This is a genomic window from Streptomyces sp. NPDC044106, from assembly GCF_056433985.1.
This window is the reverse complement of record NZ_JBWKFZ010000017.1, coordinates 1-57,671: the sequence shown is the minus strand read 5'-3', so window position 1 is coordinate 57,671 and position 57,671 is coordinate 1. Positions and strand designations below refer to the sequence as shown.

The following is a 57,671-nucleotide window of genomic DNA, read 5'->3' as shown; positions in this document are numbered from 1 at the left end:
CGGTGCGCGGCACCGTCCACCCCGTACGCCCCGCCGGAAATCACCACCCAGCCGCGCTCCGCGAGCCCCGCGGCGAGCCCGGCGGCCATGTGCGCGCCGTACTCCGTGCAGGCCCGCGCCCCGACGACGGCCACCGAGCGCAGCGCCCACATCCGTAAGGAGGGCCGCCCTCTGACCCAGAGCCCGACCGGCCGCGCGTCCCCCAGGTCGTCCAGCGGCACCGGCCACTCCGCGTCCCCCGGACACACGAACCTCCCCCCGACGTCCGCCGCCACCCGCAGATCCCGCTCCGGCCGCACCTCGGCCGCCCGCGCCCGCAGTCCCTCCCAGCGCCGCGCGGTCACCCCGGCCGGCCGCTCCTCCTCCCCGCCGAGCCTGCGCAGCAACTCGGCCGCGCCCAGCTCACGAAGCCACCGTCCGCCGACCGCGTCCCCCGGCTCCAGGACCCGGGTCAGGGCGACCCGGGCGAGCCGCTCGTCGTCCGGCGGCGCATCGGCGATCACGCCGGCGCCCCGATCGTCATCGGCACGCCGCGTGAGACCCCTGTACGCAATTGCAGCGCCAGGGCGACGTCCTGCGCGGTGGGCCTGCCGTGTCCCGCGAGGTCCGCGACGGTCCAGGCCACCCGCAGGACGCGGTCAAGGCCGCGGGCGGTCAGGAAGCCGCGCTCCAGGTCCAGCTCGGCCGCGTCCAGCGCGCCGGGGTCGGCGGGCCAGCGGGTGCGCAGCGCATGGCCGGGAACCTCGCTGTTGGTCCGCCAGCCGGTGCCGGTCAGCCTGGCCGCCGCTCTCTCCCGCGCGGCGCGCACCCGGTCGGCGACGGTCTGGGTGGACTCCCCGCGCGTGCCGTACCCGGCCAGTTCGGACCGGGTGACGGGCTCCGCGACGACCTTCAGGTCGATCCGGTCGAGCAGCGGTCCCGAGAGGCGGGCCTGATAGCGGCGGATGACGGAGGCGGGGCATTCGCAGCCGTCGCCCAGCAGCGTATGGCGGCCGCACGGGCAGGGGTTGGCCGCGAGCACCATCAGGAACTTCGCGGGCAGCCGCACCACTCCGGCGCTGCGCGCGATCACCACGTGTCCCGATTCGAGGGGCTGGCGCAGGGAGTCCAGGGTCTGGCTGCTGAACTCCGGCGCCTCGTCGAGAAAGAGCACTCCTCGATGAGCGAGGGACACCGCCCCCGGCCGGGGGACTCCCTTGCCGCCGCCCACCAGGGACTGCATCGTCGCGGAGTGGTGCGGTGCGCAGTAGGGCGCGATGTCGACCAGTGGCTTGCCCGGTGGCAGCATGCCCGCCACCGAGTGGACCGCGGTGACTTCCAGGGACTCTTCCCGGGTCAGCCGGGGCAGGACGGCGGGCAGCCGCTCCGCGAGCATCGTCTTTCCGGCACCCGGCGGCCCTTGCAGGAAGAGGTGGTGCGCCCCTGCCGCGGCGACCTCGACGGCGGTCCTGGCCGGCGTCTGGCCGACGACATCGGCCAGGTCGAGCGCATGGGTGTCGTCCAGGGCGCCGCTGAGGCCCGTGCCGAAGCCGGTGCCGGGCACGCAGAGTCCGGCGAGCATCGGATCGGGCCGGCCCGTCTCGTCCGGCTCCTCCTGCGGCACCGGCTCATCGGTGAGCACCGCGATGAGCTGCCGCAGGCTGCGCACGCCGAGGACGGATACGCCCGGCACCAGCGCGGCCTCGGCGGCCGTGCACTCCGGGACGACCACCTGCTCGTACCCCGCGTCGGCCGCCGCGAGGACCGCGGGCAGCACGCCCCGGACCGGCCGAACCCGGCCGTCGAGGCCCAGCTCCCCGATCATCACGATGTCGGCGAGGACCTTCGGGTCGATCCGCTCGGCCGCTCCGAGGACGGCGCAGGCGACCGCGAGGTCGAATCCGCTGCCACCCTTCGGCACCGACGCCGGGCTCAGTCCGACCGTGAGCTTCTTCTGGGGCCACTCGCCGCCGGAGTTGACCACGGCGGCACGGACCCGGTCGCGGCTCTCGGTCAGGCTCTTGTCCGGCAGTCCCACCAGCGTGAACGCCGCGACTCCGGGCTCCAGATCGGCCTGCACCTCGACGACCACGCCCTCGACACCGACCAGGGCGACGGAACATGTGCGCGCGAAACCCATCACGCCACCCCCCGCGCGTGCTCGACCACGGGGACACCGCGCCGCGGGATCAGGACGCCGACCAGATCGATGCGGACGCCGCCCGGCGGTGGGCCGCCGCGCTCCTCGATCCAGCGCTCGGCCAGTCTCCGCAGCCGCTCCGCCTTGATCCGTCCCACGGCCGCCATCGGATGCTCGAACGGTACGGAGCCGTCCCGGCCCGCCCTGCGCGTCTTGACCTCGCAGACGACCAGGGCCTCGCCGTCCATGGCCACGATGTCGATCTCACCGGTTCTGCCCGCGCGCCAGTTGCGCTCCAGAACCGTCATCCCCGACTCGACCAGCCGCCGTGCGGCCAGCTCCTCGCCGTACCTGCCGATTGCTCCCCGTGCGTTCATGTCGGCACCACCTCCGGCACCCACAGTCACGCGTCGGCCCGCACCTGTTGGATCTTGGTGCACTACTCACCGGTTGTGGAAAACTCCGCCACCCCTGCGAGTGAATTCCACCGCGCTCCGGCTCGCCCCGAGGGCGCCGGTCCTGGCGGCAGTCCTGGCCGCCTCAGCTGCCCGGCAGCTCGAGATCGCTCTTGTTGAGCTCCTCGATGTTCACGTCCTTGAATGTGAGAACGCGCACTTGCTTGACGAAACGCGCGGGTCTGTACATGTCCCACACCCAGGCGTCCGCCATGGACACCTCGAAGAAGACCTCGCCCTGGACCGAGTGCACCTGCATCTCGTAGTCATTGGTGAGGTAGAAACGGCGCTCCGTCTCGATCACGTATTTGAACAGACCGACGACATCGCGGTACTCCCGGTAGAGCTTCAGCTCCATCTCGGTCTCGTACTTCTCGAGGTCCTCGGCGCTCATGGCATGTTCCCCTTCAGCCGTGCGTCCCCCTATTGTGCGTCAGCCCCGCGAACCCCTACACGATTTCCGTGTCGAGGATCTCGGGCCGATTCGGGGGCCCCTCGTCGAGCAGTCTGCGGAACAGCCCGGCGAGCCTGGTCGGATACACCGTCTCATGAGCCTCGGTCAGTTCTCGGCACGTCCACCAACGTGCTCCGGTGACACTGCGTCTTTCCAGTTCCGTGCGGCCCTCGGCGACGGTCCGCGTCTGTGACGTGCGGGCCAGGTAGTACCACTCGTCCTGGTCCCAGCGCCGCCCGGCGAACGGGAAGGAGCAGACCCGCCGCCACAGGACGGGGCCAAGCTCGACGTCCGTGATGCCGGTCTCCTCCCGCAGCTCGCGCAGGGCCGCCTCCTCCCGCGTCTCGTCGCCCTCCACGCCGCCGCCCGGCGTGAACCACCAGTCGTCCGCCGGATTCCCGGGCTCATAGCCGTGCAGCAGCAGGATGCGGTCGTCCCGGTCGAGCAGGACCACGCGCGCGACCCGGCGCAACGGCCGCCCCGACAGTGACGCCGCGCTCTCAGCAGGCACTCGCGGTCTCCCCGGCACGGCTCCCGCCGCGTCGACGGCCCAGACGCTTCGCCACCGGCCCGTACGCCGCACCGCCCAGGACGAGGACCATGCCCGCCACGACAGCGATCACCACCATGCGCAGCGGTCCCGGCCGCGAGATGCCGCCCGGCATGTCCGCGAAGCCCTTGGGCCGTTCCAGCATGCCGAACTCGTCCATCGGCCAGGCCACCGCGTCGACCCGCGCCCGCACGGCGTCGCGCGGCACCGAGCCGTGGTCCGCGTCGCCCAGGTGCACGCTGGAGTCCAGGGAACCGCTGCGCTCGTCGCCGAGGAGGAAGAGGCGGCCCTCGGGGACCGTGGTGGTGGGGATGCCGGTGGCCGCGGCGCCCTGCCCCTCGGGCAGATACGGTTCTGCGACTTCCTTGCCGTTGACGGTCAGCTTGCCGTCCTTGCAGCAGGCGATCTTGTCGCCGCCGATGCCGACGACGCGCTTGACCATCGGCAGATCGCCCCAGGTCGACTGCTTGAAGACGACGACGTCACCGCGGCGCACGTCGTCGCCGTCTATGCGCTGTGCGAGCACCCGATCGCCGGAGCCGATCGTCGGTGTCATCGATCCGGTGGGGACGGTGTACGGCTGGTACTGGACGGCGCCCCAGGCGAACCCGCCGAGGAAGAGCACACAGCCGAGGGCCACGGCGATGCCCGACAGCACGCTGCCGAGCCTTCCGCGGCCCTCGTCCGTACGACGTGTCCTGCTCATCCCAGTGCTCCCCCGCTTCGGAGACGACCCCGCCGCCCCTGCGGGCGGCGGAAGATCGGCGATCTGGGACGGCACCCTACCCGGCGGTACTGCCGCCAGAAACCCTCGCGTCGCGCGCGGCGGCCACCGTGAGTCGACGCCTGCGCCACAGCACGACCGGGACGGCTCCCGCGAGTCCGAGGACGCTCGGGGCAGCGCTGGAGAGCGCGTTGATGCCCGGCTGGTCGAAGGTGTCGGGCTTGGGCAGGGTCGTCCAGCGGGTGGGCGGCCAGGCGATCACGATGGCGCGGCCCACGACGTTGTCCACGGGGACGGCGCCGCCCCCGGGCTGGTTCTGGTGGTAGCGGGAGTCCAGGGAGTTCTGCCGGTGGTCACCCATGACCCAGATTTTGCCCTTGGGTACCGTGACCTTGAACTGGCCGCCCTGGTCGTCGACGCTGCAAGGGGTGTTGCCGGCGAAGACGTACGGCTCGTTCAGCGCCTTGCCGTTGACCTTCACCGGGCCCGTGCCCTTGCACTCCACGGTGTCGCCGCCCACGCCGATGACGCGCTTGATGAGGTCCTTCTCGTCGGCGGACGGCATCAGGCCGACCCAGCCGAGGACCCGCTGGACCGCGTTCGGGTCGGGCGTGGGCTCGCCGTCCAGCCAGTGGCCGGGGTCCCGGAAGACGACGACCTCGCCGCGCTCGGGCTCGGATCCGAACCACGGCGTCAGCTTGTCGACGAGGACGCGGTCGCCCTGCTGCAGCGTGTTCTGCATCGAGTCCGACGGGATCGAGAACGCCTGGACCAGGAAGGTCTTGATGACCAGTGCCAGGACCAGGGCGATGCCGATGAGGAGCGGGAGCTCCTTCCAGAAGGAGCGGGGCTTCTTCCGCTGCTTGCCGCCCTGCTCCTTCGTCGCGCCGCCGGCGGCGCCGTCGGCGTCCGTGCCGTCATTCCCGGGGGTGGCACCGCCTTCGACGCCCTCGACGCCCGGCTCGTCGGATCGCTCCGGCCGCTCCTCGGGCCCCTCGTGTCCGGATCGTGCGCCGACCGCCAAATCCCCCACATCCACTCCTCAGTCCGTGCCGCCGCCTGCCCCAGATGCGATGCAGGCCCACCACTCCCATAACGAGCGGGAGTTCCGCAGGGGTCGGGAGCCGGATCAATCCATATCGATCGCCGGGGGCCACCCTATGCGACACACCTGTGGCCACGGCCTTTCCCGCACGCGCGTCGGGAACTGACGCAAATGTGGCGGGCTCGTCCAGTTTGCGCCAGTGGCCGAAGGGCCAGGCGATGACGATCGCGCGCCCCACCACCTCGTCCTCGGAGACGGTGCCGTGGAACTTCTCGGCGCGGTGGAAACGGGAGTCGGCGGAGTCGCTCCGGTGGTCGCCCATCATGAAGAGGCGCCCTTCGGGGACCTTCACCTCGAACGCGAAGGCGGAGGGCTTGTCCCCGGGGTGGATGTAGGGCTCGTCGAGGGGGGTGCCGTTGACGGTGACCTTGCCGTTCTTGTCGCAGCACTTCACGGTGTCGCCGCCGACGCCGATCACACGCTTGATCAGGTCCCGCTCGCTGTCGGAGGGAAGCAGACCGATCTGGGTCAGGCCCTCCTTGATCTGCTTGACGACCACGGGGTCGTGATTCTTCTTGCCCTGCTCCTCTTCGAGCCAGTTGCCGGGGTCCTTGAAGACGACGACGTCACCGCGGTCCGGCTTCGCCCCGAACCACGGCGTGAGCTTGTCGACCAGTACCCGGTCGCCGATCCGGATCGTCTGCTCCATGGATCCCGAAGGGATCACGAAGGCCTGCACAAGGAAGGTCTTCAGGACCAGAGCTATCAGCAGGGCCACCCCTATGAGGAGGGGCACTTCCTTGATGGCCGAGCGCCGCCTGCGCCGCTTCACCTTCTTCGCGAGCTTGCGCCGGTCGGCCCGGCCGGGCAGTACGGGGCCGTCGGTCGGCCGGGACCCGGTGGGCAGTAGTGTGTGCGCGCTGTTCTCGGCGCCGCGCGTCCGGCCGCGGTTACCCATGCGCGCCGCCGGGTCCGGGCACGCGCGCGTAGCCGTCGGGACGCTTCAGGGAGGTCCAGTGACCGACCGGCCAGGCGATCCAGTCGGCCCTGCCGATGACCTCGTCGACGGGGATCATGCCGCCGCCGGGCTCGCCGAGGTGGTCGCGGGAGTCCCTGGAGTCACTGCGGTGATCGCCGAGGAGGAAGAGGCTGTCCTCGGGGACGACGACGTCGAAGGGCACCTTGGAGGGAGGGTTGCCCGGGTAGAGGTACGGCTCGTCGACGGGCTCGCCGTTCACCTTGATCCTCCCCCGCTTGTCACAGCAGACCACCCGGTCTCCCCCGGTTCCGACGACGCGCTTGATGTAGTCGGCGTCTCCGAAGTACCCGCTGCCGTCAAAGACGACCGCGTCACCCCGCTGCGGTCCGGAACCGAAACGGTACGCCAACTTGTTGACGAGTACCCGGTCCCCGGAGCGGAACGCGGGCTCCATGGAGCCGCTCGGAATCTGGAAGGGCTGCACCACGAAGGTGCTGATGACGAGCAGGAAACCCATGCACAGCAGGAACGTCAGGGTCCATCCGCCGCCCGGCAGCCAGTCGGTGAGGAACGCGAAAACGGAGCGCGACCGTTCCTCCGTCTCCTCGGATGCTGCGGCGACGTGCGGGACGTCGCCGGAATCGGAGGGTGGGGAGGAGCGGTCGCGCTCCGTGTGCTGTGCTTCGGTGTCCATCGGGGCCAGATGCTATCCGGCCCCGCTGTGGACCCGCGCGGGAGCTCAGCGCTCGCGCTTCTCCTTGATCTTCGCGGCCTTGCCGCGCAGCTCACGGAGGTAGTACAGCTTCGCGCGGCGCACGTCACCGCGGGTGACGAGCTCGATCTTCTCGACGATCGGGGTGTGCACCGGGAAGGTGCGCTCGACGCCGACGGAGAAGGAGACCTTGCGGACCGTGAAGGTCTCGCGCACGCCGGCACCCTGGCGACGGATGACTACGCCCTTGAACTGCTGCACACGGGAGCGGTTGCCCTCGATGACGCGCACGTGGACGTTGACGGTGTCACCCGGGCGGAAAGCCGGGACGTCGCTGCGCAGCGACGCGCTGTCGACGGAGTCGAGCAGGTTAGCCATGATCGTCTGCTTTCTTCACTGATGCCACAGGTCATCAGTGGGATGTGATGATGAGGATTCGGTAGCTGTTCGCGTCGGGCGGGCGTCTTGGCCTTCCCCGCCGAGCGGGGAGAAGAGCTTCGGCCGATCCCCCTGTGGCAGGGGCGCACGCTGGACGTACAGCAGCGGCCTATTCTTCCACGGCTTGGGGGTCTCGCCCAAATCGGCCGTCGGGCCCCGGCCGCCACCCCAGGATCGAGAGCATCTCGCGGTCCTTCTTGTCGAAGGCCCCGGGCTCGCAGCGCTCGATGAGATCGGGCCTGTTGCGGACGGTGCGCCGCAGCGCCTCGTCCCGCCGCCAGCGCGCGATCTTGCCGTGGTGGCCGCTGAGCAGCACGTCGGGGATGCCGTGCCCGCGCCACTGGGGAGGCTTGGTGTAGACCGGGCCCTCCAGGAGGTTGGCCATGGCTCCGGGGGCGAAGGAGTCGTCCTGGTGGGACTCGGCGTTGCCGAGCACGCCCGGCAGGAGCCGGGCGACGGCCTCCGTGACGACCAGGACGGCGGCCTCCCCGCCGGCGAGGACGTAATCGCCGATGGAGACCTCGTAGACGGGCATGCGGGTCGCGTACTCGTCCGTGACGCGGCGGTCGATGCCCTCGTAGCGCGCGGGGGTGAAGACGAGCCAGGGGCGCTCGGAGAGCTCCACGGCGAGCTCCTGGGTGAAGGGGCGGCCACTGGGCGTGGGGACGACCAGGACGGGCCCGTGGGCCCCCGCCTCGTACCCGTCGGCGAGCACGTCGTCGAGGGCCGCGCCCCAGGGCTCGGTCTTCATGACCATGCCGGGGCCGCCGCCGTAAGGGGTGTCGTCGACCGTGTTGTGCCGGTCGTACGTCCACTGTCTGAGGTCGTGCACCTGGACGTCGAGCTGCCCACGCGCGCGTGCCTTGCCGACGAGGGAGACGTTCAGGGGGTCCAGGTACTCGGGGAAGATCGTGACGACGTCGAGCCGCATTACGCCTCGTCCCGCGCGGAGGCGATCTCGGCGCGGTCGTCGATGAGACCGGGGGGCGGATCGATGACCGCGCGCTGGGCATCGAGGTCGATCTCGGTGACGATCTCCTCGACGAAGGGGATCATGACCTCGCTGCCGTCGGGCCGTTCCACGATGAAGAGGTCCTGCGAGGGCAGGTGCGAGATCTCGGTGATCCGGCCGACCTCCGTGCCGTCCTCCAGGACGACGTCGAGGTCCATGAGCTGGTGGTCGTAGAACTCGTCCTCGTCCTCGGGGAGCTCCGCCGGGTCGACCTCGGCGATCAGGATGGTGTTGCGCAGCGCCTCTGCGCCGGTGCGGTCGCGTACGCCCTCGAAGCGCAGCAGCAGTCGGCCGCTGTGCACCCGGCCCGACTCGATGGTCAGCGGGCCTGCGGAGACGGGGTCCGTGGCGAGGACGGCACCGGGGCCGAGCCGCAGCTCCGGCTCGTCGGTGCGGACCTCGACGGTGACCTCACCCTTGATGCCGTGGGCACGGCCGATGCGGGCGACTACCAACTGCACTGCGTTTCTCCTCATCCAACGACTACGGGCCGGGGAAGGCCCTGGAGCCCTCCCCGGCCCGAGCCGGTGCTGCTGTGGTTCTGCGAACCCGGTTCAGCGAACCTGGTCCACGTCGACGAGGTCGACGCGGACACCGCGGCCACCGATGGCGCCCACGACCGTGCGCAGGGCACGCGCGGTGCGGCCGTTGCGGCCGATCACCTTGCCGAGGTCGTCAGGGTGGACCCGGACCTCGAGGACGCGCCCGCGGCGCAGGTTGCGCGAGGCAACCTGCACGTCGTCGGGGTTGTCGACGATGCCCTTCACGAGGTGCTCGAGAGCCTCCTCGAGCATGCTCAGGCCTCGGTGGACTCGGTGGACGCGGCTTCGGCCTCGTCCGCCTTCTTGTCCGACTTCTTGGCCTTCTGGGTGATGGCCTCACCCTTGGCGTCGTCGCCCTCGAGACCCTTGGTGAAGGCCTCGAACGCGGCGCGCTTGTCCTTGGGCTCGGCGACCTTCAGCGGCGCCGGGGCCGGCAGGCCCTTGTGCTTCTGCCAGTCGCCGGTGAGCTTCAGGATGGCCATGACCGGCTCGGTCGGCTGGGCGCCGACGGACAGCCAGTACTGGGCACGCTCCGAGTTGACCTCGATGCGCGAGGGGTTCTGCACCGGGTGGTACAGACCGATCTCCTCGATGGCCCGGCCATCACGGCGGGTACGGGAGTCGGCGACGACGATGCGGTAGTGAGGCGAACGGATCTTGCCCAGACGCTTCAGCTTGATCTTGACTGCCACGGGAGTGGTGTCTCCTGGTCTTGACGTGGGTGGGCACAACAGTGATGCCGCGTGGGGTTGCGGTACTCGAGTGCCCGATGGACGCGTCAGCCGGAGGAGAGAGGGGTCCTGTGCGACTGTCGAGTACAGCTAGCCATTGTGCCATACGTCCCCGGGGCGCCCGAACCCGGACCGGGCGCCCCGGCCGGGCTCAGCCCACACCCACGGCGACCACGTCCGGGATGCGGAACGGCTTCCCGCAGCCGCCGCACATGATCGGCGCCTGGGCGAGCACCGAGGGGACGACGCGGACGTTGCGCCCGCAGTCGCAGACCGCCTTCACTCGCACGCCTCCTCCTGAGGAGCCGTGCCGGGCGGCGGGGCCCCGGAAGCTGCGCGCGGTGTCCGCCGTCGTCGCCGCGGTGTGCGCCTTCAGCGCGCGCTGCAGGCGCTCGATCGTCGGGCGGTAGAGCTTCTTCGCCTCCGGGTTGAGCGTGACCAGGGAGAAGCCGCTGCTCGGATGTGGCTCCTCGGGGTGGTCGAGGCCCAGCTCCTCGGCGATCGCGAGGAATCTGCGGTTGTGGTAGCGGCCGGCACGTGAAGTGTCGCGTACACCGCGCGAGGCGGCGATGCCATGGACTGCTTCGTGAAGCAGTCGCTCGAAGGAGAGCTCGGCGCCACAGGCGGACGACGACTCTCCGATCAGGGATTCGGGCGCGGCAAGGTCGGGCAGCTCGGGGTGGTGCCGCTGAATGTCGGCCCACGCCTGTGCCAGCTCTGCGGCGAGAACAGGTGGTGTCGTGCTCACGTCGTGACAACGAGCCGAGTGCCCCGGGGGTTCCATTCCGGGGCATCCCAAATAATTTGCACGTACCCGTCAGTTGCCATTGATGCGTCCGGACGAGGGCGGGTGCGCTGATCTGCGGAGAAGCCTCACAGCTCGCATCAAGCCGGTACGTAGCGGCGCGTACGCCCCAGCGCGTAGCCCATGTCCTCGCGCCGGGTGGGAGCGGGCGACGACAGCGACGTTACCCGGGGTCTCATCGGCGTCCGGCACCGGCCCGCGGTCCGGCGTACCCGGGAGGGGCGCACAACGGTGGCACGCAAGCATTGCCCGACAACCTCTGGACTCCACGACGGATGCGGAGTTCTCTGGCATACGGGGGGAGTGCGAGCGCACTGCACGGGGGCGGATGAACCGTTGAATTCCGGCACTGCACCAACTCTCGTTTGATTGGGGCGCTTTCGATGACACCAACACTCGTGCAGTCGCACCTCCCCCGCGCGGGCGCTTCGCCCCGTGTGGACCTGTGTGCACGCGCGCGTGACTGGGCGGAGATCCAGGAACGGATGCTGGTCCCGCTCTATGAAGCGGTGTACGAACGGCTCGAAGTGAATGGAGGCACCCGGCTCCTCGGCCTCGGCTGCGGTTCCGGACTGGCTCTGCTGATGGCCCTCTCCCGCGGCGCCGCGGTCACCGGCGTCGACCCCGCGCACCCCGAACGCCTCGCTCTCGCGCGCGAACGCCTGCTGGCGGACGGCGGGGAGGCAGCACGCGCGCGTGCCGGTACCCGCCTGGTGGAAGGCGGCCCGGCGGACGCGGCGGACCCGGAGCTGCCCGCGTACAACCTCGTCACCGCCTTCCAGCCGATCGGCTGCATGGCGGGTGACTCCGAAGGGCTGTCCGACCTCCTGGAGGCGGCGGCCCCGCTCGCCGGGCGCGGCGCCCCGGTGGTACTCGCCGGCTGGGGTCCTCCGGAGCGTTGTGCGACCTCCTCAGTACTGAGGGTGGCGACGAAGCTCGCCGATCCGCTCCGGTCCACGGGCAGCTGGCGCCCCGCGCTCCGGGACGACCTGGAGGAGGTCGCCCATCGGGCGGGGCTCAAGCCGGACGGCTCGGGCCGGGTGGCGTGCCCCTTCGGATACGCGGACGTGGAGAGCGCGGCGCGCGGGCTGCTGTCGACGGGGCTGTTCGACGCGGCGGTGGGCGCGACGGACCAGGTGCAGGTCGACAAGGAGCTGACGGAGGCGCTGCATCCGCATCGGCGCGGGGACGGCACGGTGTGGATGCCGAACGTCTTCCGCTACCTGATCGCCCGCACGCCCTAGCCGCCCGCGGCGGCCGAAACTGCCGACCCGGGCCAAGGTCACAGGCCCTAGCCGTCCTTGGCCATCCGCGTGATGCCCGCCACCCGGTACGCCTGCGCTTCCTCCAGCGTCTCGTTCTCCAGCAATGCCGCGGCCAGGGCGTCCAGTTGGTCCCTATGGTCGCGCAGCTGGCGGCAGGCGCTCTCGTAGCACTCGTCGACGATCCGGCGCATCTCACCGTCGATGGTGTCGAGGGTCCCGGGGGCGGCCGCGAGCCCGTACGCCTGCTGGGCGTCGTTCGGCAGGGCCGAGAGGCGGCCCACGAGTTCGCTCATGCCCCAGCGGCCGACCATGCCGCGCGCGATGTTGGTGACCTGCTCCAGGTCGTTCTCGGCGCCGGTGGTGACGACTCCGTAGACGACGTGTTCGGCGGCCATGCCTCCCAGGGCGCCGATGATGCGACCTCTGAGGTACTCCTCGGTGTACGCGTATTTGTCGGAGTCGGGAGTCGAGAGCGTCACGCCCAGCGCACGCCCGCGCGGCACGATCGTGATCTTGCGGACCGGGTCGGCGCCGGGTTGCAGCATGCCGAGCAGGGCGTGGCCGCTTTCGTGGTACGCGGTGCGCCTGCGCTCGTCCTCCGGCATCACGAGCGGCCGCTCGGCGCCGAGCTGGACCTTCTCCATGGCTTCGGAGAGGTCGGACTGGGTGACCGTTCGCTGCTTGCGCTTGACGGCGACGAGGGCCGCTTCGTTGGCGAGGTTGGCGAGTTCGGCGCCGGTCATGCCCGGCGTCGTACGGGCGACCTGGGCGAGATCGACGTCGTCGGCCAGTGGGATGGCCCGCGTGTGGATCTTGAGGATGGCCTCGCGGCCGCCGCGGTCGGGCGGTGAGACGTTGACGACGCGGTCGAAGCGCCCGGGTCTGGTGAGGGCGGGGTCGAGGACGTCTGCGCGGTTGGTGGCGGCGAGCACGATGACGCCTTCCGCGCCGGAGAAACCATCCATCTCGGTGAGGATCTGGTTCAGCGTCTGCTCGCGCTCGTCGTGCCCGCCCATTCCGCTGCCGCCGCCCCGCGCGCGCCCGATGGTGTCGATCTCGTCGATGAAGATGATCGACGGCGCGACCTTGCGGGCCTCGGCGAAGAGTTCGCGTACGCGCGAGGCGCCCACGCCCACGATCATCTCGATGAAGCCCGAGGCGGAGGCGGAGAAGAAGGGCACGCCCGCCTCGCCCGCCACGGCGCGGGCGAGCAGCGTCTTGCCGGTGCCGGGCGGCCCCGCGAGCAGCACGCCGCGCGGCATCCTGGCACCCATCCTGCGGTAGGCGTCGGGGTTCTTCAGGAAGTCGACGACGTCGTTGAGCTCGCCCTCGACCTCGTCGATCCCCGCCACGTCCTCGAACGTGGTCCGCTTCGCCCCGGGCTCCAGTTCGACGGGTTTCGGCGGCGTCTTGCGGCCGAGCATGCCGCCCCCGCCGCCCATCCCCGCGCCCATGCGCCGGGCGATGAAGATCCAGAGCACGACGAGCAGCAGCATCGGGGCGAGCGAGATGAGCAGGTTCGACAGGAAGCTGCGCTCCTGCACCACTGGCTCGGCGGTGACGGTGACCTTGTGCTTGGTCAGGTCGTCCCAGAGCTTGTCGTCGGCGAAGGCGGGGCGCTGCGTCGTGAACTTGGTGTACTTCCCCTTGTCACCGTCCGGCTTGGACTGCTCCTTCTTGAGCTGCCCCTGGATCGCGTCGCCCTTGGAGTAGATCTTCGTGACGTTGCCGGAGTCGACCTGCTTGGCGAACTCCGTGTACGAGATCGTCGGCTCGTCGCCGTCGTTGAAGAAGGACAGGACGAGGTTGGCGATGAGATACACGATCAGAGCCGTCAGGACCAGGCCGCCCCAGCCGCCCGGCATCTTCTTCTTCGGCGGCGGCGTCGGGTCGGGCGGCGGCGCGCCCTCGGAACGCCACGGCGGATCGGGCGCCTGGCGCGGCGGCACAGGGTTGCTCATATCCGGACGTTACGTCAGAAATTGGCCTCGGGCACCTGCTCCGGGGAGCCGGGAAACGTCAATGGGGCGCCCCTCCGTAAAGGGGCGCCCCATTGGCGTACGGGACGGAACAGCCCATGATCGGGCGGGCGGTTCCGTCCACTCGACGAACGTCAGCCCATGAACTTCTTGAACTCGTCGGGAAGCTCGAAGTTCTGGCCGGCCTGGCCACCCGGAAGCCCGAAGGCGCCGCCGTCCTGACCGGCCTGCTCGCGGCGGGCGGCCGCCTCCTGCTCCTCCTGCTTGCGCTTCATCGGGTTGCCGGAGCGGCGCTTGCCCTTGGCCTGCTTCTGCTTCTTCTTCTGCCTGCCGGGGCCGCCGCCCATGCCCGGCATCCCGGGCATACCCGGCATGCCGCCGCCCTGGGCCATGCGGGACATCATCTTCCGCGCCTCGAAGAACCGCTCGACGAGGTTCTTCACGGCGCTGACGTCGACGCCGGAGCCCTTGGCGATACGGGCCCGGCGCGAGCCGTTGAGGATCGTCGGCTCCTGACGCTCGGCGGGCGTCATCGACTTGATGATGGCGGCGGTACGGTCCACGTCCCGCTCGTCCAGATTGGCGATCTGGTCCTTGATCTGCCCCATCCCGGGCATCATCCCGAGCAGCTTGCTGATGCTGCCCATCTTCCTGACCTGCTCCATCTGGGCCAGGAAGTCGTCGAGGGTGAAGTCCACACCCTTCTTGGAGGCCAGCTTGGAGGCCATCTTCTCGGCCTCTTGCTGCGAGAAGGTCTGCTCGGCCTTCTCGATCAGCGTGAGCATGTCGCCCATGCCGAGGATGCGGGACGCCATGCGGTCCGGGTGGAACGCGTCGAAGTCGTCCAGCTTCTCGCCGTTCGAGGCGAACATGATCTGACGCCCTGTGACCTGCGCGATCGAGAGCGCGGCACCACCGCGGGCGTCACCGTCGAGCTTGGAGAGCACGACGCCGTCGAAGCCGACGCCGTCCCGGAAGGACTCGGCCGTGTTGACCGCGTCCTGACCGATCATGGCGTCGACGACGAAGAGGACCTCGTCCGGGCTGACGGCGTCGCGGATGTCCGCGGCCTGCTGCATCAGCTCCTGGTCGATGCCAAGGCGTCCCGCGGTGTCGACGATGACGACGTCGAACTGCTTGGTCTTCGCGTACTCGACCGAGTCCTTGGCGACCTGCACCGGGTCGCCGACGCCGTTGCCCGGCTGGGGGGCGTAGACGCCGACGCCGGCGCGCTCCGCGACCACGCTCAGCTGGTTGACGGCGTTGGGGCGCTGGAGGTCGCAGGCGACGAGCAGCGGCGCGTGGCCCTGGCCCTTCAGCCAGAGACCGAGCTTGCCCGCGAGGGTCGTCTTACCGGCACCCTGGAGGCCCGCGAGCATGATGACGGTCGGGCCCGTCTTGGCGAAGCGCAGGCGCCTCGTCTCGCCACCGAGGATGCCGACGAGCTCCTCGTTGACGATCTTGATGACCTGCTGGGCGGGGTTGAGGGCCTGGGAGACCTCGGCGCCGGTCGCGCGCTCCTTGATCTGCTTGATGAAGGCGCGGACGACGGGCAGGGCGACGTCCGCCTCGAGGAGGGCGATGCGGATCTCGCGCGCCGTGGCGTCGATGTCCGCCTCGGACAGGCGGCCCTTGCCCCGGAGGTTCTTGAATGTCGCTGCGAGGCGGTCGGAGAGAGTATCGAACACGGCGGTCGCGAATCCTCGGGTCGGGGGAAGGGGAACAGGTCGCCTTCCAGAGTATCGGTCGACCGAGGGCACCGTGCGATGGGCTTGGGCGGTTGTTCTGCGCGGGCCCCTGGCGGGGTGGCGTTCCGGTGGGCTCCGATGGGTGTGCTCCCCCGCCTCCGTCTGCAGGTACGAACGGGCCCGCCGCTCCGCGGCGGATGTCTCCCACCCACCCGTTTGCCCCGCGACGCATGGCGGGGGTAGGGGCGGGGGTGCGACCCCGCGACGCACGGCGGGAGTAGGGGCCGGGGGGCGGGTACAACCCCGCGACGCACGAATGGCAGCAGGGCCGAGGGTGGGAACATCCCCGCGACGCACGGCGGGAGCGGGGGCCCCGGAGGCGGGTACAACCTCGCGACGCACGACGGAAGTAGGGACCCGGGGGGCGGGTACAACCCCGCGACGCACGCTGGGAGCAGGAGCCGGGGGGTGGGTACGACCCCGCGACGCACGATGGGAGCAGGGCCCGGGGGGGGGAACATCCCCGCGACGCACAGCGGGAGCGGGGCCCCGGGAGGGGCGGGTACGCCCCCGCGACGCGCAGCGGGAGCAGGTGCCGGAGAGGGACCCGCGACGTACAGCCGAGACAGGGGAGCGAGACAGGGGAGCCAGTAGGTGCACCCTAACCGGGCCGCGGTCGCACGCGCTCCCGAGGGGACGTGGGGGTATGTGCGAACGGAGCACCGAGCATCCTGTAGCCCCATTGTCCGTGCAGCGCGACGCAGGGACAGCGAGTACGCACATACCCCCGCGGCCCCGCCCCACAGACGAACAACAGGCGCAGACCCCAGCCCCAGCGCAGCCGCACACGCCACCGCACACGCAACCGCCCACGCCACCCAAGCCCACCCCCTACCCCCGCACCCCCCTACCCCCGCAACCCCCCCTCCACCCCCCGAGCAACCCCCACCGCCCGCTCCCCCGCCAACGGCCCCCCATCCGCCCCCGTCACATAGAACGCATCCACCGCGTTCGCCCCCAGCGTCGACACATGCGCACTCCGCACCACCACCCCCGCCGCCTCCAACGCCCGCCCGATCCGGTGCAGGAGGCCCGGGGCGTCCTGGGCCCTCACCTCGATCACCGTTGCGAGGCGTGAAGCCGCCGGGGCCACCGTCACCCGGGCCGGCGGGGCGGCCGGGCCGCGGCGGCGCGGGTAGGCCGCCTCCCGCTCCGCGAGCCGCGCCTCGATGTCGAGTGAGCCGTCGAGTGCCCGCACGAGATCGGCCCGCAACCGCGTCGCCTGCGGCAGCGGGCCGTACTCCGCCGCCACCCGCCAGCTGAGCAGCAGCACCGAGGACGACTCGACGCCCGAGGGCAGCGTCACCTCCCGCAGCTCCGCGGTCCGCACCGCGAGCCGGTGCAGCGCGAGGACCCCGGCCACCGCGGACAGCACCCCCGGCTGATCCGGCACGGCGACCAGCAGCCGCACCCCGAGCGGGTCCGCCTCCCCCTCGACCTCCCCGTCGACCTCGACCTCCCCCGCCCTCTCCGCCCGCGCCCGAAGCGCCAGCACGGGCCCACCCGTACGGAACGCCTCCATCGCGAGCCGCTCCTGCTCGGCCGTCGGCGCCGCGTCCTCGGCGGCATCCTCAGGGACGGCGTCCCCGGAGAGCACCGCCGCCACCCGCCGCACCAGATCGGCGACCAGCGAGGCCCGCCACGCCGACCAGGCCGCGGGCCCGGTGGCCAGCGCGTCCGCCTCGGTCAGGGCGTGCAGGAGCTCCAGCGTCCCTACGGAACCCACCGCCTCGGCGACCCCGCGTACCGTCGCGGGATCATCGAGGTCACGCCGTGTCGCCGTCTCCACGAGAAGCAGGTGGTGCCGGACCAGGCGCGCGACGACCGCGACGTCGTCCGCGTCGAACCCGATCCGCGCCGCGACATCGCGGGCGATGACCTCCCCGGCCTCGGAGTGGTCCCCGGGCCACCCCTTGCCGATGTCGTGCAGCAGCGCCGCGACGAGCAGCAGATCGGGCCGCCCCACTCGCCGGGTGAGTTCGGCCGCCCGTACCGCCGTCTCGACCAGGTGCCGGTCGACCGTCCAGGTGTGGACGGCGTTGCGCTGCGGCCGGCACCGCACCCGCTCCCAGTCCGGCAGCATCCGCGTGATGAGCCCCTCGGCCTCCAGCGCCTCCCACACGTCGACCGTCGTCCGGCCCGCGCCGAGCAACGTCACGAGCTGATCGCGGGCCTCGGCCGGCCACGGCGTGGGCAGGGGGCGCGCGGCGGCGGCCAGCCGGCGCACGGCGTGCAGCGAGAGCGGGAGTCCCGCCTGCGCCGCCGCCGCGGCGGCCCGCAGCGGCAGGACGGGGTCCCGCTCGGGCCGGGCGGCGCGGGCGAGCACGGCCTCCCCGTCCTGTTCGACGACCCCCTCGGCCAGCGGCGTCCGCTCCGCCACCGCTCCGCGGCCACGCCCGCCGCCACCGCCAAGGAGCGTCCGCAGCCGCGGTCGCCCGGCCCGCGCCCGCAGCACGCGCCCGACCTCGCGCCAGGTCACGTCACTGGCGTACGAGACGACGCGCGCCGCCTCGTAGACCTGCCGCAGCAGGGTGTCGGCGTCCAGCAGGCCAAGTTCGGCGGCGACCTGGTCCTGCTCCTGGAGGGCGAGCCGGTCGGTGGCCCGGCCGGTCGCCAGGTGCAGCGCGTCGCGCACGTCGAGGAGGTGCCTGCGGGCGTCGGCGAGCCCTTCGCGGGGCGCGTCCGCGAGCCACGACGCGGCGACGGCCCGCAGCGCGGTGACGTCGCGCAGCCCGCCCCTCGCCTCCTTGAGGTCGGGTTCGAGGAGGTAGCTCAACTCGCCCTGGCGCTCCGCCCGTTCCTCGCACAGTTCGCGCAGCTCCGGCAGCCGCTTCACCGCCTGGTTGCGCCAGTCGGCGAGCACGACGGTGCGCAGCGCGGCACTCATCCCGGAGTCGCCCGCGACATGGCGGGCGTCGAGGAGCCCGAGGTGCACCTTGAGGTCCTCACCGGCGGTCTTCCTGGCCTCCACGGGCGTCCGCACGGAGTGGTCGAGTGCGAGGCCGAGGTCCCAGACCGGGTACCAGAGGCGGTCGGCGAGCGCGGCCACCTCGGCGCCGGCCGCGTTGCCGTCGTGCAGGAGGAGCAGGTCGAGGTCGCTGCGGGGCGACAGCTCGCCGCGCCCGTAGCCGCCCACCGCGACGAGCGCGACGCCCCGCGGCACGCCCGCGGACCCCGCACCGTCGCCGCCACCGGCCCGGAAGAGCCCGGCCAGCCAGTCGTCCGTCAGCTCCGCGAGGGCGGAACGGCGCGGCGGCCCTGACCGCGACTCCTCGTGGAGGAGCCGCAGCCGGGCCGCCGCGTAGCCGCTGGGTCCGGATTCTTCCGGTTTCGCTTCGGTAGGTACGTCCACACTCGTCACCCAGCAGCTCCTGTTCGGTCCCACTCAGTTCATTTCGCCCGACGTCTCACACCCGCCCCCCGCACCGCTCACCCCGCGCCCCTCATCCACACGCCGCGGCCCATGCCCCTCCCGCACCTCTTACAACGCGTCAGGCCCCCGCTCCCCCGTCCGCACCCGCACAGCCGTGTCGACCGGCACGCTCCACACCTTGCCGTCCCCGATCTTGCCGGTCCTGGCCGCCTTCACCACGACCTCCACGAGCTGCTCGGCGTCGTCGTCCTCGACGAGAACCTCGATACGAATCTTCGGCACGAGGTCCACCGTGTACTCGGCACCCCGGTAGACCTCGGTGTGTCCGCGCTGCCGTCCGTAGCCGCTGGCCTCGGTGACGGTCAGCCCCTGGACACCGAAGGCCTGCAGCGCTTCCTTGATCTCGTCGAGCCGGTGCGGCTTGACGACCGCGGTGATGAGCTTCATACGTCCACCTTCTTGTTCCTCTGACCTTGAGCCTGCGCCGGCGCCTGACCACCAGCACCCACACCCGCACCCACAGCCGCACCCGGCGCCGGAAGCCCCGTACGCGAAGCCGTACCGCCGCCCGCCCCGCTGAAGTCGTACGCGGTCTCGGCGTGTTCCACCTGGTCGATGCCCGTGACCTCGTCGTCATCGGCGACCCGCATCCCGATCGTCCTGTCGATGAGGAGGGCGAGGACCGCAGAGGCGACGAGGGAGTACGCGAGCACGGCGCCGACACCCGCGAGCTGCTTCCACAACTGGTCCAGGCCGCCGCCGTAGAAGAGGCCCTGCGCCTTGGACTGCCCGCCGCCGGTGGCGAAGAAGCCGACGAGGACCGAACCGGCGATCCCGCCGACCAGGTGGACGCCGACGACGTCGAGGGAGTCGTCGTACCCGAACCGGAACTTGAGTCCGACGGCCATGGCGCACAGCAGCCCGGCGACGGCCCCGATGGCGATGGCGCCGAGCGGTGAGCAGGAACCGCCGGACGGGGTGATGGCGACGAGGCCGGCGACGGCGCCCGACGCGGCGCCCAGCGTGGTGAACGCGCCGTGCCGGAGCTTCTCGTAGATGAGCCAGGCGAGCATCGCGGCGGCGGTGGCGACCTGCGTGTTGACGAACATGAGCGCGCCGACGCCGTCGTCGTTGCCGAGCCACGATCCGGCGTTGAAGCCGAACCAGCCGAACCAGAGCAGGGCCGCGCCGAGCATCACCAGGGGCAGCGAGTGAGGCCGCATCGGGTCCTTCTTGAAGCCGACCCGCTTGCCGATGACGAGGATGACGCCGAGCGCCGCGGCACCGGCGTTGATGTGCACGGCCGTGCCACCCGCGAAGTCGATGACCCCCAGCTCGAAGGCCCAGCCGCCGGCGCCCCAGACCCAGTGCGCGACGGGGAAGTACACGACGGTGGCCCACAGGGCGACGAACAGGGCCCAGGACGTGAACTTCACGCGGTCCGCGAGGGCGCCGCTGATCAGCGCGGGGGTGATGACGGCGAACATCAGCTGGAAGACGGCGAAGACGTAGACGGGGATGGTGTAGCCGTCCCAGAGCTGGTTGATGCCGAGCCCACTGAGGCCTACGTAGTCGCCTTCCCAGCCCAGCAGGCTGCCGTGGTCGGTGCCGAACGCGACGGAGAAGCCGTACAGCACCCAGAGGATGGTGACGATGCCCAGGCTGATGAAGCTCATCATCAGCATGTTCAGCGTGCTCTTGACGCGGACCATGCCTCCGTAGAAGAAGGCGAGTCCCGGCGTCATGAGCATCACCAGGGCGGAGCAGATGAGCATGAACCCGGTGTTGGCGGCAGACAGCTCCGGGGCGTCTGCGGCGATCGTGATGCCTGGGGGCATCGGCGTCTCCTCGTCTTCGTATGCGGCCCGCGCGGGCGGACCTGTGCGGTGCCGAGGAGCCCCGTTCGATGAGTGCCGGGGCCGTGGGCCGGTTATGCGCCAGAGATTGGCCCAGCGCGGTTTCCACGGAGGCGCCTCGGTGTTTCGCAGCAGTGACGAAGACGCGGTGCGTGTTACACGGCCATGAACTGCCGGGTCACGCGGGGTGCGCTCGCACACCCCTCGCACGGCATGAGAACCGGCCGCGGCGGCCATCCGGCTGACCTGGCATGGGGGAGCCGAGTCGGGCTGTTAGGGATGGTCCCGCCGCGGCCGGGGCCGGGGGGTACCGGGCTTCAGACCGCCTCCGCGGTCTCCGGCATCTCGATGGCGAGCCGCTCGGTGAGCTGGACGACTTCGGCGACGTCCCCGAAGTCCCGGACGGCCGTGTCGACGGTCTTGCGCAGACGCGTGTTGACCCGCTCGGAGCGGACCTTCTTGGCGATGTCGAGGGCCCGCCCGGCGAGGACCGTGCTCTGCTCGGGCTCGCGCTGGAGCAGGTGGACGGTGGCCTTGCCGATGAGGTTCAGCGCATACGAACGCTGGTGCTCGGTGTCCCTCTCGAAGAGCTCCACGGCGCGGTCCATGACGGGCTCGGCGAGCGAGGCGTAGGCGGGGCTGCGGCCCGCCACGTACGCCAGGTCGCGGTACGAGTGGGCGTTCTCGCCGTTCAGCTCGGCCTCGGAGAAGAAGCGGATCCAGTCCGGCTCGGGGCCGCCGAAGTCCTCGGCGTCGGCGAAGGTGTCCTCGGCCATCCGCACGGCCCGCTTGCACTTGCCCGGCTGGCCCATGCTGGCGTACGCCCTGGCCTCCATCGCATACAGCATGGCCTGGGTGCGCGGGCTGGCGCAGTCGCGGCTGCCGTACTGCGCGAGGTGGATCAGTTCGAGTGCGTCGTCGGGCCGGCCGAGGTGGATCATCTGGCGGCTCATGCTGGAGAGGATGTACGACCCGAGGGGCTTCTCGCCCGCCTCCTTGGCGGCGTGCAGGGCGAGGACGAAGTACTTCTGGGCGGTGGGCTGCAGGCCCACGTCGTAGCTCATCCAGCCCGCCAGCTCCGCCAGTTCGCCCGCGACCTTGAAGAGGCGCCGGGAGGTGGCCTCGGGCTGGGGCTCCTGCAGCAGGTCCGTCACCTCGTGCAGCTGCCCGACGACGGCCTTGCGCCGGAGCCCTCCCCCGCACTGGGCGTCCCACTGCCGGAACATCACCGTCGTGGATTCCAGGAGGTCGAGCTCCGGCTTGGACAGCCGGGAGGGGCGGCGCTGCGCGGCGGCGGTCTCGGGCTCGCGCGGCGCGGCGGCGGACGGTGAGGGCACCAGCCAGCGCTGCATGGGCTCGATGAGGGCGGGGCCCGCGGAGAGCGCGAGCGAGGTGCCGAGGAAGCCGCGGCGGGCGAGCATCAGGTCGCTGCGCGAGAACTCGCTCATGAGCGCGACCGTCTGCGGCCCGGTCCAGGGCAGGTCGACGCCGGAGGAGGCGGGGGTGCGGTGCGCGGCGCGCAGGCCCAGGTCCTCGACGGCGACGACGCAGCCGAACCGCTCGGAGAACAGCTCGGAAAGGATGCGGGGGATCGGCTCGCGCGGATTCTCGCCGTCCAGCCAGCGGCGGACCCGTGAGGTGTCCGTGGAAATGTGGTGGGCACCCAACTGCCGCGCCCTGCGGTTCACCTGGCGGGCGAGCTCGCCTTTCGACCAGCCGCTGCGCACGAACCAGGACGTGAGCATCTCGTTGGGGCGCTTCTCGGCGCTCACGCCACCTCCGTCGTTGCCGCCCACTGGAACGCCCCCATCCCTCAAGCCACTTGTGCGTTGTCCACGCCAAGCCCTAACAGAATGCCGCGCCTTGCGCCGGTCCGTCCGGAGAATGTCACCCGTCGAACAGGAAACCGACTTGCCTCCGGCATACCCACGAGTGCTCGAACTCACAGGGCCATGCACCGAAAGTAATCCTACGATCACCCGTCCGGCGAGGGCGATCGCGGAAACGCCACCATTCGCCACCCCTTCGAATGAACTCCCGGGCCGCCACAAGCGATTCACTTGACACAGGGCAAACGAAAGCGGGCGGAGCGGAGTGCACCGGGGCGTGTGGGACCGGGCGCACTCCCCGTAAATTCTTCGGGCGCCCGTCGCGACAGCAGAGGGTAACGATCCGATTCCGTCACGTAACCGCGACACGCTGGACCCGTTGGAGGGGGCATGGGCTTCACGATCGGCGGCATCCGGGGAACCGACAGGCCCCGCACCGGATCACGGCGGCGCGGCCGCACGTCGGACCGCACCACGGTGGCGGAGTACACCGGCCTCTGGGGCTGGGACGCGGTGCCCGGCGCCCGGGCCGTGGACGGCGTCTGCTCGTGCGGAACCGCCGGCTGTGCCGCCCCCGGCGCCCACCCGCTGGCCTTCGCCCCCGAGGTCCCGGCCGGGGCCACACTCGACGAAGTGACCGAGGCCTGGGCGGAGTTCCCCGGCGCCGCCGTGCTGCTGCCGGTCGGGCGCGCCTTCGACGTCCTGGAGGTGGCGGAGGCCGCGGGGCGGCGCGCCCTGGTCCGGCTGGAGCGGATGGGCCTTCCACTGGGTCCTGTGGCGGTCACGCCCGAGGGCCGGGCGCAGTTCTTCGTCGCCCCCGGCGCCGCGAGTGAACTCCCCCGGCTGCTGTACCGCATGGGCTGGGACGGCGCCGCCCTGGACCTGCACGGTCTGGGCCACGGTACCCACATCACCGCGCCCCCGTCCGACCGCGGCGGCCTGGGCCCGGTCCGCTGGCTCCGCTCCCCCGCGCTCGACACGGCGACGAACCCGCCCCAGGCGCGGCTCCTGCTCGGCACCCTGGCGTACGTGGCGCACCGGTCTCCCTAGGGACGGCCCCGCCCGGATACGGAAGGGCCCCTCGCACCTGCACCGTGCGAGGGGCCCTTCTCTTCACGCGTGTGACACGTCCGCGTACGACGGACCGCGGACCTCAGTCCCCGATGAGCGCGTCCACGAACGCCTCGGGCTCGAACGGGGCCAGGTCGTCCGCGCCCTCGCCGAGGCCCACCAGCTTGACCGGCACGCCCAGTTCGCGCTGGACAGCGACGACGATGCCACCCTTGGCGGTGCCGTCCAGCTTGGTGAGGACGATGCCCGTGATGTTGACGACCTCTGCGAAGACGCGCGCCTGCACCAGGCCGTTCTGGCCGGTCGTGGCGTCGAGGACGAGCAGCACCTCGTCGAGCGGGGCGTGCTTCTCGACGACGCGCTTGACCTTGCCGAGCTCGTCCATGAGGCCCGTCTTGGTGTGCAGCCGGCCCGCGGTGTCGATGAGGACGACGTCCGCGCCGTCCGCGATGCCCTCCTTGACCGCATCGAAGGCGATCGACGCCGGGTCGCCGCCCTCCGGGCCACGGACCGTACGGGCGCCGACGCGCTCGCCCCAGGTCTGGAGCTGGTCGGCGGCCGCGGCGCGGAAGGTGTCGGCGGCGCCGAGCACGACCGAGCGGCCGTCGGCGACGAGGACGCGCGCGAGCTTGCCCGTGGTGGTGGTCTTGCCGGTGCCGTTCACCCCGACGACCATCACGATGCCCGGCGTCTCCAGGCCGGACTCGGTCTTCACGGTGCGGTCGAGGTCGGCGCCGACGAGCGTGAGGAGCTCCTCGCGCAGCAGTGTGCGCAGCTCGTCCGGCGTGCGGGTGCCGAGCACGCGTACGCGCTCGCGCAGCCGCTCCACGAGCTCCTGGGTGGGCGCGACACCGACGTCCGCGGTGAGCAGCGTGTCCTCGATCTCCTCCCAGGTGTCCTCGTCGAGGTGCTCGCGGGACAGCAGCGTGAGCAGTCCCTTGCCGAGCGCGTTCTGCGAGCGGGAGAGCCGGGCGCGCAGCCGCACCATGCGTCCCGCGGCGGGCTCGGGGGTCTCGATCTCCGGCGCGGCCGGCTCTTCGGCGACCGGCTCCTCGACGACGACCGGGGCCGTGGCCGACGGCTCGGCGAGCGGGAGTTCCACCTCCTCGATCGTGCGGCGCGGTTCGTCGCGCGGCGTCTCGGCCTCGTCGCCGACCTTCGGTTCGGCGGGAGGGGCGGTGATGGTGGGCGTGCTGGACGGGGCCTGCGGGGGCAGCTGCTTCTTCTTGCGGCTGCCGATCACGAGCCCGCCGAGCGCGCCGATCACGACCACGGCGATGACTACAGCAAGGATGACGATTTCCATAACTCGTCCAGTATCGGCCATGCCACCAGGAGAGGCCCAGATTGGAGTTTCCTCCAAAGAACATAAGCCCCGGGAGGGCACTACTCGGACTAAAGTACGATGGAGGTCCCCGCATCAACGCGCGTAGAGTCCATCGCGAATCACCCCCACCGGCGGATCGCGACGTTGCGATCCGAGCGAGAGGCACGGACCCACCCCCATGAGCAGCACCACCGCCGAATCCGAAGGCGCCCTCGAGACACGCGGCCTTGAGCCCGTCCCGGACGCCGAGCGCACGGGCAAGACCCGTGAACTCTTCCCCACCTGGGTAGCGGCCAACATCAGCGTCCTGCTGCTGACCATGGGCGCGGGCCTGATCGTCTCCAACGGCCTGAACTTCTGGCAGGTCCTGATCGTCGCGCTCGTCTCGCCCCTGCTGAGCTACGGCATGGTCGGCCTGATCTCCGTCGCCGGCAAGCGCGGCGGTTCGCCGGGCATGACGCTCTCCCGCGCGGTCTTCGGCCAGCGCGGCAACCTCTTCCCCGGCGCGCTGATCTGGGTCGCCCGCTGGGGCTGGGAGACGATCAACGCGGTCACCGGCGCGTACGCGATCATCACCGTCCTGGACATCTGCTTCGGCGTGAAGTCCAGCACCTGGCTGACCGTCGTCACGCTGGTCTGCTTCGTCACCTGCACGTTCCTGATCAGCGGTCTCGGCCGGAAGATCCTGCACATCTGCAGCACGTGGTCGACGTACGCCTTCGGCGCGTTCAGCGTCCTCGTACTGATCTACCTCCTCGCCGAGACCGACTGGTCCGAGGTCTTCGACCAGCCCGCGGGCTCCACGGCGATGATGGTCGCGGGCGTCGGCACGATCGCCGCCGGCGGCATCAGCTGGGTCCCCACGGGCCCCGACTTCACCCGCTACCTCCCGCGCACCACCTCGAACAAGCCGCTGGTGGGCCACGCGGTCGGCGGCGCCGCCATCGTCGTCGTCCCGATGGTCCTGATGGGCGCCGTCATGGCCGTCTCCGCGCCGAAGCTCTCCACCGCCGCGGACCCCGTCTCCTTCCTCGGCTCGCTGCTTCCGACGTGGATCGCCGTGCCGTACCTGATCATGGCCCTGGTCGGCATGCTGCTGATCAACTCGATGTCGATGTACTCCGCGGGCTTCACCGCCATGACGCTCGGCATCAAGGTCCCGCGCGCGTGGGCGGTCAGCGTGAACGCCGTCATCAGCCTGATCTTCGGCTACATCCTGATGAACGTGGCGACCAGCTTCATGGGCTCGTTCATCTCCTTCCTCACCCTGCTCGCGGTCGCGTTCTCCGCCTGGATCGGCGTCTTCGGCATCGACATGCTGCGCCGCAAGACCTACGACGGCGAGGCGCTGATGGACACCAAGCGCACCAGCGCGTACTGGTACAAGGCTGGTTTCGCCTGGCAGGCCATGACGGCGTGGGCGATCGCCCTGGTGGTGGGCCTGCTCTTCACCAAGGTCGACTGGTTCAGCGGCCCGCTCGCCACCTCCTGGACCGGCCGTCACGGCCTTGGCTGGCTGACCACGATCGTCGTCGCCGCGGTCCTGTACGCGGTCCTGCCGAAGACCCCGCCGGTCGAGAAGGACGCGACGGGCGGCAAGGGCGACACCGAGCTGATCTCCGCCTGACCGGCGCCGGCTCCCGTACGGGACGATCCGGCTCCCATAGGGGACGATCCCGCTCCCGTACGGGACTACCCATCTGACACCACGTCAACTAACGTCCCCCTTCGCCGCCCACGCACGGTGAAGGGGGACGTTTCCATGCCCGCCACAGTCGTACGTTTCAACCTCGTCGATCCCGCGGCCACGCCCGCCTCGCTGAGCGAGCGCTACCGGACCGCCCTGGAGATGGCCGCCTACGCCGACGACCGCGGCATCTCCACCATCCAGACCGAGGAACACCACGGCACGGCAAACAACTGGATCTCCTCGCCGTTCACCTTCGCGGGCGCCGTCTTCGGCGCGACCCGGCGCATCGCGGTGACGGTGTCCGCGGTCATCGGCCCGCTGCACGACCCGCTGCGGCTCGCCGAGGACATCGCCGTACTGGACCTGCTGAGCGCGGGACGCCTGGTCACGGTGGCGGGGATCGGCTACCGGCCCGAGGAGTACGAGCAGGCGGGCGTCGACTGGAAGAGCCGCGGGAAGCTCCAGGACGAGCTTCTGGAGACGCTGCTCAAGGCCTGGCGGGGCGAGCCCTTCACCTTCCGCGGCCGGACGGCGCGCGTCACACCGCGCCCCTTCACGCAGCCGCACCCGCTGCTCCTGGTCGGCGGCTCCTCGAAGGCGGCGGCCCGGCGCGCGGCCCGGCTCGGCCTGCCGTTCTTCCCCAGCGCCCATCTGCCGGAGCTGGCGGCGTACTACACCGCGCAGCTCGCGGAGCACGGCACCGAGGGCTGGACGATGATGCCCGCCGCCGAGACCACGCTCCTGCACATCGCGGACGACCCGGACCGCGCCTGGGCCGAGCACGGCGAGCACTTCCTGCATGAGGCGCGTACGTACGCCTCCTGGCAGTCCAAGGACATCCGCTCGGCGGTGAAGTCGGCGGCCACGACGGTGCGGGAGCTGCGCGAGGAGGGCGTCTACCGCATCCTGACGCCGGACGAGTGCGTGACGTACGCGCGAAACGGCGCGGGCAGCCTCGTCCTGCACCCGCTCTCCGGAGGGATGCCCGTCGACGAGGGCTGGCGCAGCCTGCACCACTTCTGCGAAAACGTACTGCCCCGGCTGAAGGACACGTGAGCACGAGTCCTTCGGCCGGGGCAGCTTCCTGAAGAGGAGGGGGCAGCGGGGGTTTAGCCCATCTCCTCCAGGGCCTTGCCCTTCGTCTCCTTGACGAACTTCATGACGAAGGGGATCGAGATGGCGGCGAAGGCGCCATAGATGATGTACGAGCCGGTCAGCGACCACTCGGACATGCTCGGGAACGTCTTGGTGATCGCGAAGTTGGCGAGCCACTGGGCCGACGCGGCCACACCGAGCGCGGCGGCGCGGAGCCGGTTCGGGAAGATCTCGCCGAGCAGCACCCAGACCACCACGCCCCAGGAGAGGGCGAAGAAGAGCACGAAGGCGTTGGCGGCGATGATCGCGGTCAGGCCCTGCGCGTTGGGCAGCGAGACGTCGTCGCCGGAGCCGGACCGGTACGAGAAGGCCCATGCCATGGTGAACAGCGCCGCCGCCATGCCCGCCGAGCCGATGATCGCGAGCGGCTTGCGGCCGATGCGATCGACGAAGATCATCGCGATGACGGTACCGATGATGTTCACGATCGACGTCTCGAACGAGTACAGGAACGAGCTGGACGGGTCCTTGCCGATCGACTGCCACAGCTGGTTCGAGTAGTAGAAGATCACGTTGATGCCGACGAGCTGCTGGAAGACCGAGAGCCCGATGCCGATCCAGACGATCGGCAGGAAGCCGACCTTGCCGAGCAGGTCCTTGAAGGACGGCTTGTGCTCGCGGTGCAGGCCCCGCTCGATCTCGTCGACGCGCGCGTCGAGGTCGATGGAGGTGCCCTCGACCTCGCCGAGGACCTTCTTGGCCTCCTTCTTCTTGCCCGCGGAGACCAGGAAGCGCGGCGACTCCGGGATGATGAAGGACAGCAGGCCGTAGATCAGGGCCGGGACCAGCATGACGCCGAGCATCCACTGCCAGGCCTCAAGGCCCATCAGCTTGCCGCGCTGGTCGCCGTCAGCCATGTTCAGGATGCCCCAGTTGACCAGCTGGGAGACGGCGATGCCGATGACGATCGCGGCCTGCTGGAACGAGGCGAGCCGGCCGCGGTAGGCGGGCGGCGCGACCTCGGCGATGTACGCCGGGCCGATCACCGAGGCCATGCCGATGCCGATGCCGCCGATCAGGCGCCACACCGTGAGGTCCCAGGCCGCGAAGGGCAGGGACGAGCCGACGGCGCTGGCCGCGAAGAGCACGGCGGCGATCTGCATGCAGCGGATGCGGCCGATGCGGTCGGCGATGCGTCCGGCCACCGCGGCGCCCACGGCGCAGCCGAGCAACGCGGTGGCGATGATCCAGCCGAGCACGTTGGCGTCGACGTCGAAGCGGTGCTGGATGGCGACGGTCGCGCCATTGATCACCGAACTGTCGTAGCCGAACAGGAAGCCACCCATCGCGGCGGCCGCCGTAATGAAGATGACATGTCCGAGATGGTCCGGGTGGGCCTCTCTGGCTCCGGACTGAGGCGCCTGCGATGTGCTGGTCACGTGTACTCCTCGGGCCACCGGCAACGTCGCCGGGGGTGGGGGCGAGCTCTTCAAGTGGCGCACAACTTCACGCCGCCCACCACCTGAAGGTAAAAGCAACATTGCAGAGACTATGCCTTCAAGTTACGAAGTCAAGAGGTGGGTCGTTGTGAATTTATGGGCACTTTGAGGCCTGGTTCGTTCAAGTATTGAAGTCTTGTAGAGCGCCTAGCGGAGCCGCTGACTGATCACCTTCGAGACGCCGTCACCCTGCATCGAGACGCCGTAGAGCGCGTCGGCGACCTCCATCGTGCGCTTCTGGTGCGTGATCACGATGAGCTGCGAGGCCTCCTGCAGCTCCTGCATGATGCGGATGAGCCGCTGCAGGTTGGTGTCGTCGAGCGCCGCCTCGACCTCGTCCATCACGTAGAACGGACTCGGTCGCGCCTTGAAGATCGAAACGAGCAGCGCCACGGCCGTCAGCGACCGTTCACCGCCGGACAGCAGCGAGAGCCGCTTGACCTTCTTGCCGGGCGGCCGGGCCTCGACGTCCACGCCGGTGGTGAGCATGTTGTCCGGGTCGGTCAGGATCAGCCGGCCCTCACCGCCGGGGAAGAGCCGCGAGAAGACGCCCTCGAACTGCCGGGCCGTGTCGTAGTAGGCCTCGGTGAAGACCTGCTCGACCCGTTCGTCGACCTCCTTCACCACCTGGAGGAGGTCCGTCCGTGTCTTCTTCAGGTCTTCGAGCTGCTCGCTCAGGAACTTGTGCCGTTCCTCCAGCGCCGCGAACTCCTCGAGCGCCAGCGGATTCACTTTTCCGAGCTGCTGATACGCCCGTTCGGCTGACCTGAGCCGCTTCTCCTGCTCACCGCGGACGAACGGCACCGGCTGGTTGCGCGGATGCGCCGGATCGTCGGGCAGCTCCTCGCCCTCGGCGGGGGGCGAGGGCGGCACGAGCTGATCCGGGCCGTAGTCGGCCACGAGTCCCGCCGGTTCCACACCGAGCTCCTCCAGTGCCTTGGCCTCAAGCTGCTCGATCCGCAGCCGCTTCTCGGCACCCAGTACCTCGCCGCGGTGAACTGAATCAGTCAATTTGTCGAGTTCCGCCTTGAGCTCCCTGCCCTGGTTCCGCGCGGCGGCCAGCTCGCGCTCCCTGACCTCCTTGGCGCGCTCGGCCGCGGCCCGCTCCTCCTCGGCCCGTACGAGGGACACCTCGACGTGAGCGAGCAGCTGGCGCCCGCCGGACGCGACGGCCCCGGCGACCGCCGCCTCGTGGCGCAGCCGGGCCCTACGCTGTTCGGCACGCGCGCGTGCCTCACGTTCGGCGCGGGCTCCCCGGTCCAGGGAGTCGGCCCGGCCTGCGAGGGCCTTGACCCGCTCCTCGTGCGTACGGGCCTGGAGCCGCGCCTCCATCTCGGTCTGCCGGGCGTTGGCCCCGTCGGCGGCGAGGCGGTCGCGCACGGAGCTGTCGGGCTCCTCCTCTTCCCCCGCGGGGGACGCCTCCTGTGCGACGGTGAGCCGCTCGGCGAGTTCCTCGGCCTCCTCGACGGCCTTGTCCAGCGCGTCCTGCGCCTTGGCCGCCGCGGCGGCGGACCGCTCCGCCTCCCCCGCCGCGCCCCGCGCCTGCCCGGCGAGCCGCCCCAGCTGCTGGGCCACGGACGACTTCTCGCGGTCGGCGGCCCTGCGCCGCTCCCCCAACTCCTCGACGAGCGCCGCGCATTCATCGCGCCGCTCCCCCGCGCGCCGCTGCTCCCGCGCCAACTCCTCGCACCGCGCACCCAGTTCCTCCAGCTCGGCGGCGGCCTCGTCGACGGATGCCTGCACTTCGAGCAGGCTCGGCGCCCCCGCGGAACCGCCCTGCGCGAAGTGCGCCCCCAGCAGGTCCCCATCAGCGGTGACGGCGGTCAGCTCCGGGCGGGCGTAGACCAGGTCCTCGGCGTCCTCAAGGGTGCCCACCGCGACGAATCCCCGAAGGAGCCGCCGCACGGCGGGCAGCAGCTCATCGGGGCCCCGCACGAGATCGGCGACGGGCGGCGGCCCCTCGGAGCGCTCCGCGCGCGGCTCCTCCGGGGCGCCGCCGAGGAGCAGCGCCGCACGCCCCGCGTCCTGCTTGCGGAGCAGCCGGATGGCCTCGGCGGCCGTGCCGGGGTCGCTCACCGCGACGGCGTCGGCGCAGGCACCGAGCGCGGCCGCGACCGGCACCTCGAAACCGGGCGCCACGGAGAGCAGCGCGGCGGCCGGGCCGAGCACCCCGGCGAGCTGGTCCTTGGCGGCGAGCAGCGCGCCGGTGCCGTCCTTGCGCCGCAGGCCGAGCGCGAGCGCGTCGTGCCGGGCGGCGACGGCGGCCCGTTCGCGCTCGGCCGCGGTCGCCGCCTCCCGTGCCGCGGTGAGCGCGGCCTCGGCCTCGGCGAGCTCCCGCTTCGCCGCGTCGTGCCGCTCGCCGAGCTCGGCGTCGTCCGCGTCGAGCCCGTCGACCTCGGCCTTGAGCTGCTCGTACTCCTCCTGGGCCACGACCGCGCGCTCCGCGGCCTCGTCCCGGGCGACGGCGAGGCGGTCGATCTCGGCCTGCGCCGACGAGGCGCGCGAACGGGCGGCGTTGACTTGTCCGTGCAGTCGGGCGAGCCCTTCGCGCCGGTCGGCGATGGCCCGCGCCACGTCCTTGAGCCTGCGCTCCTCGACCGCCAGCTGCCGCTCCAGCTCGGCCCGGTGGGCGACCGTGTCCTCCAGGGCGTGCTCGGCGGCCTCCAGGGCGGCTTCGAGCTCGGCCTCCTGCTCGCGGATCCGGGCGGCCTCGCGCTCCATGTCCTCGGGGTCGCGCCCGCGCCGCTCCTCGGGCGGCGCCGCGGTGGCGCTCGTGACCCGCGCGTCGGCCAGCGAGACGGTGCCGCGCACCCGCTCGGCCAGCTGGGACAGCTCGTACCAGGTCTGCTGGGCCCGCTGCAGGCGCGGGGAGAGGCGCCGCACCTCCTCCTCCAGCTGCGCCTCGCGGTGCAGGGCGGCCTTCAGTTCGGCCTCGGCGCGCTCCTTGCGCTCCTTGAGCGCGGCCTCGTCGGCGACCTCCGCGTTCAGCGCCTCGCGCAGCCGTACGAGATCGTCGGCGAGCAGTCGCAGGCGGGCGTCGCGCAGATCGGCCTGGATGACGGCGGCCCGGCGGGCCACCGCGGCCTGCCTACCCAGCGGCTTGAGCTGGCGCCGCAGTTCGTCGGTGAGGTCCTGGACGCGTGCGAGGTTGGCCTGCATCGCGTCGAGCTTGCGGAGCGCCTTCTCCTTGCGCTTGCGGTGCTTGAGGACGCCCGCGGCCTCCTCGATGAACGCGCGTCGTCCCATCGGGTCGGCGTGCAGCACGCCGTCGAGCTGCCCCTGTCCGACGATGACGTGCATCTCGCGTCCGATGCCGGAGTCGGAGAGCAGTTCCTGGATGTCGAGGAGGCGGCAGGTGTCGCCGTTGATCTGGTACTCGCTGCCGCCGTTGCGGAACATGATCCGCGTGATGGTGACCTCGGCGTACTCGATGGGCAGCGCGCCGTCGGAGTTGTCGATGGTGAGGGAGACCTCGGCGCGGCCGAGCGGGGGGCGCCCGGTGGTGCCGGCGAAGATGACGTCCTCCATCTTGCCGCCGCGCAGGGATTTGGCGCCCTGTTCACCCATGACCCAGCTGAGCGCGTCCACGACGTTGGACTTGCCGGAACCGTTGGGTCCGACGACGCAGGTGATGCCCGGTTCGAACTTCAGCGTCGTGGCGGACGCGAAGGACTTGAATCCGCGCAGGGTAAGGGCCTTGAGATGCACGCCGTCGGACTCTACCTTCAGTGGCCGTTTCACCGATGAAGGTGCAGGGCACATCAGACGGTAAAGGAAGTGGCATATGCGGGAACGCACAGGGGCCGGAAAGAAAGAAGGGACGCCGAAGCGTCCCTTGCAGATCTTGAATCAAGCGGCTGACACGAACAGCCTGACCGGTTGCTTATCAGGGGCAGCGGCTAATCGCGCACAAAGCCCTGTGAATACGTGATCGATGGGATGGTCAGGTGAGCGCAGGCTCCGCCTGGGGTACGTCGATGCTCTCCAGGAGCGATTCGTGAGAAGCGGCAGCCGCCAGCGCGTCGTTCTCCGCCTGGATCCGACCGAGCTCGGATTCCAGGTCCTGGACGCGCTGCTGGAGCCGTCGCATCTCGGCGAGGAGTCGCGGGTCGCTGCCGCCGACGTAACCGAGAAGCGCCTTTGCCATGATGGATGGTCCTCCACAATGAGTGACCGACCGAAGCGGTGTAGGTCGTGAGGGATTCGCACCCGCGGTGCTTGGCACTCTTTGTTCTGCTGGGTCTTGCCGGCCGTTCTCACATGCCAAACAGCTAAGGTGCGCGGGGCTTCCAGAGTCTCACCAAAAAGTTTGACGGTCAACACGATCACGCCCCGTATCGGCGGGCTGCCCGGGGGTGCGCGGCCTGGGAACGGGCGGCGCTGCCTCTCCTGCGGGGCCCTGGGGGCATGGAGATCATCCTTACTCGCGGAGCCTGCCACGGCAAGGGGTTCTTGGCAACCACCAGGTCTTTTCTGCCTCAGGCAGTTGCCCGGGACACCCGCTGCGCACCCCGCCGTCCCGCCCCGGGGGGCGTCTTCGCGGGTCACGGTCACCGAATGGCGAAGCTCTCGTATATGCCACGTGGTGTGTCCCAGATCTCGGTGACACCGTCGACTCGCCCGGGTGTGTCGCCGTCACGGAGCCAGTCGAGCAGCTTCTGGCAGCCCGGCCGTGGGCCTTCGGCGACCACCTGTACGCGGCCGTCCTCCAGATTGAGAGCAAAACCACTCAGCCCGCCGATCTCCAGGGCCTTGGCCCGGGTGAACCAACGGAATCCCACGGCCTGTACGCGTCCTCGCACCCAGGCGGTGAGTCGCACGTCTTCGTTCATGCCTGCACGCTAACCGGCCAATTGCTCTGGGAGCACTTCGTCCCCATGCGTCATCGCGTACAGTCGCGACTCGATGAGCCTCACCCATATGGGTGAGTCACGTTGATCATAAGGACGAAAGGCCAGGAGATGGGACGCCACCGACGCTCCGGCGCTGGACAGGCCGCCACCCCTGAGGACCGTCCGGGGGCCGTGCCGCACCGCCGCGGGGGCCGCGCCTCCGCCCCGGTCCGCACGGGCCTGCTCGGCGTCTCGGCCGCCGTCGCGATGGGCGCCGTCGCGGTCGCCGCGGGCGTACTGCCGGGCAGCGACAGCTACCGCCTCGGCGGCGGGGACGACTCCGGCAACGTACGCTCCGCTGCCGCGCCGACCGGGGTCGACACCCAGGGCGGTTCGCACGGCACCGCCGAGCGCGCCGAGCCCTCGCCGAGCCGTGGCGCCGGCCACTCCGAGGCCGCCCCCAAGCCCGAACCCAAGGCCGAGCCGTCCAAGGCCGACCCCAAGCCCTCGAAGGCGCCGTCCGAGAAGCCGTCGCCGCGGGCGCCGAAGCCGGACACCGGCAAGAAGGCGACGCCGAGCCCGTCCCGTACGCCTGCGGAGAAGCCCAAGGCTCCCCCGGCGGACACGTCCTCCTCGACCGACGAGGTCAAGGCCGAGGCCGAGGTGATCACGCTGGTCAACGCGGAGCGGGCCAAGGCCGGCTGCCGTCCCCTGCGGGCCGACGACCGGCTCGCGGCGCTGGCCGGCGACTTCAGCGCCGACATGGCCGAGCGCGACTTCTTCAGCCACACGGACCCGGACGGCGCGACGCCGTGGGACCGCGCCGAGAAGGCCGGCATCTCCGGCCTCGGCGGCGAGAACATCGCCCGCGGGCAGGCCGACGCCCGGTCCGTGATGGACGCCTGGATGAACAGCGCGGGCCACCGCGCCAACATCCTCAACTGCGACTACAAGACCGTGGGCGTCGGTGTGCACTTCGGCCCGGGCGGCCCGTGGTGGACGCAGGACTTCGGCTTCTGACGGGCGGGGGCCGCGAACGGCGCTCGTAATCCCAGGCAAGCGCTAACCAATGGTTAGCGCTGTGCGGGAGTAAGCTGGAGCGCATGGAATCCCATGGTGGCCGCGCGGAACACGCGGACCTGGCGTACGACGTGTTCTCCCGGCAGTGCCCCTCGCGCAGCACGCTGGAGCACGTCACCGGACGCTGGGGAGCCCTCACCCTCGGAGCCCTGCACGACGGCACGTTCCGTTTCAACGAACTGCGCCGCCGCGTCGACGGCGTGAGCGAGAAGATGCTCTCCCAGACCCTGCACGCGCTGGAACGCGACGGCCTGGTGCACCGCGAGGCGCAGCCGACCAACCCGCCCCGCGTGGACTACCGGCTCACCCCGTTGGGACAGGGCGTCGCCGAGCGCCTCCTCGCCCTGATCCGCTTCGTGGAGGGCAGGCAGGACGAGGTCCTCAAGGCCAGGGAGCGTTACGACGAGACGCGCGGCGGCCGCTGACAGCGGGGGCAGAAGTAGCTGGACCGGTTCATCCAGGGGCGTCGTCGCATCGGGGTCCCGCAGCGCCGGCACGGCTTGTCCTCCCGGCCGTAGGCGTCCAACGACCGCTCGAAATAGCCTGATTCACCGTTCACGTTGACATAGAGGCTGTCGAAGCTGGTGCCGCCGACGGCGAGCGCCGCGTTCATCACGTCCCGTACGTGGCCCAGGAGTTCGGCCGTGCGCGGACGCGTGAAGGTGGCGGTGGGCCGCTCGTAGTGCAGCCTCGACCGCCACAGCGCCTCGTCCGCGTAGATGTTGCCGACGCCGCTGATCAGCGACTGGTCGAGCAGCGCCCGCTTGATCGTCGTACGACGGCCGCGCAGCGCCTGATGGAAGGCGTCGTCGTCGAACGCGGCGTCCAGCGGGTCGCGCGCGATGTGCGCGATGACGTCAGGGAGGCCGTCGGCGGTGTTGTCGTGCAGCGAAAGCCCGCCGAAGGTGCGCTGGTCGACGAAGCGGAGCTCGGTGCCCTGCTCGTCCGCGAAGCGCATCCGGATCCGCAGGTGCTTCTCGTCGGGGGCCTCCTGGGGCTGCACCAGGAGCTGGCCGCTCATGCCCAGATGGGCCAGGACGGACTGTTCGGAGTCGGCGAGCAGCAGCCACAGGTACTTGCCGCGCCGCTGGGCGAGCCCCATCCGGTGCCCGGTCAGCCGGGCCGCGAAGTCCTTACCGCCCGCCACGTGCCGCCGCACCGCGCGCGGGTGCAGCACCTGCACCTCACCGATGAGCCGCCCGCTGACCCAGCGCTCCAGACCACGTCGGACGACTTCGACTTCGGGCAGCTCGGGCATGTCCGCTCCGGGAGAGGTGGGGTGGGTGGGTTCGGGAAAGCACAGTGCCGGCCGCCCTCGTGAAGGGGGCGACCGGCACCGAAGGATGGGCGGCCGTCAGGCCGAGGGGGTGTCGGCGATCCCCTCGGACTGCGCGGCAGCGACGGCGGCCTCGGCCGCCTTGATCCGCTCGTCCGCGGCGGCACGGATCGCGCGCCACGCGGACTCGGCGGCCTGCTGCTCCGCTTCCTTCTTGCTGCGGCCGGTGCCGGTGCCGTACGAGACGCCTCCGACGCGGGCGGCAGCAGTAAAGGTCTTCTCGTGGTCCGGGCCGCTCTCCGTGACGAGATACTCGGGCACGCCGAGGCTCTCCGTCGCGGTGAGCTCCTGGAGGCTGGTCTTCCAGTCCAGGCCCGCACCCAGGTTCGAGGACTTCTCGATCAGCGGGTCGAAGAGCCGGTGCACCAGCTCGCCCGCAGCGTCCAGACCCTGGTCCAGATAGACCGCGCCGATCACCGCTTCCAGGGTGTCGGCGAGGATGGATGCCTTGTCCCGGCCTCCCGTGCCCTCTTCGCCCCGGCCGAGCCGGATGAAGGAGCCGAGTTCGAGGCCACGGCTGACCTCCGCCAGCGCACGCGAATTGACCACCGCGGCCCGCAACTTGGCCAGCTGGCCTTCGGGCAGGTCGGGGTGGGTGCGATAGAGCGTGTCCGTGACGACGAGACCGAGCACCGAGTCCCCGAGGAACTCGAGCCGCTCATTCGTCGGCAGACCGCCGTTCTCGTACGCGTACGAACGGTGGGTCAGCGCACGCACCAGAAGGGCGGACTCGAGCTTGTACCCGAGCCGCCCTTCCAGAAGCGTGTGGGACGAGGCCGTTGTCTCCGCCAATTTCTTGGCGTCTTCCGCCTTCTTGGGGCTAGACACGGTGCCTCTCACCAGCCGCTCAGACCTCGAGGACCTGGCGCTTGTTGTAGGTGCCGCAGCTCGGGCACGCGATGTGCTGCTGCTTGGGCTCCTGGCAACGCTCACACGAAACCAGGGTGGGGACCGCAGCCTTCCACTGCGACCGGCGGTGGCGCGTGTTGCTGCGCGACATCTTCCGCTTCGGAACAGCCACGGCTACTTCTCCTGCTTCTCGTCGACGCCCGCTTCCGCTTCGGCGCCGCTCATCTCGTCCTTCTCGCCGTCCTGGATGGTGCCAGCGAGTCCCTGCAAAGCCGCCCAACGGATGTCGACGGCGTCATGGTGGTGGTCCGGGTCGTCCGCGAGCCGCACTCCGCACTGGGAGCACAGGCCCGGACAGTCGTCCTGGCACACCGGCTGCATCGGCAGTGCGAGCACCACCGCATCACGCAGCACGGGCTCGAGGTCGAACATGCCGTCCTCGAGGTAGAGCCTGTCCTCGTCCTCTGGGGATTCCCCGGCGTCGCCGGCCGGTTCCGCGGTGCGGCCCCGGTCGTCGGCGTCAGGGTACGAGAACATCTCCTGGAAGTCCGCGTCGAGCTCAAGCTCGAGCGGCTCCAGACACCTTACGCACTCCCCCTCGGCGGTTGCACGGGCGGTGCCTGTGACAAGCACCCCTTCCATGACCGACTCGAGACGGACCTCCAGCTGGACCGGGGCGCCCTTCGGCACTCCGACGACCCCTTCGATACCGAAGGCGCTCGGCGGGCCGGGCGCCTCGATCTCGCGGGTCACCCGCTGCATGGCACCAGGACGCCGCCCCAGCTCGTGTGTGTCGAACACGAGGGGGTTCCGGTGGTCGAGGCGCGTGCTCAGGGCTGTTCCTGCTTTCGAATCCAAGGTTTCAGGGAGGGCCGCCGCACCGACGCGGCAAAAGTGATGCCTGGGTGGGCAGCCTGAGTCGCGGACGTATGCGCGACCGAAGAGCCAGGATACTTGACCATCCGCTCTCGGCCCAATCCGGTCGCTTCGGACTGCTAACGGCCCTGCTCGTACTGGCGCAGCTGCTCCGCGCTGATCATGGTCGTGTCGAAGAGACTGGTCTCGTCGAGGGCCGCCGGCTGCTGGGGCTGCGCCTGGTGCTGGGGCTGCTGCGGCTGCCCCTGGTCGTAGTCCTGCTGCGGGTAGCCGTACTGATCGTGCTGCTGGTACGCGTACGGGTCCTGCGCGCCGTAGGCCTGGTCCTGCCGGTCGTACGCGTGCTGGTACCCGTACTGGTCCTGGGGCTGGTGCTGGTACCCGTACGGGTCGGGCTGCTGCTGCGGCGGCGCGTAGGGCTGCTGGACCGGGACCGGCGGGGCCTGGGCGGGCGGGCGCGGCACGGGCTGCTCGGCGGGCGCGGGGCCCGCGAGGTCCGCCAGGTACTCGGCGTCGGTGGTGTGCCCCTGGGCTCCGGGGCCCTCACCGAGGGTGCCGAGCTCGTCGGCGGGGGCGCGGCCGTGCAGGGTCTGGCGGCCCCGGCCGACGGCGTCCAGGGTCTTGGCGAGGACCGCCTCGAAGGCGCCGAGCTTGGCGTCGACGTAGGCGTCGGCGTCGCGGCGCAGCGTCTCGGGGTCGTGGCTGCGCTCGGGGGCGTCCTCGTCCTCGTACCCCTGCTCGTCGAGGCCGGGGCCGGTGCCGAGGAGCTTCTCGCGGCCGCGGCCGACCGAGCCGAGGGTCTTGGTGAGGACGACCTCGAAGTTGGCGAGCTTGCTGTCCACGTAGTCGTCGGCCTCGGCGCGGACCTGCTCGGCGGCCTGCCTGGCCTCGGCGAGGATACGTTCGGCCTCGCCCTGGGAGTTGCGGGCGACCTCCGTGTCGGAGATCAGGGAGCCGCGCTCGGCGTGCGCGCTCTCGATGATCCGCTGCGCCTCCTGGCGGGCCTGCTCGACCAGCTGCTCCCGGCCGCCGATGAGCTCCTGGGCCTGGGCCAGGGAGCCCGGCAGGGCCTGGCGCACCTCTTCGAGCATCGAGAGGAGATCGGCGCGGTTGACCACGCACGAGGCCGACATGGGCATGGACCGGGCGCTGCCGACCGCCTGGACGATCTCGTCGATCTTCTTCTGCACGTCCACCGTGTGCTCGCCACTCTCTACAGCTGGTTGGGAGACGGACGGGACGACTGTAAGGCCAGTGGCCGCCCGTCCGACACCGGGTGACGAGCCGTCAGTGGGCCCGGCGGAAGGTCACTTCTCGCCCAGCCGTTCGACGAGCGCCTCGTGGACCACCGGCGGCAGCAGGTGCGCGACGTCACCGCCCCAGGCGGCGACCTCCTTGACCAGCGAGGAGGAGAGGAAGCTGTAGGTGGGGTTGGTCGGGACGAAGAGGGTCTCGACGCCCGAGAGGCCGTTGTTCATCTGGGCCATCTGGAGTTCGTAGTCGAAGTCGCTGACCGCGCGGAGGCCCTTGACGATGGCCGGGATGTCGCGCTGCTTGCAGAAGTCGACGAGGAGTCCGTGGAAGGCCTCCACCTCGACGTTGCCGAAGTCGGCGGTGACCTGGCGGATCAGCTCGATCCGCTCGTCGATCCCGAAGAGGCCCTTCTTCGACTGGTTGATCATCACCGCGACGTGCACCACGTCGTACAGCTTGGAGGCGCGGGCGATGATGTCGAGGTGTCCATTGGTGATGGGGTCGAAAGACCCCGGACATACGGCGCGGCGCAACGTGAGTCCCTCGCTCTCCGGTCCGGTCATGGCGCGACGCTTGAGTCGTCGCACGTAGAGGCGGCGCGACCGTACCAAAACGTCCCCTCGCCGTAGCGACGGGACCTGAGGGGTTCGAAACCCTCCGGCCAGCCGAATTCACCGCCTCTTGTACTGCGCTCAACGGTGACGAGCGCCTCGGGCGTGAGCCAGCCCTCCGAGCGGAGTGTGAGGAGGATCTCCCGAAGATCGTCGTCGCCGACGGCGTACGGAGGGTCGAGGAAGACCAGGTCGTACGGGGTGGTGGGGGCCCCGCCCCGGACGATCTGGGCGGCTTTGCCCGCTCTGACCTCGGCGCCGGGCAGACCGACCGACTTCACGTTCTCCCTGATGGTCCGTGCCGCCCTGGCGTCCGCCTCGACGAGCAGGGTGTGCGCGGCGCCGCGGGAGAGCGCTTCGAGGCCGACGGCCCCGGAGCCCGCGTAGAGATCGAGGACGCGGGCGCCGTCGAGCGTGCCCTGGAGGGCCTGCCAGGTGGAGAAGAGGCCCTCACGCGCGCGGTCGGACGTGGGGCGGGTGCCGTTGCCCGGCGGGACGGTCAGGCGGCGTCCGCCGGCGGCACCGGCGATCACGCGGGTCATCTGGTTCCTTCTGGCTGGCCGGTATGCGCCACGTTGGTGGGCTGTCTCCACGATATGGCGTACCCCCCGGTCAGCCCTTGTCGAGGTACTGCTCGCGCTCCGCGTCGAGCAGGGCGTCCAGGGCGGTGCGCAGCGCGGGCAGCCGTTCGAGCTCGGGGTCGTCGGCGACGACGGTGACCGCCTCCTCGCGGGCGGCGGCGATGATCTCCTCGTCCTCGATGACCGCGAGCATGCGCAGGGAGGAGCGGACACCGGACTGCGCCTGGCCGAGCACGTCGCCCTCGCGGCGCTGCTCCAGATCGATGCGGGAGAGTTCGAAGCCGTCGAGCGTCGAGGCGACGGCGCCGAGGCGGGCGCGGGCGGGGGCAGCCTCGGGCATGTCGGTGACCAGGAGGCAGAGCCCGGGGGCCGCGCCGCGACCGACGCGGCCGCGGAGCTGGTGCAGCTGGGAGACGCCGAAGCGGTCGGCGTCCATGATGACGATGGCGGTGGCGTTCGGGACGTTCACCCCGACCTCGATGACCGTCGTCGCGACCAGGACCTGGGTCTCGCCCGCGGCGAAGCGGCGCATGACCGCGTCCTTGTCGTCGGGCTGCATCCGGCCGTGCAAAACCTCGATCTTCAACCCCTGGAGAGGTCCGTGCGCGAGTTGCTCGGCGACGTCGAGGACGGCGAGCGGGGGCCGCTTCTCGGCGGTGGCCTCCGCCTCGGCCTTCTTCTTGGCCTTCTTGGGCTCCGCGGCTTCGTCGGCGTCGTCGCCGATGCGCGGGCAGACCACGTACGCCTGGTGGCCCTTCTCCACCTCCTCGCGCACGCGCTCCCACGCGCGGGCGAGGAAGTGCGGCTTGTCCTCGGCGGGGACGACGTGGCTGGCGATCGGTGAGCGCCCGGCCGGGAGCTGGTCGAGGACCGAGGTCTCCAGGTCTCCGAAGACCGTCATCGCGACCGTGCGCGGGATGGGGGTGGCGGTCATGACCAGGAGGTGCGGGGGCTGCTTGCCCTTGCCGCGCAGGGCGTCGCGCTGCTCGACGCCGAAGCGGTGCTGTTCGTCGACGACGACCAGGCCCAGGTCGTGGAACTGGACCTTGTCCTCGATCAGCGCGTGGGTGCCGATGACGATTCCGGCCTCGCCGGTGGCCAGGTCGAGCAGGGCCTTGCGGCGGGCGGCGGCCCCCATGGAGCCGGTGAGCAGCGTGACCTTGGTGGCCTGGTCTGCGCCGCCCAGCATGCCGCCCTCGGCGAGCTCGCCCATCATCTCCACGATGGAGCGGTGGTGCTGCTGGGCGAGCACTTCGGTGGGCGCGAGCATGGCGGCCTGCCCGCCCGCGTCCACGACGGCGAGCATGGCGCGCAGGGCGACCATCGTGTTGTGCGTCACCGTGAAGTTGTCCGTGATGTACGCACTGCTCGGGTGAGCGACGCTGATGCACTGGACCGGCTTCCGCCCGACGAACTCGACGCTGCGGATTCCCCGTCGGAACGTGTTGTGCTTCGGCCTCGTGCACACGCGCTCCGCCTTGCGCGTCAGCCGGAACGGCATGTACTCCTCGGGCAACGCGATCGACACGTTGAATGCCGACTTCTTCGGCAGCACCCTGGCTCTGCCTCCCAGTGAGCGCACGAGCCAGGCGACGTCCTCAGCGAGCCGGAGAGACTCCGAGCACAGCGAAATGCTCAGTCCGTCCGCCTGAATCGTGCCGTCTGTGTCCAGTAGCCCCTGCAACAGAGCCAGTCGATTCTTGATCGAGGTGTTCTTGAAGATCTCGGGAACGAACTTCCCGTGTGAGGTCACACCCCACAGCTCCAAGTCGCGCAGCACTTGGATGACGGGATCGCGCGTGCCGCCCGTACGGTGTGTCGGCTGAATCGTGTAGTCGCACGCGGAACCGGCCACGGGGACCAGACGGCATTCCGGTGCCACGGCGTCGGCCGCCGCGGCGCGAATCTCCTCGTCGGCCGTGGACAACCGCAAGTTGTGGCGGAACGCCCCGTCGCCCAGCAAGAGACCGAAGAGGTAGGGGTCGAGCGGTAGCAACTCGTCGTGTCCCAGGTCGGTCGGGGTCGCGGCGGGGAGGTACCACTTCGACGAGCCGTTCGCCTTGTGGAGGTCCAGGCGAATCTCTCTGGTCGTCAGGACCTTCGGCGGCTGGCCTCGATGCCAACCGCAGCTGGTACCGACGATCCAGAGGTGTTCGTCGTCACACTCGACAGAGCTGCCGTCGGAGAGCGTCAGGCGCCACACGTCACGCTCTCCCTGGGGGAAGACCCCGCTGACGACGGCGGTCTCCCCGGTGGGCACGACGACGACATCACCGCTCCTCATGTCACCCATCGGCCGGAAACCCTCGGGAGTCAGCACCAACGAGTCGAGCGGCTGCGCCTTGCCCGATCCGACCTCTCCCTGGAGGAGGCGGTGCATCGGGTGTTCGGTCGCGAGGTCGTCGAAGATCTCCTTGGAGACCTTCTCCTGGCCCTCGGTCAGCGTGAACGGCAGCTTGGCGTCGAAGGCGGTGAGGAGGCCGCCGTCCTTGGGCCTGCGGGCCACGGCGGGCAGTTGCGCGTCCGCGTACCGCCGCCGGGCCAGGGCCACTTGGAGGACGAAGGCCTCGTCCCACTTGAGGCGGTCGCGGGCGGCGGCGATGTCCGTCTTCGAGTGCGGCCGGTGGATCTTCAGGAGGGCTTCGGGGAGCGGGACGAGGCCGCGGCCGTCCCGGAGGGCGGGCGGCAGCGGGTCCTCGGCCTCCTGGGCGCTGGGCAGGACCATGTCGACCGACTTGGCGATCTTCCAGGACTCCAGCTTGGCGGTGGCCGGGTAGATCGGCAGGAGGGCGCCGGCCCAGGAGCCGACGGCCTCGCCGACCTCGTCGCCCTCGGCCCTCAGCAGTTCGTACGCCGGGTGGGCCAGCTGCATCTTGCGGTTGAAGACCGACACCTTGCCCGCGAACATCGCGCGGGTGCCGGGCAGCAGGTCCTTGTGCGGCTTGTGGATGCCGCGGCCGAAGAAGACGAGCTGGAGCTGGCCGCTGCCGTCGGTGATGGTGACTTCGAGGCGCTGGCCCCTGCCGCCGTTGAACTTCAGGATGCGCGCGGTCGCGACCTGGGCGACCACCGTGACGTGCTCGTCGAGCGGGAGGTCGGCGAGGCGGGTGAGCTCACCGCGCTCGGCGTACCGCCGGGGGTAGTGGTGCAGGAGGTCGCCGACCGTGTGCAGGTCGAGGTTCTCGGCCATCACCTTCGCGGTGGCGGGGCCGACCACTTTCTTCAGGGGTTCTTCGAGCGCGGGCACGAGATCCATTGCACACCACGCCACTGACAATCCGCGTCAGGTCCCCCGGATCGGCCCGCACAGCGCACCGGCGCGGTGCGGCCGGTCCTGGCGCTACTCCACGCCGATCAGCATCAGCGCCGACTGGCGTCCGCCGCGGTAGACCACGGTGTCGACCGCCAGGTACGCCTCGCGCACATGCTTCTCCAGGTGCTCCGCGACGGCCTCGGGCACCGATTCGCCGAGCACCAGCGTGACCATCTCGCCACCCGCCGACAGCATCCGGTCGAGGACGGAGGCCGCGGTGCGGGCCACCTCGGAGCCGATCACGGCCACATCGCCGTCGATCATGCCGAGCACGTCACCGGCCTGGCAGATGCCCGCCATGGTCCAGGACTGCCGCTCGGCGACGGCCAGTTCGCCGTACCTCGTCGCGCCGGCCGCCGAGGTCATGGCGACGACGTCCTCGTCGAAACGCCGGTCGGGCGCGTGCACGGCGAGCGCCGCGATGCCCTGGACCGCGGAGCGGGTGGGGATCAGCGCGACCCGTACGCCTTCGGTGCGGGCCTGTTCCGCCGCGGCGGCCGCGGTGTGCCGCAGCTCCTCGTCGTTCGGCAGGAGGACCACCTCGCGGGCGTGGGCCCGCCGGATCGCGTCGACGAGCTCGCCGCTCGCGGGCGGCTCCCCCACGCGCGCGGGCACGGTGGTCGCCCCGGCCTCGGCGTAGAGCCCGGCGAGGCCTTCTCCCGGCACGACGGCGACGATGGCCCGCTGCGCACGCTCCCGGGGCGGCGCCGCGGTGGTGTGCGCGTCACCCACTCCGAAGTGGGTGATCCGGATGCGGTGCGGGCGGCCCGCCTCCACGCCCGCCTCGACGGCCGCGCCCGCGTCGTCGACATGGACGTGGACGTTCCAGAGGCCGTCGCCGCCGACCACGACGAGGGAGTCGCCGAGCCGGTCGAGCCGCGACCGCAGCCGGGTGACCGCGGTGTCGTCGGCCTCCAGGAGGTAGATCACCTCGAAGGCGGGCCCGCCCCCGTCCTCGGACGGCTCCTCGCACTCGACGCCCTCCACGCGCGTGGAGGGCGACGGCTCCTGGGCGCGCGTGGCGGGGCCACCCGCGCTCCTGAGGGTCACGCTCTCGCCCGACAGGGCGCCCACCAGCGCCCCGAGGACCGCCACGAGGCCCCGCCCACCGGCGTCCACGACTCCGGCGCGGCCGAGCACCGCGAGCTGGCCGGGCGTCGCGTCCAGAGCCTTGCGGGCCCCGTCGTACGCCGCTCTGGCCACCGCCCCGCAGTCGTCCCCGGCGTCGGCCGCCGCGTCCGCCGCCGCGGTGGCCACCGTCAGGACGGTGCCCTCCACGGGGTGGGCGACCGCCTGGTACGCGGCTTCGGCGGCCCGGCGCAGCGCACGTTCAAGGACCCGGCCGTCGGCGTGATCTGCCTCACTCCGCGACCGGCCGTCCTCGCTCCGCGAGCCACCGGTGATCTCCGGGCCGCCGATGACCTGCGCCATCCCCCGCAGCAGCTGCGAGAGGATCGTGCCCGAGTTCCCCCGGGCCCCGAGGAGGGCCCCGTGCGCCATCGCGCGCACCGTCTCGGCCAGCGAAGGGAGGGAGGGATCGTGGCCCGTGAAGGCCGCGTCGACCGCCTGGGAGGCGGACTCCAGGGTCAGATAGAGGTTCGTCCCGGTGTCCCCGTCGGCGACCGGGTAGACGTTGATGGCGTCGATCTCCTCGCGGGCCCTGCCGAGGGCGTCCAGAGCCAGTCGGCACCAGGCGCGCACCGCGACCGCGTCGAGGTTCTGCGGCACCTGTTCGCCTCCTTGACCATCCGGGATGGACGCAGCGTAGACCCGGGGTGAACACGGGGGCCGGGGCGGGGGCGGGGCCGTCCGTGGTAGTTTCGTTCTATCGAAGCAGTCGTTGTATGCTGCTCCGGTTGCCCGATACACATCGGGACATTCCTCCTGGCAACGCCACTCCGATCATTGCACTGATCTCGGCATGCCGGGATTAACCGTAAGTGCATCTGAAGTCTTTGGAGTGACCCGTGGCTGCCAACTGCGACGTCTGCGGCAAGGGGCCGGGCTTCGGCAACAACATCTCGCACTCGCACCGCCGTACGCCCCGTCGCTGGAACCCGAACATCCAGCGTGTGCGTGCCGTGGTGAGCGGGACGCCGAAGCGCCTCAACGCCTGCACCTCGTGCATCAAGGCCGGCAAGGTCTCGCGCTGACGCCAGCGCGGCCACCTAGCTGGTTGCTGAATCAGCCGGTCCCCTCAGGGGGGCCGGCTTTTTCGTCTGCCCACGCGCGCGTAGCCGTCCGACCGCCCACGCGCGCGTAACCGTCCGACCGCCCACGCGCGCGTAGCGGCCTGCCAGACTCTGCCGGATGCGCTTCGGCATCCTCGGCCCCCTCGACGTACGCTCCCCCGACGGCGCCCCACTGGACCCCGGTGGGCCGCGCCCCCGTGCCCTGCTCACCCTGCTGCTCCTGGACCCGGGCCGCACGGTGTCGCCGGCGGCGCTGACCGACGGGCTCTACGGCGACGAGCCGCCCGCCGGTGCGGCGAACGCGCTCCAGTCCCAGGTATCCCGGCTGCGCAAACGGCTCGGCCTCGCCATCGAAGCCACCCCCACCGGCTACCGCCTCGCCGTCCACCCCGACGACGTCGACCTGCACCGCTTCGAGCGGCTGGCCCGTGAGGGACGCGAGGCCCTCGGCTCCGGGGACCCCGCGCGGGCCGCGGGTCTCCTGCGGGAGGCGCTCGGCCTGTGGCGTGGGGCCGCCCTCGCCGAGCTGCCGGACGCCCCTCCCCTCGCCACCCGCCTGGAGGAGACACGCCTGGCCGCCGTGCAGGACCGCCTCGACGCGGACCTCGCGCTGGGCGGCGGGGCCGAACTCGTGCCCGAGGTCCGCGGGCTGCTCGCCGACCACCCCCTGAGCGAGCGGCTGCACGGCCAGCTGATGCGGGCCCTGCACGCGGACGGCAGGCCCGCGGAGGCGCTCGCCGCCTACGAGGAGGCGCGCCGCGTCCTCGCGGACGAGCTCGGCACCGATCCCTCCGCCGAGCTGTCCGCGCTCCACCTGGAACTGCTCCAGGGCCGGGAGCCCGCACGGCAGCGGGGCGTGCCCGCGCAGCTGACGCGGTTCATCGGGCGGGCCGACGAGCTCACGCGGATCGGCGCCCTGCTCACCGAGGCGCGGCTCGTGACCCTCACGGGTCCCGGCGGGGCGGGCAAGACGCGGCTCGCGATCGAAGCGGCCCGCGCGCTGCCCGACGTCTGCTTCGTGGAGCTGGCCCCGCTCGCCGACGCCTCCGGAGTGACGTACGCGATCCTCACCGCGCTAGGGGTGCGCGACGGCTTCCACAGCCAGGGCGGCGACGCCACGGAGCGGCTGCTCGCGGCGCTGCACGGCCGCGAGCTGCTGCTCGTCCTGGACAACTGCGAGCACCTCGTGGACGAGGCGGCGCGGGTCACGGGGCTGCTGCTCGGGGCCTGCCCCGGCGTGCGGGTGCTCGCCACCGGCAGGGAGGCGCTCGGGATCACGGGCGAGGTCGTGTGGCCGGTGCCGCCGCTGGGGGCCGGGCCCGCCGCCCTGCTCTTCGCGGACCGGGCAGCCGCCGTGCGGCCGGACCTCGCGGGCCCGGCAGACGAGCACGCCCGGCGCCTGACCGACGGGATATGCGCGGCGCTCGACGGTCTGCCGCTGGCGATCGAGCTGGCCGCGGCCCGCCTGCGCACCCTCACCCTGGACGAGCTGGCGGCCCGCCTCGGCGACCGCTTCCGGCTGCTCTCGCGCGGGGACCGGACGAAGGCGCCCCGGCACCGCACCCTGCACGCGGTCGTGGAGTGGAGCTGGGAGCTGCTCGACGACGAGGAGCGGGAGCTTGCCCGACGGCTGACCGTGTTCTCCGGAGGGGCCACCTGTGACGCGGTGGAGGCCATGTGCGGCATCCCCTGTCCGGAGGACCTCCTCGCCTCCCTCGTGGAGAAGTCGTTCCTCGGCGTGACCGACGGGCGCTACGGCATGCTGCGGACCATCCACGCCTTCTGCGCCGAGCAGCTGGCGGGGGCGGGTGAGGAGAGTCGCCTGCGGGCCGCGCACGCCCAGTACTTCCTGCGGCTGGCCGAGGCGGCCGAGCCCCGGCTGCGCGGCGGCGAGCAGCTGCCCTGGCTCGCGGCGCTCGACGCCGAGCGAATGAATGTGGACGCGGCGCTGCGCCACCTGACCCGCACCGCGCCGCACGACGGGCTGCGGATGATGGCCGCGCTCTCCTGGTTCTGGCGGCTGCGCGGCCGCTACGGGGAGCGGACGGAGCTCGCCGTCGACCTGCTGGAGGCGGTGGGCCCGCAGCCGCCGGCAGGCCTGTACGAGGAGTACGTCCTCTGTCTGATCAACACGATCGCGGGGGACGGCGACGACCCGGCAGAACCGGACCGCCTCGCGCGCGCGGACAGCCTGTTCGCCGCTCTTCCCGGTCCGCTGCGGCTGCCCTACCTGGTGGTGCTCTGGTCGATCGCGGGCGGTCCAGCACGCGCCATGCGGGACGAGGCGCGGGAGCAGGTCGACGGCCATCCCTGGGGAGTGGCTCTCCTCGGCCTCGGGGAGGGTTTCCAGGAGCTGTTCGCGGGCCGCGCCGAAGCAGCCGAGGCGGCCTTCACGCGGGCATTGGAGGGCTTTCGGATCACGGGTGACCGTTGGGGCATGGCCAACTGCCTGGACCCGTTGGGCATGTTCGCCGACTGGCGCGGTGAGCGGGAGCGTGCCCTGGAGCTGCTCGACGAAGGCCTGGTGCACGTGGCGGAGTTGGCGGCGCCCGAGGAGGCCGCGGACCTGCTGCACCGGCGCGCCACGGTCCTGATGCACCGCGGCGATCTCGAGGGGGCCGCCGCCCAGTACGCGCACTCCGCCGCGCTCGCCCGCACGGTCGGCGTCCCCGACAAGGTGGCGGCCGCGCGGCGCGGGCTCGGGGACGTGGCCCGCCTGTCCGGCGACCCGGCACGCGCGCGTGAGCACTATGCGGCGGCTCTCCAGGAGTGCGCCGCCAACTGGTTCAGCCTCGGGCAGAGCGTACGGATCCTGATCGGCCTCGGCCGCGCCGCGCTCGCCGAGTCGCGCACGGAGGAGGCCGCCGACTGGTTCGAGCAGGCCCGGGCGCTGTCCTGCGGGGCGGAGCCCTCTACGCGCCTCGGTGCGCGGGTCTCGGACGCCGGTGAACTGGCCGAGGTGGCCGAGGCGTTGGCGGCCGTCGCAGCGTCCCCCGAGGACGCGGCCCGGCTGCTCGGCGCCGCGCACGGCCTGCGCGGCCTGTCGATCGCCGGTGATCCCGACGTCGTACGGGTCGAGGAGGCGGCTCGCGCGCGGCTCTCCCCGGGGGCGTACGACAAGGCCTTCGGGCAGGGGCGGCGCCTGCGGTCGGCGGCGGTCAGGGAACGGTAGGCGGGCGGTCAGCGGCGGCCCCGATGCTTCCCGGCATGACGAACCGGAACGCAGACCCCAATCCGAGCCCCACGCCCCTCTCCCACCTCGACGTCCTGATCTCCGGCGCCAGCGTCGCGGGCCCCGCGCTCGCCCTCTGGCTGGCCCGCTACGGGGCCCGCGTCACCGTCCTGGAGAAGGCGCCCGCCCTGCGCGAGGGCGGCTTCGCCGTCGACTTCAGGGGCGAGACGCACCGCACCGTGCTGCGCCGCATGGGCATCTGGGACGAGGTCCACCGCCGCCAGACGCACATGGGCCGCCAGATCGTCGTGGAGGCCGACGACAAGGAGCGGTTCGATCTGCCCGCGTTCTTCATGAGCGGCGACGTGGAGATCTTCCGCGGCGATCTGTCCAAGATCCTCTTCGAGCGCACCGAGGACCGGGTGGAGTACGTCTTCGGGGACTCCGTCGCCTCGCTGACCGAGGACTCCGAAGGCGTCGACGTGACCTTCGACCGCGGTGCTCCGCGCCGCTTCGACATCGTCGTCGGCGCCGACGGGTTGCACTCCCACACCCGCCGTCTGGTCTTCGGCGACGAGTCGCGCCACCTGCGGTTCCTCGGCTACTACGTGGCGTGCTTCGGCGTCCCCAACCACCTCGGCCTCGACCGCACCGCCCGCATCTACAGCGAGCCGGGCCGCACCCTGATGCTCAACAACTACGACGGCGATCCCGCCAGGGCGGGCGCGGCCCTGGTCTTCCGGTCCGACCGGCTCGACTACGACCGGCACGACACCGCCCAGCTGAAGAAGCTCATCGCGGACCGGTGCGCGGGCCTGGCCTACCGGCACGCCGCCACGGCCCTGGAAGGCCTTGAGAACGCCGAGGACCTGTACTTCGACGCCATCGCGCAGATCCACCTCGACCGGCTCCACCGCGGTCGTGTGGTGCTGCTCGGCGACGCCGGGTGCGGCGCGACGATGGGCGGCATGGGGACGGGCACCGCGCTGGTCTCCGCGTACGTCCTGGCCGGTGAGCTCGCGGCGGCGCGGGGCGACCACCGGGCCGGCTTCGCCGCGTACGAGGCGGAGATCCTCGCCTACGCCAGGGGCTGCCAGAAGTCCTCGGCCAACGCCGGTGCCTTCCTCGCCCCGGCGACCGAGAGGAAGATCCGCAGCCGCGACCGGGCGTACCGCGTGCTCAGCTCACGCCTGCTCGCGGGCCTCTTCAAGAGGCTGACGGAAAGGACCGCGAGCGACCTCGCCCTCAAGGACTACGCGAACCAGGACCGCGCCGACCAGTACCGAGCCGACCAGGACTACACCCCCCTGAACCGCCAACCGTGATCCACCGGGCCTATCCCGCCGCCGAGCGCGAATCCGGCGGCGATCGCCCCGGTGACGTACTCCTTGGCGGCCAGCACGGCCTCCGGGACGCCGTCGCCCATCGCGAGGCGCGACGCTATCGCGCTGGCGAGGGTGCAGCCCGTGCCGTGCGTGTGCCGGTTGTCGTGGCGCGGCGCGCGCAGGACGTGCTCCTCGGAGCCGTCGGTGAGGAGGTCGACGGCGTCGCCGCTGAGATGGCCGCCCTTGATGAGCACCCACTTCGGTCCGTACGCGAGGACGGCGGCCGCCGCGCGCCGCAGGCCGTCCTCCGATTCGACCGCGACACCGGTGAGTTGGGCCACCTCGTCGAGGTTGGGCGTCGCGACCGTGGCGGCCGGCAGCAGCCTGGTGCGTACCGAGTCGAGCGCGGAGGCGGCGAGCAGCGGGTCGCCGTGCTTGGAGACGCCGACCGGGTCGACGACCGTCGGGGCGTCCGTGCCCGCGAGCAACTCGGCGACCGCCTCGACCAGTTCCGCCGACGCGAGCATGCCGGTCTTCACGGCCTGCACGCCGATGTCGTCGACGACGCTGCGGTACTGCGCCCGCACCGCGTCGACCGGGAGCTCCCAGGCCCCCTGCACGCCCAGGGAGTTCTGCGCGGTGACGGCCGTGATGACGCTCATGCCGTGGGCCCCGAGGGCGAGCATCGTCTTCAGGTCGGCCTGGATGCCCGCGCCGCCGCCGGAGTCGGATCCGGCGACGGTGAGGACCCGCGGCGGGGCGGTCACTCGGCGTCCCCGTCGTCCCCGAAGTGGTCCCAGCCCTTGCCGGCCCAGGGCGCGCCGTCGACGGTCACCTGGGGCAGCGCCGAGGGGTTGAGGACCTCGCCGATGACCTTCCAGCGGGCGGGCAGCTTCACGTCGGGCGGGAAGGTCGCCACGATCGCGTGGTCCTCGCCGCCGTTGAGCACCCACTGCAGCGGGTCGACGCCGACGGCCTGGCCGATGTCGTTCATCTGCGTGGGCACGTCGACGTCTCCGGAGCGGACGTCGATGCGTACCTTGCTGGACTCGGCGATGTGCCCGAGGTCGGCGATCAGGCCGTCGCTGACGTCCGTCATGGAGGTCGCGCCGAGGCCGGCCGCCGCGGGTCCCGCGTGGTAGGGCGGCTCGGGCCTGCGGTGGGCCTCCACGAAGGCGCGCGGTGAGCGGAAGCCGCGGGAGAGCACCGCGTGCCCGGCCGCGGACCAGCCGAGCCAGCCCGTCACGGCGACGACGTCGCCGGGCTGCGCGCCCGCGCGCGTGACGGGTTCGTGGTTGCGCAGGTCGCCGAGCGCGGTGATCGCGACGGTGATCGTGTCGCCGCGTACGACGTCGCCGCCCACGACGGCCGCGCCCGCGACCTGGCACTCGTCCCTGATGCCGTCCATCAGCTCGGCGGGCCAGCTCGCGGGGAGCTCGGCGGGCACGACCAGGCCGAGGAGGAGCGCGGTCGGCACGGCGCCCATGGCCGCGATGTCGGCGAGGTTCTGCGCGGCGGCCTTGCGGCCCACGTCGTACGCGGTGGACCAGTCCCGGCGGAAGTGCCGGCCCTCCAGGAGGATGTCGGTGCTCGCCACGACCCTGCGGTCCGGAGCGGACACGACCGCGGCGTCGTCGCCGGGGCCGAGCCGTACGGCCGGAGTGGAGGTGAGCCGCGAGGTGAGCTCTCTGATGAGCCCGAACTCCCCCAACTCGCCCACGGATCCCTTCACCGAGTCTCACCATGCCCTTTCACGCTGCCCGGCCCCCGGTCGCGAGCCGTGTCTGTCGTCGGTACGGTCGAGATGACCGTCAATTCTGCTGCCCGGCCCACCACGATGTGCGCGCCACAGGCCGCCCGGGTCTCCCCGTGGCGCGCGGCGACGCGGTACCGTGGCGTCCCTTCTCCCCACATGATCCTCGTGGCCGCCCTGGAGGTTCCGTGGTACAGGCGTACATCCTGATCCAAACAGAGGTCGGCAAGGCGTCGACCGTCGCCGAGCTGATCGGCAAGATCCCGGGAGTGATCCAGGCCGAGGACGTGACCGGACCCTACGATGTCATCGTGCGCGCCCAGGCGGACACGGTGGACGAACTCGGCCGCATGGTGGTCGCCAGGGTCCAGCAAGTGGACGGCATCACCCGAACCCTGACCTGCCCGGTCGTGCACTTGTAGCCCCCGTCTACCCTGGCCCGGTGAACTTCCCCCGTCTCCGGCGCCGCTGCCTCACCGGCACGTCCGCTCTCGCCCTGCTGATCACGGCGGTGGCCTGCTCAGCTACGGACGACGAGGCGTCGGTGGTGGTTCCTTCGCCGGCCGCGAAAGCCGCCGGTCTCTGCCGGGACCTGCACGAACAGCTTCCGAAGGAGATCGACGGGCGGGGGCGCACCGACCCGGGACCCAAGTCGGAGCTGACCGCCGGGTGGGGAGACCCGGCGATCATACTGCGCTGCGGTGTCCGGCGGCCCCCCGAGATGATCGACCCCGCCTACGCCCCGCAGAACGGCGTGAAAGTGAACGGCGTCGCCTGGCTCCTGCAGAAGCGGGACGACGGCTCGTACACCTTCACCACCGGGGCGCGGCTCGCGTACGTGGAAGTGACGCTGCCCAAGGAGCGGACGGGGGACGGCCTCGGCCCGCTCACGGACCTGGCCGCCCCCATCAAGAAGACGATCCCCACGGGCATCGCCTGAGCCCCGATCCGAGCCCCGGCCCGAGCCGGGTCCGCGCGGCCCCGCGCCCGCGGCGCTAGCGCAGGCCCGTGGAGCGGTTGAGGGCCGACTGGATGAGCCGGTCCACCAGCTCCGCGTAGCCGACGCCGCTCTTCTCCCACATCTGCGGGTACATCGAGATGAGCGTGAAGCCCGGCATCGTGTTGATCTCGTTGATGACGAACCGGCCGTCCTCGGTGAGGAAGAAGTCCGCCCGCACCAGGCCCTCGCAGGACGCCGCCTCGAACGCCTCGACGGCGAGCCGCTGGATCTCGGCGGTCTGCTCGGGCGTCAGCGGGGCCGGCACGATCCCGGGCGTCGAGTCGATGTACTTCGCCTCGAAGTCGTAGTAGTCGTGCGTCTGCACGGGCGGGATCTCGGCCGGGACGCTCGCGCGCGGGCCGTCCTCGAACTCCAGGACGCCGCACTCGATCTCACGGCCGCGCAGCAGCGCCTCGACCAGGATCTTCGGGTCGTGGCGCCGGGCCTCGGCGATCGCCTCGTCGAGGCCGTCGAAGGACTCGACCTTCGTGATGCCGATGGAGGAGCCCGCGCGCGCGGGCTTGATGAACAGCGGCCACCCGTGCTCGCCCGCGAAGTCCGCGATGCGCCTGCGGGCGCCCGCCTCGTCCTGCCGCCACTCGCGGGGCCGGATCACCAGGTACGGGCCGACGTTCAGCCCGAAGGAGGCGAACACCCGCTTCATGTAGTCCTTGTCCTGGCCGACGGCCGAGGCGAGGACGCCCGAGCCGACGTAGGGCACTCCGGAGAGTTCGAGCAGTCCCTGGAGGGTGCCGTCCTCTCCGTAGGGACCGTGCAGCATCGGGAAGACGACGTCGACCTCGCCGAGCGCCTTGGGCACGGAGCCGGGCTCGCTGTAGACGACCTCGCGGTTGCCGGGGTCGAGCGGGAGGACGACGCCGCCCTCCACGGAGTCGGCGAGGTCGGTGACGTTCGGCATCTTGCGGTCGGCGATCGCCATCCGCTCGGGCTCGTCGGCGGTCAGCGCCCAACGGCCGTCCGTGGTGATGCCGATCGGCAGGACGTCGTACTTGGTGCGGTCGATGGCGCCGAGGATGGCGCCTGCCGTCACCACGGAGATGCCGTGCTCCGAGCTGCGGCCGCCGAACACGACGGCCACACGCGGCTTGCGGAGCGGCTGCGCAGAGCTCGGCTCGGGGCGCGGCTCAGGGCTCTGGGGGAGGTTCTCGCTGCTCATATCGCGTTGAGGGTACCCGCTGGCCCGTGCGTAGTCAGTCGTGCCGTCAGCGTCGCTCGGGCTTGGCGCTGCGCGACATGAGGTCCTTGAGCGCGACCACCGGGGGCGTTCCCTCGTGCACGATGCCGACGACGGTCTCCGTGATCGGCATGTCGACGCCGTGCCTGCGGGCCAGATCCAGCACGGATTCGCAGGACTTGACGCCCTCGGCGGTCTGCTTGGTGACCGCGATGGTCTCCTGCAGGGTCATGCCCTTGCCGAGGTTGGTGCCGAAGGTGTGGTTGCGCGAGAGCGGCGACGAGCAGGTCGCCACCAGGTCGCCGAGGCCGGCGAGTCCGGAGAACGTCAGCGGGTCGGCGCCCATCGCGAGCCCGAGCCGGGTCGTCTCGGCGAGGCCGCGGGTGATGAGCGAGCCCTTGGCGTTGTCGCCGAGGCCCATGCCGTCCGCGATGCCGACGGCGAGCCCGATGACGTTCTTGACCGCGCCGCCGAGCTCGCAGCCGACCACGTCGGTGTTGGTGTACGGGCGGAAGTACGGGGTGTGGCAGGCCGTCTGGAGGCGTTGCGCGACGGCTTCGTCCCGGCAGGCGACGACGGCGGCGGCGGGCTGCCGCGCGGCGATCTCACGCGCGAGGTTGGGGCCCGTGACGACGGCGATCCGGTCGGCGGGCACCTTGGTGACGTCCTCGACGACCTCGCTCATCCGCATCGCGGAGCCCAGTTCGACGCCCTTCATGAGAGAGACGACGACGGTCTCGGGGGCGAGCAGCGGCGCCCACTCCGCGAGGTTGCCGCGCAGCGTCTGCGACGGTACGGCGAGGACCGTGAAGTCGGCGTCCGCCGCGGCCTCGGCGGGGTCGGTGGTCGCCCGCAGGTTCTCGGGGAGCGCGACGCCGGGGAGGTAGTCCGGGTTGGTCCGCGTGGAGTTGACGGCGTCGACGAGTGCGGCGCGGCGGCCCCACAGGGTGACGTCGCAGCCCGCGTCGGCGAGCACCATGCCGAAGGCCGTACCCCAGGAGCCCGTTCCGAAGACGGCGGCCTTCACCCGGCCCGCCGAGTTCACGGGGTTCGTCACTTGCTGTCCTCCGGGGTGTTGTCCGCTGTGCCCTGCGCGGCGCCGCGGGCCGCTGCCTTGCGTCGTTGCTCCAGCCGGGCCCTGCGGGGGTCGTACGGCGTCTCGGGGGCCTTCTCGCCCCTCACTTCCTCAAGAAGTTCGGTGATCGCGGCCATGATGGTCTCGGTCACCTCCCGCAGCACGTCGGGCGTCGGCTCCTTGCCGTAGAAGCGCGACAGGTCGACGGGCGGCCCCGCCTTCACCTGGAGGGTCTTGCGCGGGAAGAAGGAGGGCTTCTTGCTGTACGGCGCCAGCGCGAGGTTGGCGCCCCACTGCGCCACGGGGATCACCGGGCACTGCGTCTTCAGGGCGACCCGCGCGGCCCCGGACTTGGCCGTCATCGGCCACATGTCGGGGTCCCTGGTGAGGGTGCCCTCGGGGTAGAAGGCGACGCACTCGCCGCGCTCGATGGCGTCGACCGCGGCCCGGAAGGCGTCGAGCGCGTTCGTCGTCTCGCGGTAGACCGGGATCTGCCCCGTGCCCTTCATGACCTTGGCGACGAAGCCGCGCTTAAAAAGGCCGTCCTTTGCCAGGAAACGCGGCACCCGTCCGGTGTTGTACTGGAAGTGGGCGTACGAGAACGGGTCGATATGGGAGTTGTGATTCACCGCGGTGATGAATCCCCCCTCCCCCGGAATGTGTTCCATTCCACGCCAGTCCCGCTTGAACAGAACCACCAGCGGCGGTTTTGCAATGACCGCCGCGAGGCGGTACCAGAAGCCGATTCTGCGGCGGGACACTCGGACACCTTCCTCCATGAACCTGGTCGGCCGCACAAGTGTCGCCCCAGGCTGCCTGTCTGTCGAGAACACCGTACGCCCACCCGTCCCACGCCACCGCTCCTGTGCGGGAGCACCGCACACCACCCCCTTCGCGCTCCCCCGCGCCCCGTTCGCCCGGCAGGTCACAATGGGCGCGACGCGAAGGACGGAGCACCCGTGCAGTGGACCCTGGTCATCCCCCTGAAACCCTTGGCGCGCGCCAAGAGCAGGCTGGTTGCCGCCTCCGGTGAGGGGCTGCGCCCCGGCCTGGCTCTGGCGTTCGCGCAGGACACCGTGGCCGCCGCGCTGGCGTGCCCCGCGGTACGGGATGTGGCGGTCGTCACGGACGACGCCCTGGCGCGTCGCGAGCTCGCGACGCTGGGCGCCCGGGTCGTGCCCGACGCCCCGGGAGGCGGCCTGAACGCTGCCCTGGCGCACGGGGCGGCCCTCGTGCGCGCCGAGCGGCCGAAGGCGCCCGTCGCGGCCCTGAACGCCGATCTGCCCGCGCTGCGTCCCATGGAATTGGCGCGGGCCCTGGACGGCGCCGCCGCATTTCCCCGCGCATTCATGCCGGACGCCGCCGGAATCGGGACGACACTGCTGTGCGCGACGCCGGGAAGTGAATTGCGTCCCGAGTTCGGAACCGCCTCGCGGGCCCGGCACTCGGCTTCCGGAGCCGTGGAACTCCCACTCGACGGCGTCGATTCCCTGCGCCAGGACGTGGATACCGGAGAAGACCTGCGGACCGCCCTCGTACTCGGCGTGGGTCCGCGCACCGCGGCGGCCGCGGCCCGGCTCCTCATCGCCGACTGAGTACGCTGCTCTCCATGCAGGCCACCGCGTACACGTACGACTCCGAGACCCGCAGCGGCAGCGTGCTGCTCGACGACGGCACCCCTGTGCCCTTCGACGCCCCCGCGTTCGACGCGGGCGGGCTGCGGCTGCTGCGGCCGGGGCAGCGGGTGCGGATCGAGGTCGACGGCGCGGGCGAGGCGCGCCGCATCACGCTGGTGACGCTCCAGACGTTCTGATCCATGGCCGTGAAGGCCTTTTGAGAGCCTGTGTCATATCCCCGGTCGGATCAGTGGGCGTCGTCTGGTGCGTGCGATCGCAAGGCGCCGGGAAGTCCTCGGTGGGGGTCCCCCCG

The 57,671-nt window shown here is 71.3% G+C and carries 53 protein-coding genes (1 of these 53 running past the window's edge); 13 read left to right on the top strand and 40 right to left on the bottom strand.

From position 1 onward, the window contains the following. The 15 genes from dprA to AC07DI_RS28665 all read right to left on the bottom strand — a co-directional run. On the bottom strand, positions 1–503 hold the start of the coding sequence (gene dprA / locus AC07DI_RS28735) for a DNA-processing protein DprA (RefSeq protein WP_478906967.1). 658 nt of this gene lie to the left of the window's left edge; the window shows 503 of its 1,161 coding nt (coding positions 1–503); its start codon is at positions 501–503; the stop codon falls past the left edge of the window. Next, positions 500–2,119 carry a YifB family Mg chelatase-like AAA ATPase gene (locus AC07DI_RS28730; RefSeq protein WP_478906965.1) on the bottom strand — a complete coding sequence of 540 codons (1,620 nt, stop codon included), beginning with the start codon at positions 2,117–2,119 and terminating at the stop codon, positions 500–502. Before AC07DI_RS28730 ends, dprA begins: the two co-directional genes overlap by 4 nt. Next, entirely contained in the window at positions 2,119–2,526 is a 408-nt protein-coding gene (locus AC07DI_RS28725) for a YraN family protein (RefSeq protein ID WP_478906963.1), read from the bottom strand. The genes AC07DI_RS28730 and AC07DI_RS28725 overlap by 1 nt, the downstream gene beginning before the upstream one ends. Before the next feature lie 133 nt (positions 2,527–2,659). Beyond that, positions 2,660–2,968: a DUF2469 domain-containing protein gene (locus AC07DI_RS28720; RefSeq protein WP_005311352.1), complete on the bottom strand. Its 309-nt coding sequence runs from the start codon at positions 2,966–2,968 to the stop codon at positions 2,660–2,662. Positions 2,969–3,023: 55 nt separating this feature from the next. Further along, complete coding sequence (locus AC07DI_RS28715; RefSeq protein ID WP_478906961.1) at positions 3,024–3,539, bottom strand: NUDIX hydrolase; 516 nt, start codon at positions 3,537–3,539, stop codon at positions 3,024–3,026. Beyond that, on the bottom strand, positions 3,529–4,284 hold the full coding sequence (lepB, locus tag AC07DI_RS28710) for a signal peptidase I (protein ID WP_478906959.1): 756 nt from the start codon (positions 4,282–4,284) through the stop codon (positions 3,529–3,531). Before lepB (AC07DI_RS28710) ends, AC07DI_RS28715 begins: the two co-directional genes overlap by 11 nt. A gap of 76 nt (positions 4,285–4,360) precedes the next feature. Next, positions 4,361–5,335, bottom strand: a complete 975-nt coding sequence (gene lepB, locus AC07DI_RS28705; RefSeq protein WP_384250034.1) for a signal peptidase I — start codon at positions 5,333–5,335, stop codon at positions 4,361–4,363. Then, positions 5,220–6,305, bottom strand: a complete 1,086-nt coding sequence (gene lepB, locus AC07DI_RS28700; RefSeq protein WP_478906957.1) for a signal peptidase I — start codon at positions 6,303–6,305, stop codon at positions 5,220–5,222. The genes lepB (AC07DI_RS28705) and lepB (AC07DI_RS28700) overlap by 116 nt, the downstream gene beginning before the upstream one ends. Continuing rightward, complete coding sequence (gene lepB / locus AC07DI_RS28695; RefSeq protein WP_478906955.1) at positions 6,298–7,020, bottom strand: signal peptidase I; 723 nt, start codon at positions 7,018–7,020, stop codon at positions 6,298–6,300. The genes lepB (AC07DI_RS28700) and lepB (AC07DI_RS28695) overlap by 8 nt, the downstream gene beginning before the upstream one ends. Positions 7,021–7,065: 45 nt before the next feature. Next, entirely contained in the window at positions 7,066–7,416 is a 351-nt protein-coding gene (gene rplS / locus AC07DI_RS28690; protein ID WP_355811736.1) for a 50S ribosomal protein L19, read from the bottom strand. Positions 7,417–7,585: 169 nt separating this feature from the next. After that, positions 7,586–8,407: a tRNA (guanosine(37)-N1)-methyltransferase TrmD gene (gene trmD, locus AC07DI_RS28685; protein ID WP_384250023.1), complete on the bottom strand. Its 822-nt coding sequence runs from the start codon at positions 8,405–8,407 to the stop codon at positions 7,586–7,588. After that, positions 8,407–8,949 carry a ribosome maturation factor RimM gene (gene rimM, locus AC07DI_RS28680; RefSeq protein ID WP_478906952.1) on the bottom strand — a complete coding sequence of 181 codons (543 nt, stop codon included), beginning with the start codon at positions 8,947–8,949 and terminating at the stop codon, positions 8,407–8,409. Before rimM ends, trmD begins: the two co-directional genes overlap by 1 nt. 93 nt (positions 8,950–9,042) lie before the next feature. Then, positions 9,043–9,282 carry an RNA-binding protein gene (locus tag AC07DI_RS28675; protein ID WP_014176063.1) on the bottom strand — a complete coding sequence of 80 codons (240 nt, stop codon included), beginning with the start codon at positions 9,280–9,282 and terminating at the stop codon, positions 9,043–9,045. A 2-nt stretch (positions 9,283–9,284) separates the two neighbouring features. Then, entirely contained in the window at positions 9,285–9,722 is a 438-nt protein-coding gene (gene rpsP / locus AC07DI_RS28670; RefSeq protein ID WP_150186450.1) for a 30S ribosomal protein S16, read from the bottom strand. A gap of 190 nt (positions 9,723–9,912) precedes the next feature. Beyond that, complete coding sequence (locus AC07DI_RS28665) at positions 9,913–10,509, bottom strand: hypothetical protein (RefSeq protein ID WP_384250016.1); 597 nt, start codon at positions 10,507–10,509, stop codon at positions 9,913–9,915. Between the two features lie 440 nt (positions 10,510–10,949). Here AC07DI_RS28665 and AC07DI_RS28660 point away from each other — a divergent pair, with 440 nt between their 5' ends. Then, the gene (locus tag AC07DI_RS28660) at positions 10,950–11,810 is read left to right on the top strand and encodes a class I SAM-dependent methyltransferase (RefSeq protein WP_384250013.1); all 861 of its coding nucleotides are present in this window, start codon (positions 10,950–10,952) and stop codon (positions 11,808–11,810) included. A 47-nt stretch (positions 11,811–11,857) separates the two neighbouring features. Here the strand turns inward: AC07DI_RS28660 and ftsH are convergent, their stop codons facing one another. From ftsH to nsdA, 6 genes are all read right to left on the bottom strand, one after another. After that, positions 11,858–13,792, bottom strand: a complete 1,935-nt coding sequence (gene ftsH, locus AC07DI_RS28655; RefSeq protein WP_478906949.1) for an ATP-dependent zinc metalloprotease FtsH — start codon at positions 13,790–13,792, stop codon at positions 11,858–11,860. 152 nt (positions 13,793–13,944) lie between these two features. Continuing rightward, complete coding sequence (gene ffh, locus AC07DI_RS28650) at positions 13,945–15,498, bottom strand: signal recognition particle protein (RefSeq protein ID WP_478906947.1); 1,554 nt, start codon at positions 15,496–15,498, stop codon at positions 13,945–13,947. A gap of 907 nt (positions 15,499–16,405) precedes the next feature. Then, positions 16,406–18,919 carry a [protein-PII] uridylyltransferase gene (locus AC07DI_RS28645; RefSeq protein ID WP_478906945.1) on the bottom strand — a complete coding sequence of 838 codons (2,514 nt, stop codon included), beginning with the start codon at positions 18,917–18,919 and terminating at the stop codon, positions 16,406–16,408. A gap of 120 nt (positions 18,920–19,039) precedes the next feature. Beyond that, on the bottom strand, positions 19,040–19,378 hold the full coding sequence (locus AC07DI_RS28640; protein ID WP_058847462.1) for a P-II family nitrogen regulator: 339 nt from the start codon (positions 19,376–19,378) through the stop codon (positions 19,040–19,042). After that, entirely contained in the window at positions 19,375–20,769 is a 1,395-nt protein-coding gene (locus tag AC07DI_RS28635) for an ammonium transporter (protein WP_478906943.1), read from the bottom strand. Before AC07DI_RS28635 ends, AC07DI_RS28640 begins: the two co-directional genes overlap by 4 nt. 335 nt (positions 20,770–21,104) lie before the next feature. Next, entirely contained in the window at positions 21,105–22,583 is a 1,479-nt protein-coding gene (gene nsdA, locus AC07DI_RS28630; protein WP_384250001.1) for a transcriptional repressor NsdA, read from the bottom strand. Between the two features lie 423 nt (positions 22,584–23,006). Between nsdA and AC07DI_RS28625 the strand changes: the two genes are divergently transcribed. Further along, complete coding sequence (locus tag AC07DI_RS28625; protein ID WP_478906940.1) at positions 23,007–23,666, top strand: bifunctional DNA primase/polymerase; 660 nt, start codon at positions 23,007–23,009, stop codon at positions 23,664–23,666. 103 nt (positions 23,667–23,769) lie between these two features. Here the strand turns inward: AC07DI_RS28625 and ftsY are convergent, their stop codons facing one another. Further along, entirely contained in the window at positions 23,770–24,993 is a 1,224-nt protein-coding gene (ftsY, locus tag AC07DI_RS28620; RefSeq protein WP_384249996.1) for a signal recognition particle-docking protein FtsY, read from the bottom strand. Between the two features lie 199 nt (positions 24,994–25,192). Between ftsY and AC07DI_RS28615 the strand changes: the two genes are divergently transcribed. Further along, the gene (locus tag AC07DI_RS28615) at positions 25,193–26,641 is read left to right on the top strand and encodes a purine-cytosine permease family protein (RefSeq protein ID WP_384249993.1); all 1,449 of its coding nucleotides are present in this window, start codon (positions 25,193–25,195) and stop codon (positions 26,639–26,641) included. 135 nt (positions 26,642–26,776) lie between these two features. After that, the gene (locus tag AC07DI_RS28610) at positions 26,777–27,760 is read left to right on the top strand and encodes an LLM class flavin-dependent oxidoreductase (RefSeq protein WP_478906938.1); all 984 of its coding nucleotides are present in this window, start codon (positions 26,777–26,779) and stop codon (positions 27,758–27,760) included. Between the two features lie 53 nt (positions 27,761–27,813). Here AC07DI_RS28610 and AC07DI_RS28605 read toward each other — a convergent pair whose 3' ends face one another. The 4 genes from AC07DI_RS28605 to AC07DI_RS28590 form a co-directional block, all read right to left on the bottom strand. Then, complete coding sequence (locus tag AC07DI_RS28605) at positions 27,814–29,238, bottom strand: sugar porter family MFS transporter (RefSeq protein ID WP_478906936.1); 1,425 nt, start codon at positions 29,236–29,238, stop codon at positions 27,814–27,816. 207 nt (positions 29,239–29,445) lie between these two features. Next, positions 29,446–33,006 carry a chromosome segregation protein SMC gene (gene smc / locus AC07DI_RS28600; protein ID WP_478906934.1) on the bottom strand — a complete coding sequence of 1,187 codons (3,561 nt, stop codon included), beginning with the start codon at positions 33,004–33,006 and terminating at the stop codon, positions 29,446–29,448. 235 nt (positions 33,007–33,241) lie between these two features. Further along, positions 33,242–33,445, bottom strand: a complete 204-nt coding sequence (locus tag AC07DI_RS28595; RefSeq protein WP_055551056.1) for a hypothetical protein — start codon at positions 33,443–33,445, stop codon at positions 33,242–33,244. Between the two features lie 403 nt (positions 33,446–33,848). After that, positions 33,849–34,130, bottom strand: coding sequence for an acylphosphatase (locus AC07DI_RS28590; RefSeq protein ID WP_384249983.1), 282 nt, complete (start codon positions 34,128–34,130; stop codon positions 33,849–33,851). A 129-nt stretch (positions 34,131–34,259) separates the two neighbouring features. Here AC07DI_RS28590 and AC07DI_RS28585 point away from each other — a divergent pair, with 129 nt between their 5' ends. Next, positions 34,260–35,150, top strand: a complete 891-nt coding sequence (locus tag AC07DI_RS28585) for a CAP domain-containing protein (RefSeq protein WP_478906932.1) — start codon at positions 34,260–34,262, stop codon at positions 35,148–35,150. Positions 35,151–35,233: 83 nt separating this feature from the next. Beyond that, a complete protein-coding gene (locus AC07DI_RS28580; RefSeq protein ID WP_384249978.1) occupies positions 35,234–35,635 on the top strand; it encodes a winged helix-turn-helix transcriptional regulator in 402 nt (133 codons plus the stop codon). On the opposite strand, the gene mutM is transcribed toward AC07DI_RS28580, so the two are convergent. The 9 genes from mutM to AC07DI_RS28535 all read right to left on the bottom strand — a co-directional run bounded on the left by mutM (position 35,608) and on the right by AC07DI_RS28535 (position 45,758). After that, positions 35,608–36,468 (bottom strand): bifunctional DNA-formamidopyrimidine glycosylase/DNA-(apurinic or apyrimidinic site) lyase, encoded by an 861-nt coding sequence (gene mutM / locus AC07DI_RS28575; RefSeq protein WP_478906930.1) that lies wholly within the window; start codon positions 36,466–36,468, stop codon positions 35,608–35,610. The two genes, AC07DI_RS28580 and mutM, sit on opposite strands and share 28 nt — an antisense overlap. Before the next feature lie 96 nt (positions 36,469–36,564). Next, entirely contained in the window at positions 36,565–37,386 is an 822-nt protein-coding gene (gene rnc / locus AC07DI_RS28570; RefSeq protein ID WP_384249973.1) for a ribonuclease III, read from the bottom strand. Between the two features lie 7 nt (positions 37,387–37,393). Continuing rightward, entirely contained in the window at positions 37,394–37,567 is a 174-nt protein-coding gene (gene rpmF / locus AC07DI_RS28565; protein WP_026165248.1) for a 50S ribosomal protein L32, read from the bottom strand. 2 nt (positions 37,568–37,569) lie between these two features. Further along, a complete protein-coding gene (locus tag AC07DI_RS28560; protein WP_384249970.1) occupies positions 37,570–38,253 on the bottom strand; it encodes a YceD family protein in 684 nt (227 codons plus the stop codon). A 137-nt stretch (positions 38,254–38,390) separates the two neighbouring features. Then, complete coding sequence (locus tag AC07DI_RS28555) at positions 38,391–39,467, bottom strand: ATP synthase subunit B family protein (RefSeq protein ID WP_478906927.1); 1,077 nt, start codon at positions 39,465–39,467, stop codon at positions 38,391–38,393. A 111-nt stretch (positions 39,468–39,578) separates the two neighbouring features. After that, positions 39,579–40,058 (bottom strand): pantetheine-phosphate adenylyltransferase, encoded by a 480-nt coding sequence (gene coaD / locus AC07DI_RS28550; protein WP_384250217.1) that lies wholly within the window; start codon positions 40,056–40,058, stop codon positions 39,579–39,581. A 26-nt stretch (positions 40,059–40,084) separates the two neighbouring features. Further along, complete coding sequence (rsmD, locus tag AC07DI_RS28545) at positions 40,085–40,678, bottom strand: 16S rRNA (guanine(966)-N(2))-methyltransferase RsmD (RefSeq protein WP_384249965.1); 594 nt, start codon at positions 40,676–40,678, stop codon at positions 40,085–40,087. 70 nt (positions 40,679–40,748) lie between these two features. Next, positions 40,749–43,973 (bottom strand): helicase-related protein, encoded by a 3,225-nt coding sequence (locus tag AC07DI_RS28540; RefSeq protein ID WP_478906926.1) that lies wholly within the window; start codon positions 43,971–43,973, stop codon positions 40,749–40,751. Between the two features lie 84 nt (positions 43,974–44,057). Beyond that, positions 44,058–45,758: a DAK2 domain-containing protein gene (locus tag AC07DI_RS28535; RefSeq protein ID WP_478906924.1), complete on the bottom strand. Its 1,701-nt coding sequence runs from the start codon at positions 45,756–45,758 to the stop codon at positions 44,058–44,060. 239 nt (positions 45,759–45,997) lie between these two features. Between AC07DI_RS28535 and rpmB the strand changes: the two genes are divergently transcribed. The 3 genes from rpmB to AC07DI_RS28520 all read left to right on the top strand — a co-directional run bounded on the left by rpmB (position 45,998) and on the right by AC07DI_RS28520 (position 50,719). Then, positions 45,998–46,183, top strand: a complete 186-nt coding sequence (gene rpmB, locus AC07DI_RS28530; protein WP_016642993.1) for a 50S ribosomal protein L28 — start codon at positions 45,998–46,000, stop codon at positions 46,181–46,183. A 157-nt stretch (positions 46,184–46,340) separates the two neighbouring features. Beyond that, complete coding sequence (locus AC07DI_RS28525) at positions 46,341–49,394, top strand: AfsR/SARP family transcriptional regulator (RefSeq protein ID WP_478906922.1); 3,054 nt, start codon at positions 46,341–46,343, stop codon at positions 49,392–49,394. Between the two features lie 35 nt (positions 49,395–49,429). After that, a complete protein-coding gene (locus AC07DI_RS28520; protein ID WP_478906920.1) occupies positions 49,430–50,719 on the top strand; it encodes an FAD-dependent monooxygenase in 1,290 nt (429 codons plus the stop codon). Here AC07DI_RS28520 and thiD read toward each other — a convergent pair. After that, on the bottom strand, positions 50,692–51,486 hold the full coding sequence (gene thiD / locus AC07DI_RS28515; protein ID WP_478906918.1) for a bifunctional hydroxymethylpyrimidine kinase/phosphomethylpyrimidine kinase: 795 nt from the start codon (positions 51,484–51,486) through the stop codon (positions 50,692–50,694). The two genes, AC07DI_RS28520 and thiD, sit on opposite strands and share 28 nt — an antisense overlap. Next, complete coding sequence (locus AC07DI_RS28510; protein WP_384249951.1) at positions 51,483–52,451, bottom strand: thiamine-phosphate kinase; 969 nt, start codon at positions 52,449–52,451, stop codon at positions 51,483–51,485. The genes thiD and AC07DI_RS28510 overlap by 4 nt, the downstream gene beginning before the upstream one ends. Positions 52,452–52,660: 209 nt before the next feature. Here AC07DI_RS28510 and AC07DI_RS28505 point away from each other — a divergent pair, with 209 nt between their 5' ends. Beyond that, positions 52,661–52,894, top strand: coding sequence for an Lrp/AsnC family transcriptional regulator (locus AC07DI_RS28505; RefSeq protein WP_055698135.1), 234 nt, complete (start codon positions 52,661–52,663; stop codon positions 52,892–52,894). 20 nt (positions 52,895–52,914) lie between these two features. After that, positions 52,915–53,412, top strand: coding sequence for a DUF3515 domain-containing protein (locus tag AC07DI_RS28500; protein ID WP_478906915.1), 498 nt, complete (start codon positions 52,915–52,917; stop codon positions 53,410–53,412). Positions 53,413–53,467: 55 nt separating this feature from the next. Here the strand turns inward: AC07DI_RS28500 and AC07DI_RS28495 are convergent, their stop codons facing one another. From AC07DI_RS28495 to AC07DI_RS28485, 3 genes are read right to left on the bottom strand one after another with little or no spacing between them, the layout of a single operon-like run. Then, a complete protein-coding gene (locus AC07DI_RS28495; protein ID WP_478906913.1) occupies positions 53,468–54,649 on the bottom strand; it encodes a D-alanine--D-alanine ligase family protein in 1,182 nt (393 codons plus the stop codon). Between the two features lie 46 nt (positions 54,650–54,695). Continuing rightward, positions 54,696–55,724, bottom strand: coding sequence for an NAD(P)H-dependent glycerol-3-phosphate dehydrogenase (locus tag AC07DI_RS28490; protein WP_478906911.1), 1,029 nt, complete (start codon positions 55,722–55,724; stop codon positions 54,696–54,698). Next, a complete protein-coding gene (locus tag AC07DI_RS28485) occupies positions 55,721–56,503 on the bottom strand; it encodes a lysophospholipid acyltransferase family protein (RefSeq protein WP_384249939.1) in 783 nt (260 codons plus the stop codon). Before AC07DI_RS28485 ends, AC07DI_RS28490 begins: the two co-directional genes overlap by 4 nt. Positions 56,504–56,701: 198 nt before the next feature. Here AC07DI_RS28485 and cofC point away from each other — a divergent pair, with 198 nt between their 5' ends. Together cofC and AC07DI_RS28475 are read left to right on the top strand one after the other, a co-directional pair. Next, positions 56,702–57,337 (top strand): 2-phospho-L-lactate guanylyltransferase, encoded by a 636-nt coding sequence (gene cofC, locus AC07DI_RS28480; protein ID WP_478906909.1) that lies wholly within the window; start codon positions 56,702–56,704, stop codon positions 57,335–57,337. Between the two features lie 14 nt (positions 57,338–57,351). Further along, positions 57,352–57,555, top strand: coding sequence for a hypothetical protein (locus AC07DI_RS28475; protein WP_384249933.1), 204 nt, complete (start codon positions 57,352–57,354; stop codon positions 57,553–57,555). The last annotated feature ends 116 nt before the right edge of the window (positions 57,556–57,671 follow it).

Excerpts from the sequence above, each read along its gene's own strand:
- AC07DI_RS28730 (WP_478906965.1), bottom strand. The coding sequence starts at position 2,119 with ATGGGTTTCGCGCGCACATGTTCCGTCGCCCTGGTCGGTGTCGAGGGC.
- AC07DI_RS28580 (WP_384249978.1), top strand. The coding sequence starts at position 35,234 with ATGGAATCCCATGGTGGCCGCGCGGAACACGCGGACCTGGCGTACGAC.
- AC07DI_RS28495 (WP_478906913.1), bottom strand. The coding sequence starts at position 54,649 with ATGAGCAGCGAGAACCTCCCCCAGAGCCCTGAGCCGCGCCCCGAGCCG.
- trmD (WP_384250023.1), bottom strand. The coding sequence starts at position 8,407 with ATGCGGCTCGACGTCGTCACGATCTTCCCCGAGTACCTGGACCCCCTG.
- AC07DI_RS28660 (WP_384250013.1), top strand. The coding sequence starts at position 10,950 with ATGACACCAACACTCGTGCAGTCGCACCTCCCCCGCGCGGGCGCTTCG.
- AC07DI_RS28590 (WP_384249983.1), bottom strand. The coding sequence starts at position 34,130 with ATGAACGAAGACGTGCGACTCACCGCCTGGGTGCGAGGACGCGTACAG.
- rplS (WP_355811736.1), bottom strand. The coding sequence starts at position 7,416 with ATGGCTAACCTGCTCGACTCCGTCGACAGCGCGTCGCTGCGCAGCGAC.
- rsmD (WP_384249965.1), bottom strand. The coding sequence starts at position 40,678 with ATGACCCGCGTGATCGCCGGTGCCGCCGGCGGACGCCGCCTGACCGTC.
- AC07DI_RS28635 (WP_478906943.1), bottom strand. The coding sequence starts at position 20,769 with ATGCCCCCAGGCATCACGATCGCCGCAGACGCCCCGGAGCTGTCTGCC.
- AC07DI_RS28675 (WP_014176063.1), bottom strand. The coding sequence starts at position 9,282 with ATGCTCGAGGAGGCTCTCGAGCACCTCGTGAAGGGCATCGTCGACAAC.
- AC07DI_RS28525 (WP_478906922.1), top strand. The coding sequence starts at position 46,341 with ATGCGCTTCGGCATCCTCGGCCCCCTCGACGTACGCTCCCCCGACGGC.
- AC07DI_RS28520 (WP_478906920.1), top strand. The coding sequence starts at position 49,430 with ATGACGAACCGGAACGCAGACCCCAATCCGAGCCCCACGCCCCTCTCC.
- AC07DI_RS28585 (WP_478906932.1), top strand. The coding sequence starts at position 34,260 with ATGGGACGCCACCGACGCTCCGGCGCTGGACAGGCCGCCACCCCTGAG.
- AC07DI_RS28610 (WP_478906938.1), top strand. The coding sequence starts at position 26,777 with ATGCCCGCCACAGTCGTACGTTTCAACCTCGTCGATCCCGCGGCCACG.
- AC07DI_RS28540 (WP_478906926.1), bottom strand. The coding sequence starts at position 43,973 with ATGGATCTCGTGCCCGCGCTCGAAGAACCCCTGAAGAAAGTGGTCGGC.
- AC07DI_RS28475 (WP_384249933.1), top strand. The coding sequence starts at position 57,352 with ATGCAGGCCACCGCGTACACGTACGACTCCGAGACCCGCAGCGGCAGC.
- lepB (WP_478906959.1), bottom strand. The coding sequence starts at position 4,284 with ATGAGCAGGACACGTCGTACGGACGAGGGCCGCGGAAGGCTCGGCAGC.
- mutM (WP_478906930.1), bottom strand. The coding sequence starts at position 36,468 with ATGCCCGAGCTGCCCGAAGTCGAAGTCGTCCGACGTGGTCTGGAGCGC.
- ftsY (WP_384249996.1), bottom strand. The coding sequence starts at position 24,993 with ATGGAAATCGTCATCCTTGCTGTAGTCATCGCCGTGGTCGTGATCGGC.
- AC07DI_RS28625 (WP_478906940.1), top strand. The coding sequence starts at position 23,007 with ATGGGCTTCACGATCGGCGGCATCCGGGGAACCGACAGGCCCCGCACC.
- lepB (WP_478906957.1), bottom strand. The coding sequence starts at position 6,305 with ATGGGTAACCGCGGCCGGACGCGCGGCGCCGAGAACAGCGCGCACACA.
- ftsH (WP_478906949.1), bottom strand. The coding sequence starts at position 13,792 with ATGAGCAACCCTGTGCCGCCGCGCCAGGCGCCCGATCCGCCGTGGCGT.
- AC07DI_RS28720 (WP_005311352.1), bottom strand. The coding sequence starts at position 2,968 with ATGAGCGCCGAGGACCTCGAGAAGTACGAGACCGAGATGGAGCTGAAG.
- AC07DI_RS28595 (WP_055551056.1), bottom strand. The coding sequence starts at position 33,445 with ATGGCAAAGGCGCTTCTCGGTTACGTCGGCGGCAGCGACCCGCGACTC.
- AC07DI_RS28615 (WP_384249993.1), top strand. The coding sequence starts at position 25,193 with ATGAGCAGCACCACCGCCGAATCCGAAGGCGCCCTCGAGACACGCGGC.
- AC07DI_RS28640 (WP_058847462.1), bottom strand. The coding sequence starts at position 19,378 with ATGAAGCTCATCACCGCGGTCGTCAAGCCGCACCGGCTCGACGAGATC.
- lepB (WP_478906955.1), bottom strand. The coding sequence starts at position 7,020 with ATGGACACCGAAGCACAGCACACGGAGCGCGACCGCTCCTCCCCACCC.